General features: G+C 72.4%; 47 protein-coding genes (2 of these 47 running past the window's edge). 24 read left to right on the forward strand and 23 right to left on the reverse strand.

The annotated features are described in order from the left end of the window. The 3 genes in view from HHX35_RS03485 to hrcA are tightly spaced (at most 9 nt apart) and all read right to left on the reverse strand, a layout consistent with a single transcriptional unit that may run on beyond the window. A protein-coding gene (locus HHX35_RS03485) for a 16S rRNA (uracil(1498)-N(3))-methyltransferase (protein ID WP_182897520.1) crosses the window boundary here: on the reverse strand, window positions 1-464 show its 5' portion. The gene continues 271 nt to the left of window position 1, outside the view; only the first 464 of its 735 coding nucleotides appear in the window; its start codon is at window positions 462-464; the stop codon falls past the left edge of the window. A gap of 9 nt (window positions 465-473) precedes the next feature. Continuing rightward, on the reverse strand, window positions 474-1,610 hold the full coding sequence (gene dnaJ, locus HHX35_RS03490; RefSeq protein ID WP_139579471.1) for a molecular chaperone DnaJ: 1,137 nt from the start codon (window positions 1,608-1,610) through the stop codon (window positions 474-476). Further along, complete coding sequence (gene hrcA, locus HHX35_RS03495; RefSeq protein WP_182897521.1) at window positions 1,611-2,624, reverse strand: heat-inducible transcriptional repressor HrcA; 1,014 nt, start codon at window positions 2,622-2,624, stop codon at window positions 1,611-1,613. A 192-nt stretch (window positions 2,625-2,816) separates the two neighbouring features. Here hrcA and HHX35_RS03500 point away from each other — a divergent pair, with 192 nt between their 5' ends. After that, window positions 2,817-3,479: a hypothetical protein gene (locus HHX35_RS03500; RefSeq protein WP_182897522.1), complete on the forward strand. Its 663-nt coding sequence runs from the start codon at window positions 2,817-2,819 to the stop codon at window positions 3,477-3,479. 18 nt (window positions 3,480-3,497) lie between these two features. Continuing rightward, complete coding sequence (locus HHX35_RS03505) at window positions 3,498-4,304, forward strand: DUF3097 domain-containing protein (RefSeq protein WP_139579468.1); 807 nt, start codon at window positions 3,498-3,500, stop codon at window positions 4,302-4,304. On the opposite strand, the gene hemW is transcribed toward HHX35_RS03505, so the two are convergent. Further along, window positions 4,301-5,521 (reverse strand): radical SAM family heme chaperone HemW, encoded by a 1,221-nt coding sequence (gene hemW / locus HHX35_RS03510; protein WP_182897523.1) that lies wholly within the window; start codon window positions 5,519-5,521, stop codon window positions 4,301-4,303. The two genes, HHX35_RS03505 and hemW, sit on opposite strands and share 4 nt — an antisense overlap. A 577-nt stretch (window positions 5,522-6,098) precedes the next feature. Between hemW and HHX35_RS03515 the strand changes: the two genes are divergently transcribed. From HHX35_RS03515 to HHX35_RS03525, 3 genes are all read left to right on the forward strand, one after another. Continuing rightward, window positions 6,099-6,989 (forward strand): CDP-diacylglycerol diphosphatase, encoded by an 891-nt coding sequence (locus tag HHX35_RS03515; protein ID WP_182897524.1) that lies wholly within the window; start codon window positions 6,099-6,101, stop codon window positions 6,987-6,989. Between the two features lie 411 nt (window positions 6,990-7,400). Beyond that, window positions 7,401-8,657: a glycoside hydrolase family 18 protein gene (locus HHX35_RS03520; protein WP_182897787.1), complete on the forward strand. Its 1,257-nt coding sequence runs from the start codon at window positions 7,401-7,403 to the stop codon at window positions 8,655-8,657. Window positions 8,658-8,810: 153 nt separating this feature from the next. Continuing rightward, window positions 8,811-9,242, forward strand: a complete 432-nt coding sequence (locus HHX35_RS03525; RefSeq protein WP_182897525.1) for a replication initiator — start codon at window positions 8,811-8,813, stop codon at window positions 9,240-9,242. 46 nt (window positions 9,243-9,288) lie between these two features. Here the strand turns inward: HHX35_RS03525 and HHX35_RS03530 are convergent, their stop codons facing one another. Next, window positions 9,289-9,696 (reverse strand): hypothetical protein, encoded by a 408-nt coding sequence (locus HHX35_RS03530; protein WP_182897526.1) that lies wholly within the window; start codon window positions 9,694-9,696, stop codon window positions 9,289-9,291. 627 nt (window positions 9,697-10,323) lie between these two features. Between HHX35_RS03530 and HHX35_RS03535 the strand changes: the two genes are divergently transcribed. Beyond that, window positions 10,324-11,007 carry a DUF4097 domain-containing protein gene (locus HHX35_RS03535; RefSeq protein ID WP_259404781.1) on the forward strand — a complete coding sequence of 228 codons (684 nt, stop codon included), beginning with the start codon at window positions 10,324-10,326 and terminating at the stop codon, window positions 11,005-11,007. On the opposite strand, the gene HHX35_RS03540 is transcribed toward HHX35_RS03535, so the two are convergent. The 4 genes from HHX35_RS03540 to lepA all read right to left on the reverse strand — a co-directional run bounded on the left by HHX35_RS03540 (window position 10,988) and on the right by lepA (window position 14,297). After that, the gene (locus HHX35_RS03540) at window positions 10,988-11,170 is read right to left on the reverse strand and encodes a hypothetical protein (RefSeq protein ID WP_182897528.1); all 183 of its coding nucleotides are present in this window, start codon (window positions 11,168-11,170) and stop codon (window positions 10,988-10,990) included. The two genes, HHX35_RS03535 and HHX35_RS03540, sit on opposite strands and share 20 nt — an antisense overlap. A gap of 121 nt (window positions 11,171-11,291) precedes the next feature. Then, a complete protein-coding gene (locus tag HHX35_RS03545; protein ID WP_182897529.1) occupies window positions 11,292-11,771 on the reverse strand; it encodes a hypothetical protein in 480 nt (159 codons plus the stop codon). Continuing rightward, on the reverse strand, window positions 11,758-12,405 hold the full coding sequence (locus HHX35_RS03550; RefSeq protein ID WP_182897530.1) for an MOSC domain-containing protein: 648 nt from the start codon (window positions 12,403-12,405) through the stop codon (window positions 11,758-11,760). Before HHX35_RS03550 ends, HHX35_RS03545 begins: the two co-directional genes overlap by 14 nt. 68 nt (window positions 12,406-12,473) lie before the next feature. Then, a complete protein-coding gene (gene lepA, locus HHX35_RS03555; protein WP_310738878.1) occupies window positions 12,474-14,297 on the reverse strand; it encodes a translation elongation factor 4 in 1,824 nt (607 codons plus the stop codon). 119 nt (window positions 14,298-14,416) lie between these two features. On the opposite strand from lepA, the gene HHX35_RS03560 reads away from it, so the two are divergent. Beyond that, window positions 14,417-15,493: a hypothetical protein gene (locus HHX35_RS03560; RefSeq protein ID WP_259404694.1), complete on the forward strand. Its 1,077-nt coding sequence runs from the start codon at window positions 14,417-14,419 to the stop codon at window positions 15,491-15,493. A gap of 138 nt (window positions 15,494-15,631) precedes the next feature. Beyond that, window positions 15,632-15,904 carry a 30S ribosomal protein S20 gene (rpsT, locus tag HHX35_RS03565; RefSeq protein ID WP_139576195.1) on the forward strand — a complete coding sequence of 91 codons (273 nt, stop codon included), beginning with the start codon at window positions 15,632-15,634 and terminating at the stop codon, window positions 15,902-15,904. A 70-nt stretch (window positions 15,905-15,974) separates the two neighbouring features. On the opposite strand, the gene HHX35_RS03570 is transcribed toward rpsT, so the two are convergent. Further along, window positions 15,975-17,183, reverse strand: coding sequence for an MFS transporter (locus HHX35_RS03570; RefSeq protein ID WP_182897533.1), 1,209 nt, complete (start codon window positions 17,181-17,183; stop codon window positions 15,975-15,977). A 66-nt stretch (window positions 17,184-17,249) separates the two neighbouring features. On the opposite strand from HHX35_RS03570, the gene HHX35_RS03575 reads away from it, so the two are divergent. Next, window positions 17,250-17,753, forward strand: a complete 504-nt coding sequence (locus HHX35_RS03575; RefSeq protein WP_220504912.1) for a MarR family transcriptional regulator — start codon at window positions 17,250-17,252, stop codon at window positions 17,751-17,753. Between the two features lie 94 nt (window positions 17,754-17,847). On the opposite strand, the gene holA is transcribed toward HHX35_RS03575, so the two are convergent. From holA to HHX35_RS03595, 4 genes are all read right to left on the reverse strand, one after another. After that, window positions 17,848-18,813 carry a DNA polymerase III subunit delta gene (gene holA / locus HHX35_RS03580; protein ID WP_220504913.1) on the reverse strand — a complete coding sequence of 322 codons (966 nt, stop codon included), beginning with the start codon at window positions 18,811-18,813 and terminating at the stop codon, window positions 17,848-17,850. 189 nt (window positions 18,814-19,002) lie between these two features. Continuing rightward, on the reverse strand, window positions 19,003-19,770 hold the full coding sequence (locus HHX35_RS03585) for an SDR family NAD(P)-dependent oxidoreductase (RefSeq protein ID WP_182897535.1): 768 nt from the start codon (window positions 19,768-19,770) through the stop codon (window positions 19,003-19,005). A gap of 107 nt (window positions 19,771-19,877) precedes the next feature. After that, window positions 19,878-20,636, reverse strand: coding sequence for an SDR family NAD(P)-dependent oxidoreductase (locus tag HHX35_RS03590; protein WP_182897536.1), 759 nt, complete (start codon window positions 20,634-20,636; stop codon window positions 19,878-19,880). Between the two features lie 98 nt (window positions 20,637-20,734). After that, entirely contained in the window at window positions 20,735-21,001 is a 267-nt protein-coding gene (locus HHX35_RS03595; protein WP_182897537.1) for an Atu4866 domain-containing protein, read from the reverse strand. Window positions 21,002-21,147: 146 nt separating this feature from the next. Between HHX35_RS03595 and HHX35_RS03600 the strand changes: the two genes are divergently transcribed. Continuing rightward, window positions 21,148-21,996, forward strand: a complete 849-nt coding sequence (locus HHX35_RS03600) for a helix-turn-helix domain-containing protein (protein WP_182897538.1) — start codon at window positions 21,148-21,150, stop codon at window positions 21,994-21,996. A gap of 45 nt (window positions 21,997-22,041) precedes the next feature. Here the strand turns inward: HHX35_RS03600 and HHX35_RS03605 are convergent, their stop codons facing one another. From HHX35_RS03605 to HHX35_RS03630, 6 genes are all read right to left on the reverse strand, one after another. Then, window positions 22,042-24,738: a ComEC/Rec2 family competence protein gene (locus HHX35_RS03605; protein WP_310738879.1), complete on the reverse strand. Its 2,697-nt coding sequence runs from the start codon at window positions 24,736-24,738 to the stop codon at window positions 22,042-22,044. Further along, window positions 24,735-25,835: a ComEA family DNA-binding protein gene (locus HHX35_RS44465; RefSeq protein ID WP_310738880.1), complete on the reverse strand. Its 1,101-nt coding sequence runs from the start codon at window positions 25,833-25,835 to the stop codon at window positions 24,735-24,737. Before HHX35_RS44465 ends, HHX35_RS03605 begins: the two co-directional genes overlap by 4 nt. A 358-nt stretch (window positions 25,836-26,193) precedes the next feature. Beyond that, window positions 26,194-27,048: a DegV family protein gene (locus tag HHX35_RS03615; protein ID WP_182897539.1), complete on the reverse strand. Its 855-nt coding sequence runs from the start codon at window positions 27,046-27,048 to the stop codon at window positions 26,194-26,196. Between the two features lie 63 nt (window positions 27,049-27,111). After that, window positions 27,112-28,320 (reverse strand): imidazolonepropionase, encoded by a 1,209-nt coding sequence (gene hutI, locus HHX35_RS03620; RefSeq protein ID WP_182897540.1) that lies wholly within the window; start codon window positions 28,318-28,320, stop codon window positions 27,112-27,114. Between the two features lie 452 nt (window positions 28,321-28,772). Then, window positions 28,773-30,176 carry a GTPase HflX gene (hflX, locus tag HHX35_RS03625; RefSeq protein WP_259404695.1) on the reverse strand — a complete coding sequence of 468 codons (1,404 nt, stop codon included), beginning with the start codon at window positions 30,174-30,176 and terminating at the stop codon, window positions 28,773-28,775. A 1,309-nt stretch (window positions 30,177-31,485) separates the two neighbouring features. Continuing rightward, window positions 31,486-33,624: a BTAD domain-containing putative transcriptional regulator gene (locus HHX35_RS03630; RefSeq protein WP_182897542.1), complete on the reverse strand. Its 2,139-nt coding sequence runs from the start codon at window positions 33,622-33,624 to the stop codon at window positions 31,486-31,488. 170 nt (window positions 33,625-33,794) lie between these two features. On the opposite strand from HHX35_RS03630, the gene HHX35_RS03635 reads away from it, so the two are divergent. Continuing rightward, the gene (locus HHX35_RS03635) at window positions 33,795-35,159 is read left to right on the forward strand and encodes an FAD-binding oxidoreductase (RefSeq protein ID WP_182897543.1); all 1,365 of its coding nucleotides are present in this window, start codon (window positions 33,795-33,797) and stop codon (window positions 35,157-35,159) included. Between the two features lie 7 nt (window positions 35,160-35,166). Here HHX35_RS03635 and HHX35_RS03640 read toward each other — a convergent pair whose 3' ends face one another. After that, window positions 35,167-38,472 (reverse strand): AfsR/SARP family transcriptional regulator, encoded by a 3,306-nt coding sequence (locus HHX35_RS03640; protein WP_182897544.1) that lies wholly within the window; start codon window positions 38,470-38,472, stop codon window positions 35,167-35,169. 186 nt (window positions 38,473-38,658) lie between these two features. Next, window positions 38,659-39,948, reverse strand: coding sequence for a HAMP domain-containing sensor histidine kinase (locus HHX35_RS03645; RefSeq protein WP_182897545.1), 1,290 nt, complete (start codon window positions 39,946-39,948; stop codon window positions 38,659-38,661). 318 nt (window positions 39,949-40,266) lie between these two features. Between HHX35_RS03645 and HHX35_RS03650 the strand changes: the two genes are divergently transcribed. Then, on the forward strand, window positions 40,267-41,619 hold the full coding sequence (locus HHX35_RS03650) for an FAD-binding protein (RefSeq protein WP_310738881.1): 1,353 nt from the start codon (window positions 40,267-40,269) through the stop codon (window positions 41,617-41,619). Window positions 41,620-41,625: 6 nt separating this feature from the next. Here the strand turns inward: HHX35_RS03650 and HHX35_RS03655 are convergent, their stop codons facing one another. Further along, complete coding sequence (locus tag HHX35_RS03655) at window positions 41,626-42,306, reverse strand: DUF4097 family beta strand repeat-containing protein (RefSeq protein ID WP_182897546.1); 681 nt, start codon at window positions 42,304-42,306, stop codon at window positions 41,626-41,628. 146 nt (window positions 42,307-42,452) lie between these two features. Between HHX35_RS03655 and aceB the strand changes: the two genes are divergently transcribed. The 12 genes from aceB to HHX35_RS03715 all read left to right on the forward strand — a co-directional run. Next, a complete protein-coding gene (aceB, locus tag HHX35_RS03660) occupies window positions 42,453-44,042 on the forward strand; it encodes a malate synthase A (protein WP_182897547.1) in 1,590 nt (529 codons plus the stop codon). A gap of 24 nt (window positions 44,043-44,066) precedes the next feature. Then, the gene (locus HHX35_RS03665) at window positions 44,067-45,518 is read left to right on the forward strand and encodes an FAD-linked oxidase C-terminal domain-containing protein (RefSeq protein WP_182897548.1); all 1,452 of its coding nucleotides are present in this window, start codon (window positions 44,067-44,069) and stop codon (window positions 45,516-45,518) included. Further along, window positions 45,518-46,783: an FAD-binding oxidoreductase gene (locus HHX35_RS03670; protein ID WP_182897549.1), complete on the forward strand. Its 1,266-nt coding sequence runs from the start codon at window positions 45,518-45,520 to the stop codon at window positions 46,781-46,783. Before HHX35_RS03665 ends, HHX35_RS03670 begins: the two co-directional genes overlap by 1 nt. After that, window positions 46,783-48,063 (forward strand): (Fe-S)-binding protein, encoded by a 1,281-nt coding sequence (locus HHX35_RS03675; protein WP_182897550.1) that lies wholly within the window; start codon window positions 46,783-46,785, stop codon window positions 48,061-48,063. Before HHX35_RS03670 ends, HHX35_RS03675 begins: the two co-directional genes overlap by 1 nt. Then, window positions 48,060-48,794: an IclR family transcriptional regulator gene (locus HHX35_RS44470; RefSeq protein ID WP_182897551.1), complete on the forward strand. Its 735-nt coding sequence runs from the start codon at window positions 48,060-48,062 to the stop codon at window positions 48,792-48,794. The genes HHX35_RS03675 and HHX35_RS44470 overlap by 4 nt, the downstream gene beginning before the upstream one ends. A 29-nt stretch (window positions 48,795-48,823) precedes the next feature. After that, window positions 48,824-49,042: a DUF2277 domain-containing protein gene (locus HHX35_RS03685; RefSeq protein ID WP_142558590.1), complete on the forward strand. Its 219-nt coding sequence runs from the start codon at window positions 48,824-48,826 to the stop codon at window positions 49,040-49,042. Window positions 49,043-49,116: 74 nt separating this feature from the next. Further along, complete coding sequence (locus HHX35_RS03690; RefSeq protein ID WP_182897552.1) at window positions 49,117-49,785, forward strand: hypothetical protein; 669 nt, start codon at window positions 49,117-49,119, stop codon at window positions 49,783-49,785. 249 nt (window positions 49,786-50,034) lie between these two features. Next, entirely contained in the window at window positions 50,035-52,023 is a 1,989-nt protein-coding gene (locus HHX35_RS03695) for an FHA domain-containing protein (protein ID WP_182897553.1), read from the forward strand. A 109-nt stretch (window positions 52,024-52,132) separates the two neighbouring features. Continuing rightward, on the forward strand, window positions 52,133-52,777 hold the full coding sequence (locus tag HHX35_RS03700) for an RNA polymerase sigma factor (RefSeq protein WP_182897554.1): 645 nt from the start codon (window positions 52,133-52,135) through the stop codon (window positions 52,775-52,777). Next, window positions 52,777-53,805, forward strand: coding sequence for a CU044_5270 family protein (locus HHX35_RS03705; protein WP_182897555.1), 1,029 nt, complete (start codon window positions 52,777-52,779; stop codon window positions 53,803-53,805). The genes HHX35_RS03700 and HHX35_RS03705 overlap by 1 nt, the downstream gene beginning before the upstream one ends. Window positions 53,806-53,859: 54 nt before the next feature. Further along, the gene (locus tag HHX35_RS03710) at window positions 53,860-55,254 is read left to right on the forward strand and encodes an SWIM zinc finger family protein (RefSeq protein WP_182897556.1); all 1,395 of its coding nucleotides are present in this window, start codon (window positions 53,860-53,862) and stop codon (window positions 55,252-55,254) included. Further along, window positions 55,251-57,671, forward strand: partial view of a DUF6493 family protein gene (locus HHX35_RS03715; RefSeq protein WP_182897557.1) — the 5' portion only. Its footprint extends 720 nt past the window's final position; 2,421 of the gene's 3,141 nt are visible here — the first part of the coding sequence; its start codon is at window positions 55,251-55,253; its stop codon lies off the right edge, out of view. The genes HHX35_RS03710 and HHX35_RS03715 overlap by 4 nt, the downstream gene beginning before the upstream one ends.

A 57,671-nucleotide genomic window follows, 5' to 3' on the forward strand; every position in this document is an offset into this window, starting at 1 on the left:
GTCGTGGCCTGCTCGGTCACCTCGGGCAGGTGGAAGCGCCGGGCCTGCTTGGCCGCCTCGCGTGCCGTGCCGCGCCAGCGGGCGAGGGCCTTGGCGGCCCGGTCGCCCTTCCACTGGGTCACGCAGCGGGAGGCGGCCCAGGGGACGATCACGTCGACCCCCGCCTCGGTCATCATCTCAACCGCGAGCTCGCCCCGGTCGCCCTTGGGCAGGCCCTGGACGACCACCAGCCTCGGGCGGGGCGGCGGGACCTCGAACCGGCGCAGCACCTCGGCGGTCAGCGAGTCCTTGCCGGCCGCCGTGACCGTGCACTCGGCCACCCGCCCCGCGCCGTCGGTCAGGTCGATCCGCTCCCCCGGCCGCAGGCGGCGTACGGCGGCGGCGTGCCGCCCCTCCGGCCCGTCGAGGACGATCGTGTCCGCCGCCCGGCCGGCCGCGTCCGACAGGAACACGGGAACACTCATGCGATCAGCTCAGCGGCCGTTGAAGGCGTCCCGCAGGCGGGAGAAGAAGCCCTGCTGGCCCGGCGAGAACTTGCCTGGCGGCCGCTCCTCTCCACGCAGTTTCGACAGCTCGCGCAGCAGTTCCTCCTGCTGCGGGTCGAGTTTGGTCGGCGTCTCGACGTTCACGTGGATCAGCAGGTCGCCCCTGCCGGTCTCGTTGAGCCGCTGGACGCCCTTGCCGTACAGGGGGATGACCTGGCCGGCCTGGGTGCCGGGCCGCACGTCGATGTCCTCGGCCCCGTCGAGCGTCTCGATCGCGATCGAGGTGCCGAGCGCGGCGGCGGTCATCGGGATGTGGACCGTGCAGTGCAGGTCGTCGCCGCGTCGCTCGAAGATCTGGTGCGGCCGCTCGACGATCTCCAGGAACAGATCGCCGGGAGGCCCGCCGCCGGGGCCGACCTCGCCCTCGCCCGCGAGCTGGATGTGCGTGCCGTCCTCGACGCCGGCCGGGATCCTGACCTTGATCGTGCGCCGGGTCCTGACCCGTCCCTCGCCCGAGCACTCCATGCAGGGGTGCCGGATGACGCTGCCGTACCCGCCGCACTGGGGGCAGGGACGGGAGGTCATGACCTGGCCGAGGAACGAACGGGTCACCTGCGAGACCTCGCCGCGCCCGTGGCACATGTCGCAGGTGTCGGGGTGGGTGCCGGACGCCGCCCCGGAGCCCTGGCAGACCTCGCAGACCACGGCCGTGTCGACCACGATCTCGCGGGTCGTGCCGAAGGCCGTCTCCGACAGGTCGAGCTCGACCCTGATGGTGGCGTTGCGGCCACGGCGGGCGCGGGAGCGGGGCCCCCGCGCGGCGCCCGCCGAGCCGAAGAAGGCGTCCATGATGTCGCTGAACGGGAAGCCCGCGCCGAAACCGCCGGCCCCCGGCCCCGCGCCGCCGCCGCCGAACGGGTCGGCGCCCATGTCGTACATACGGCGCTTGCCCGCGTCGGACAGCACCTCGTACGCCTGGTTGATCTCCTTGAACCGCTCCTGGGTCTCCGGATCGGGGTTGACGTCCGGGTGCAGCTCACGGGCGAGACGGCGGTATGCCTTCTTGATCTCTTCCTGGCTGGCGTCGCGCCGTACGCCAAGGGTCGCGTAGTAGTCGTTGGACACTTATGACCCCGCCAGGATCTGGCCGACGTAACGCGCCACCGCGCGCACCGCACCCATCGTCACCGGATAGTCCATTCGTGTCGGGCCCAGCACTCCGAGCCGGGCCAGTTCTCTGTCGCCCGAACCGTATCCCGCGGCCACGATAGATGTGCCGCGCAGCCCGCTGTAGGGGTTCTCGGATCCGATGCGGACGGTCAGTTCGGACAGCCCGCCGGTTTCCCCCAGCAGGCGAATGAGGACGACCTGCTCCTCCAGCGCCTCCAGCACGTCCCGCAGGCCGATGCTGAGGTCGGCGGCGGCGAGGTTGGCCGTCCCACCAAAAACGATCTTCTCCTCGTGCCGCTCGACGAGCGTCTCGAGCAGCACGGACAGGATCGTGGCCGCCACCGGCCTGTCCTCGGGAGGCAGGCGTTCGGGAATGTCGGCCACGGTCTCCGGCACCTGGGACAGGCCGCAGCCGTCCAGGCACGCGTTGAGCACGGCGCGCAGGTTCGCGATCCGGTCGTCGGCGATGGCCTCCGGCAGGTCGACCACACGCTGCTCGACCCGTCCGGTGTTCGTGATCAGCACCAGCATGACCCGGCGCTCCGCGAGCGGGACGATCTCCACGTGACGGACCGACGACCTGGTGAGCGAGGGGTACTGGACCACCGCGACCTGCCGGGTGAGCTGCGCGAGCAGCCGCACCGTGCGCATGACGATCTCGTCGAGGTCCACGGCCCCGGCGAGAAAGGTCTCGATGGCCCTGCGCTCCGCGCCGGACAGCGGCTTGATCTGCGACAGCCGATCGACGAACAGGCGATATCCCTTGTCGGTCGGCACCCTGCCGGCACTGGTGTGCGGCTGGGTGATGTATCCCTGCTCCTCCAGCGCCGCCATGTCGTTGCGGATCGTCGCCGGGGAGACGCCGAGGTTGTGCCTGTCCACCAGGGCCTTGGATCCCACCGGCTCGTTGGTGGACACGTAGTCCTCGACGATGGCGCGCAGGACGGCGAGCTTGCGGTCGTCGAGCAATCGTCACCTCCCTGTGCGTGGAAACACCGACTCTGGCACTCTGTGTTCCCGAGTGCCAAGTGTACGGCTACCACCCCACGTGGTGCGATAACGCAGGGGGCACCAAGACGACGCAGGGCACCAGGACGACGCAGGGCACCAGGACAAGCGAGCTGCAAATCGACCACAAGCCGCATGGTCGACTCTTCACCCATGCACGAGAACCAGAACTCCACGCCGGCCGACGTGACCATGCGGGTGCCCCGCCCCATGCCCCCGGCACCGGCCGACGTGACCTTGCGGATGCCGCACCCCTTCCCCCCGGCGTACGCCGCCCCCCGGCAGATCCGGCCCCGGCTGCTGTGGATCTTCCTTTCCTGGGCGCTCTTCGTCGTCCTGGTGGTGGCGGGCGTCGGCGGGTTCGCCGGCGGCCTGTTCTCCACGCTCGGCGACGCCGCGCCCGCCACGATCTTCTCCGGCGGGCAGTCGGTGAACGTCGCGCTCGATCCCGCGGACAAGCCGGCGATCTACGCGGCCGTCGACCAGCCCACCGACGTCCGCTGTCAGCTCGGCGACGGCGCCGACCCGCGGGTGCGGCTGACCCGGCCGGCCGTCTCGCAGACCGTCACGCTGAACGGCACGACCTGGGAGCTGCTGTTCGAGGCCGGCGTCCCCGAGGCGGGCACCTACCAGCTCGCCTGCGAGGGCGACGGGGTGCGGTTCGGCGTCGGCAAGCAGCTCACCGGCGCGGTCGGCATGCTGGTGGGCGGCGCCGTCGCGCTGCTGGCGCTGCCCACCGTCGGCTTCCTGGCCGCGCTGATCGTGACGATCGTCGTGCTCGCGCGCCGCTCCGCTGCCCGCCGTCGCCTGGCGTGATTTGCTAGCGTTCCCCGCATGTACGGGCGGGACGTGCTTTCCGGAGACTGGCGGCGGCCACGGCGGGGGCAGATCCCCGAGATCCCGGCCGAGCCCGACCTCGTGGTCGAGGACGCCGAGGGCCGTTTCTGCGGCGCGGTGGTGGCCTGCGACAAGGAGGCCGTGACGCTGGAGGACCGGTTCGGCCGGCGGCGGGTGTTCCCGCTGACGCCCGCCGGATTCCTCCTCGACGGCGAACCGGTGACGCTGGTGCGCCCCCAGGCCGGTCCGAAGGGGCCGCTGCGGAGCGCCTCGGGGTCGATCGCGGTCGGGGGCCTGCGCGCGCAGGTCGCCAGGGAGAGCCGCATCTACGTCGAGGGCGTCCACGACGCCTCGCTGGTGGAGCGGATCTGGGGACACGACCTGCGGGTGGAGGGGGTCGTCGTCGAATACCTGGAGGGCGTGGACGACCTCCCGGCCATCGTCGAGGAGTTCGGCCCCGAGCCGGGCAGGCGGCTCGGCGTGCTCGTGGACCACCTGGTGCCCGGCTCGAAGGAGAGCCGCATCGCCGCCCGGGTGTCCGGCGACGACGTGCTCGTCGTCGGGCATCCGTTCGTGGACATCTGGCAGGCGGTCAAGCCCCGGGTGCTCGGCATCCCCGCCTGGCCGGACGTGCCGCGCGGCGTGCCCTGGAAGGAGGGCGTGATCGCGGCCCTCGGCTGGCGGATGGACCCCCAGGAGGCGTGGCGGCACATCCTGGGCCGGGTCACGACCTACGCCGACCTGGAGCCCGAACTGCTCGGCCGCGTGGAAGAACTGATCGACTTCGTCACGGCTCCGGCTTAGGCAGTCAGGTCCCGCACCACGGCGTCGGCGAGCAGCCTGCCGCGCAGCGTGAGCACGGCGAGGCCCGCCTTGAACGCCTCCACCTCCAGCAGCCCGTCCGCCAGCGCCCGCGCGCACGCCGTACGCGCCTGGGGGGCGAGGTCGGCGAGCGGGAAGCCCGAGGCGAGGCGCAGCTCCAGCATGACCCGCTCGACGGCCCTGTCCTCCGCCGGCAGCACCTCACGGGCGTGCGCGGGCGAGGTCCCGGCCGCCAGGCGGGCGGCGTACGCCGCGGGGTGCTTGACGTTCCACCAGCGGGTGCCGCCGACGTGACTGTGCGCCCCCGGTCCGGCCCCCCACCAGTCGCCGCCGGTCCAGTACAGCAGGTTGTGGCGGCAGCGGGCCTCGTCTCCCGCCGCCCAGTTGGAGATCTCGTACCAGCTCAGGCCCGCGGCCGTCAGCAGCTCCTCGGCGATCAGGTAGCGGTCGGCCGCCACGTCGTCGTCCGGCATCGGCAGCTCGCCGCGTCGGATCCGGGCGGCGAGCCGGGTGCCGTCCTCGACGATCAGGGAGTACGCCGAGACGTGGTCGGGCCCGGCGGCCAGCGCGGCCTCCAGCGAGGCCCGCCAGTCGTCGTCGCTCTCCCCCGGCGTGCCGTAGATCAGGTCGAGGTTGACGTGCTCGAACCCGGCCGCGCGGGCCTCCCGTACGGCCTCGGCGGGCCGGCCGGGGGTGTGCCGCCGGTCGAGTACGGCGAGGACGTGCTCGCCCGCGCTCTGCATGCCGAAGCTCACGCGGGTGAACCCGCCCGCCCGCAGCTCCTTCAGGTAGGCCGGGTCCACCGACTCGGGGTTGGCCTCGGTCGTCACCTCGGCGTCCGGCCGCAGGCCGAACTCCTCGCCGATCGCGTCGAGGATCCGTACGAGGTCGGCGGCGGGCAGCAGGGTCGGCGTCCCTCCGCCGAAGAAGACGGTCTCCACGGGCGGCGCGGCGTCTCCCAGCACGCGCCGGGCGAGCCGTATCTCCTCGACCGCGGTGGCGGCGTAGTCGCGCTGCGCGGCGCCGGGGCCCAGCTCGGCCGCCGTGTAGGTGTTGAAGTCGCAGTAACCGCAGCGCGTCGCGCAGAACGGCACGTGGACGTAGAAGCCGAACGGACGGGAGCCGAGCCCGTCGAGAGCCTCGGACGGCAGCTCGCCGCTCACGGGGACGGGATCGCCGTCGGGAAGCACTGAAGGCACGCTCTCCAGTCTGCCGCCACTCGCGCCCTGCCACTGACGCCCTGATCACCGGGATCCGTTTCCGGCTCGGGCGAGGCGCTGGTTCACACCAGAAGATTCGGGGTGCGGATGCCGGCCGATCCACGCCTTCCGAAGGCGTTGCGCCTCCGTCAGTAGTGAAGTAGCACCCTGTCCGTCATTGCCTCACTCACCCCATATCGCACCATATGTCGTATCGGTCATTCTAATGGCGCGCCCACTCGGCCGCCGCGCAACGCCATGACAAATCATCACCTTCTTGAGATCAGTCGCCGTGCACGCTCGAGAGTGGAACACCCGGTGATTTTCGCGGCGCCGGAGGGATGGGTTTCGATCTATCCTGCTGAAACTCAAGGCTGCGCCAGGGGCTTTTATCGGCCGATCGGGAGGGGATCAACCTGGCCGAGTGCGTCGATCTTCGAGTGATGGGCAGAGGCGTCGCGAACACGCTGCTCGGACTCTCGGCCCGCGGAGTGTTCCGGTCTCATACATGGCCGGATCCGCAGTGCGTGCACAGATCGCGACAAGCGGCTTCAGGTGCAGGTTATCGGGGGTAATCATGTGTGACGGCGACCGGTCGAACGACGAGGCGAGCGAGCTGACGCGACGCCGGTTCATCCAGTTCTCCAGCCTGGCGGGCACCAGCGTGCTCGCGGGTGTAGGCATTCTTTCCGGTGCCGAGCACGCGCTGGCCGCGCCCTCGTTGGAACTCGCCAAAGGGCCCGATCCCAAGGAGTGCGGCAAGATCGGCGACTCGGACTCTCTCTGGCGGCTCAGCCAGAAGTGTCACAGCAACAACTCCTGCCGGCAGAACCATGCCGACTACGTGGTGATGGGCGGCACCAAGAGCAAGAAGAAGTACGCCAACTATATTCTCGTCCCCACTCAGCGGATCAGTGGTATCGAGTGTTCCTGGATCTGCGGCAGCAGTGCACCGAATTATTGGAGCGCCGCAAACTACTATGCCACCAAGCCTCCCACCGTAGTTCCCGCCCCCGTGGGATTGGGAATCAATTCGAAGCAGGCCAGAGGTTTCAACCAGCTGCACATTCATATGGCACGGGCGCGATGGGAGTCCTGGCACGACCTCGCCGCCCAGGACAACTTGGCCGCCAGAACCGTGGCAAACTGGGCGAACTCGCGCGTGTCGATCCGGGGTCTCAGCCAGAATCTCGGGATCATCCCGCACACCTACCGAGTGCTCATCTGGCCGGGATTCCACCACGACAATCTCTTCGCCATGCTCAGGACCATGCTGAGGCATTCTCTCGGACATGGAGGGACCACCGCCAAGGCTCAGGCGAGGATGCAGTATCAAACGCTGATCGTGATACCTCGGCCCGCCGGAGGCTATTACATCGTCAACAGCGAGAAGGGTGTGAAAGACCCGAACAACCCCAAGCTGCTCGGAACCGACACCTGCGACCCGTTGCTCCTCATGCATCCTTGAGCCCTTCTCATCGTGAGTAGCGCCCGTCTTCGACGGCTTGCAGGACGAGGCCGGCCCGCAGGATCGCGGTGGCGCGTTCTCCGGGGGCGCGGATGCGGGCGCCGGCACGTCGACGTCCTTCTGCCCGCGTGACAGCCCGGGCCGGTGCCGTGGCGCTCGCGCCGCACCCGGCCTGGGCGGGCTCGCGTGAGCTCGATCGGCTCCTCTCAGCGGGTGCAGGGACGCCGTCCTCCGCACGCGCCGGGCCAACCGCACCTCCTCGGCGGTGGCGGCGTAGTCGCGCGCAACGGCGCCGTGTTCGGCCTGCCGTCCCTCACGCCCTGCCATTGACGCCCTGATCACCGGGGTCTACGATCGCGGCAATTTACAGGAAACTTTCCTATAAAAAGGGCTCGGGAGGTCGGCGTGCTCATGAGAAGGACCCTCGCCGTGGCGGTCGCCGCCACCCTGGCGGCCGGGCTGGCGCCGGCGGCGGCCCAGGCCACCACCGGCGGGGACCGCTACAAACGGGTCGCCTACTTCATCCAGTGGGGGATATATGGGCGGAACTTCCACGTGAAGGATGTGGACGCCGGCGGCGCCGCCGGAAAGCTGACCCACCTCAACTACGCCTTCGGATTCGTCGGCCTCGAGGGCACCTGCTACTCCGCCGACCCCTGGGCCGACTGGCAGCGCCCCGTGCCCGCCGAGCAGAGCGTCGACGGCATCGCCGACAGCGACGACCAGCCGCTCAAGGGCAACCTCGGCCAGCTCAAGAAGCTCAAGGCCCGTCACCCCGGCCTCAAGGTCCTGATCTCCCTCGGCGGCTGGACCGGCTCCAAATACTTCTCCGACGCCGTCCTCACCCCCGAGTCCCGGGCCAAGCTCGCCGCCTCCTGCGTCGGCCTGTGGCTCAAGGGCGACCTGCCCGGCCTGCCCCCCGGCGCCGCCGCCGGCGTGTTCGACGGTATCGACCTCGACTGGGAATGGCCCGGATCCGCAGGGAACGACGGCAACGTCATCCGCCCCGAGGACAAGCAGAACTTCACCCTGTTCCTGGCCGAACTACGCCGCCAGATGAAGGCCCACGACCGGCGCGACGAACTGACCGCCTTCCTCCCCGCCGCAGCCGCCAAGATCGACGCCGGCTTCGAGGTGCGGAAGGTCTTCGACCAGCTCGACTTCGCCACCGTCCAGGGCTACGACCTGCACGGGCCCTGGGAGAACCGCACCGGCCACCAGGCCAACCTGCTCACGGACCGGCGCGACCCCAGCGACGTGAAGTTCAGCGTCGACCAGACCGTACGCGACTACATCGCACGCGGCGCACCCAAGCAGAAGATCGTCATCGGCGTCCCCGCCTACGGCCAGGGCTGGACCGGCGTGACCTCCGGCGGCGACGGCCGGTACGCCCCGGCCACCGGCCCCGCCCCCGGCACCTGGGCCGCCGGCAGCGACGACTACAAGAACCTCGTCAACAAGCCCGGCAAGCGCTACCGCGACCTGCTCACCGGCACCCTGTGGCTCTACGACGGCAACGAGTTCTGGTCCTACGACGACCCCGCCGTCATGCTGCAGAAAGCCGCCTACATCCGCCTCAAGGGCCTCGGCGGCTCCATGCTGTGGTCCATCGACCAGGACGACGCCAAGGCCTCCCTGACCACCGCCCTCTACTCCGTCCTGCGCTGACCCCGCTCGGGGGAGGGAAGGCCACCCCCTCCCCCGTGCCTGCGGCTTCTATGAGATCCCTTGATGACGAACGCGAAGGGCTCACGCCCTCGCCCAAGCAACAGAACAACGAGTTGCGGCAGGAGAACCACGCCTCGCTGAAAGCACCACCGCGTGAAGGGGGACAAGGTGCCGCCGTGCCGTCCTCGGCGGGACAACCCGGTGTGCGAGCACGGCAGGCCGGAGAGCTGCGAGGTCCGGCACGGAGGCGACGATCCACAGCTCGGGCAGCCGATCTGCGTGCACTGCTACGACTACTTCCACGCCGACCGGCCGATCCGGGAGGTCGCCGACGTCGCACGGCTCGACGTCGCCGTACACGCCCAGCGCATGATCTACACCTGCTTCGCCCTGGTGAACGATCCGGCCTACCGGCTGATCCCGTTGCGGCAGTGGGCGCGCATGCTCGGCTACCGGGGCCATTCCTCGACCAAGAGCCGCCACCACTCGACCACGCTCGGCGCGCTGCGGCAGGTACGCGCCGATCACCAGGCCGAACGGGCGCGGGAACGGCGGGGCCTTCTCGAGATAAGCGGGAGACGGTGACGGTCGGCCAGTGGCGCTTCGCCGGGAGCGGGAGGAGTTCACCCCGTCATGACCTATAGCGGACCGGCAGGTTCTGCCCGACGATGCAGATGGTTGGCTGCCTCCAGCAGACGCCGTTCTGCACGTCGAACGAACCCTCGTTGGTGAATGCCTGCTGTGACGCTCCCTGGACGAAGGTGGGAGCGACAGTGCCGGTGACGCTCTGGTTGAACCTACCCATGCCGGATCGGCCCTGGCCGCCGCCCGCTCGCCCCCCTCTGATCACCTGACCTCCGCCTCCGCCGGGGCCGGGGTGGTGATGTGCTTCGAGCATCGCGTGGTGGGCAGCGACGCGGGCGTTCGACGGCTGCGCGGCGGAAATCCCTGCCGCCGTGATCACAAGCGTGGTCAGGGCCAGCCGCCGGGTCGTCAGGAGCACGGCGTGGCGCGAATTCCGTGCAGCGTAGCGGTACAACTTGGTAGCACCTTCTTCTTCAGTGACGGGCGTTCGCCGTCGCTTGTCCGGTTCTGCCGGGATGTGCGCCTTATACCCCTGGGGAAAAGCCCACGGCCGGAGCCAAGCAAGATCGGTGCACGTCATTACTGGTCCTTTGGCGGCAGGCCGGCGTCTGACGGGCGGGCGTGCAGCCGAGAGTGGCGCGATGTCGTAGGCACCCAGAAGGGCCGCGAAGCGGTTGGGCCGGCGGCGCCACGGCGGAAAGCTACCGCCCTCGGCTCGCCGGCATCCCCGCTTGGTGCGCCTTCCATCGTCTCGCTGACAACCGCTAGACGGCAGAAGGTCCCCGATTCGTTCGGGGGCCTTCACTCGTCTTCGGTGTCTCGCCGGGGCGGGCCGCCGGTTTCGGGGTCGGCGACACCCCGCCTACGGCCAGGGCTGGACCGGCGTGACCGTCGGCGGCATCCCACCACCGCCCTCTACTCCGTCCTGCGCTGACCGGCCGTGCCGTGGGGGCCGGGTGGCCCCGCCGCACCACCTGGCACTCGCATCGGGCTCAAGAGGTCGGGAATTCCTTAGCGGACATACGGGGGTAGGCCCTACTGCGGCAGCCCCTCTCGGGACGGCATGATCCTCTTCGTGAGGATGATGGTGATGGCGGGCGGCCTGCTGGCGACTGCGGCGTTGTTGACCGGATGCGGTTTGCGGGACATCACGCAGGCAGCCAACCAGGCGACCCTCGATTACGAGGTGAAGGAGAAGGTGGCCAGGCTGGTCGTGGTGGGCGGTGCGGGTGACATCGTGATCAGTGAAGCGGCCGGCAACGTCGTCACGGTGAGCGAGACCCTCCACTGGTCCTCGGGTAAGCCGACCACCGAGCACCACGTGGATGGCGATGCTCTCGTGATGACGTACGACTGCCCGCACGCCATGGACAACTGTTCGGTGGACTACAAGGTCCACGTGCCCAAGGGCATCCGGACAGAGTTGGAGACCGGATCCGGCGACATCCACCTCAGAGCCCTGAGCAATCCGATCAAGGCCAAGGTGGGCTCCGGAGACCTGGAGGGAGCCGGGCTGACGGGCACGGATCTCACGGTCGAGGCGGGCTCGGGCGACACCACGCTGAAGTACGCCGCCGCTCCCGACAGCATCGACCTGGTGACCGGCTCGGGAACGGCGAAGATCACGCTTCCCGGCGGGCCGTACGACGTGGACGCCCAGGCGAAGTCGGGAGACGTGACGGTCTCGGTGACGGCCGATCAGAACGCACCGCACAAGATCGTGGCCCGCGCGGGTTCCGGCGACATCAGCCTCCTGCCCGCGTAGCTTCCTTGCCTGGGCACGCGTTCCGCGGGACCTTCGGGTTGTCCGGCCAGAACGGAGACCCGTCGAGTCCGAGGCCCGTCCAGTAGACGCCGAAGGCCGCCTGGGGCGGCTCGCTTCCGGTGCGGACCGCGAAGAACTCCGAGACGTAGCGCTGGCCGTCCATCGCCGGCCGTGTGCAGTTCCAGTAGCCACCCGCCTTCCGAGTGGTCTTTCTGCGGGATGCGCACCGTGCGGCCGAGCGCTCCTTCGCGGTGCCGCGTTCGGCCGGCTCCTCACCGGTTCGCCTAGTCCTCGCAGTACTTCGTCCGTCCTTGCCGGTCGAACTCGGCCCGCGGGATCAGCACGTCGACGACCTTGTCCGTCCTGTCGTCGTACTCGTTGACGAGCACCGTGCCCGGTTTGCGCCTGAGCTTGTCCGCGTCGCCGAGCTGGAACTCGACGTGCGCGGTCGAATAGCTGTTGTCCGACGTCCCGCCGTACGCCGTGTAGGCGACGGCCGGGTCGAACGACGGGATCTCCTGCTCGGCCCGCCAGCCGTCACCGGGCGCGTCGAGCCGGAAGGACGCCGTCTCACCCGCCACCCGGGGAGCCAGATAGAAGGCGTCGTCGATGGAGGGATTGGGCGGCCCGCTCGCGTCGGGGTCGTACGTCGCGGGAGTGGGGTCCTCCGGGTATCGGTCGTGGTAGACGGTCACGCCGTCCGGCTGCCGCCCGCACCAGGCCAGGACCTTCGGAGCGGGCGGTTCGTGATCAGGATGCGACAACGCCGCTGCGGCCTGCGAGCACGCGCTCGGCGACGTGGTCCCACTTGTCGCTGTGGCCGGGGACGCTGAGGATCCGCAGCAACAGGTCCCGGTCGCCGTGGTAGGCCCGGAACGACTCGGCGATCGTCACGCTGTCCGAGGGCCGGTCGAGCACCTCGATCTCGTCGCCGGCGCCGAGATCGCCCTGCTCGATCACCCGGAAGTACGCCCCGGTGCGGCCCGCCTCGGTGAAGCGCTTGACCCAGCCGCGCTCGTCCAGCCAGTTGCGGAACACCACGCAGGGGATCCGGGGGGCGGTGACCTCCAGGACGGCCGTGCCGACCCTCCACCGCTCCCCGAGGACCGCGCCGGTCACGTCGGCCCCGGACGTCGTGAGGTTCTCCCCGAACTGGCCGTCGCGCAGGTCGCGGCCCATTCGGGGCTCCCACCAGTCGTAGTCCTCCCGCGCGTAGGCGTAGACCGCCTGGTCCGGGTGGCCGTGGTTGGCGACGTCGGCGCGCTCGTCGCCCGCCAGGCCGTTCTCGCGTACGGCGACCCGGCCCTCGATCTTCCGCTTGTCGATGGCGGTGCGCCGGAGGTTGCCCGCCCACTCGGCGTCCACGGCCCGGCCCACGTTCACAGAGAGGATGCGCATGACCAAACGTTAACCGAGGGTCATGTTTCTCCGCGATGGCAATTAAGTTCTGGTCAAACCAGGGATGCCTACTTCTTGTTCTTGTCCGGGGCCTCGGACGAGAGGGCGGCGACGAAGGCCTCCTGGGGGACCTCCACCCGGCCGACCATCTTCATCCGCTTCTTGCCTTCCTTCTGCTTCTCCAGCAGCTTGCGCTTACGGCTGATGTCACCGCCGTAGCACTTGGCGAGGACGTCCTTGCGGATGGCGCGGATGTTCTCCCGGGCGATGACGCGCGCGCCGATCGCGGCCTGGATGGGCACCTCGAACTGCTGCCGCGGGATGAGCTCCTTGAGCTTCTTGGCCATCTCCACGCCGTAGGCGTACGCCTTCTCGCGGTGGACGATCGCGCTGAACGCGTCCACGGTCTCGCCCTGCAGCAGGATGTCCACCTTGACCAGGTCGGCCTCCTGCTCGCCGGACGGCTCGTAGTCGAGCGAGGCGTACCCGCGGGTCTTCGACTTCAGCTGGTCGAAGAAGTCGAAGATGATCTCGCCGAGCGGGAGCGTGTAGCGGATCTCGACCCGGTCCTCCGACAGGTAGTCCATGCCCTGGAGCTGCCCGCGGCGGCCCTGGCACAGCTCCATGATCGCGCCGATGAACTCGGCCGGCGCGAGCACCGTGGCCTTCACCACCGGCTCGAAGATCTGGTCGATCTTCCCGGCCGGGAACTCCGACGGGTTGGTGACGACGTGCTCCTTGCCGTCCTCCATGATCACCCGGTAGATGACGTTGGGCGAGGTCGAGATCAGCGACAGGTTGAACTCGCGCTCCAGCCGCTCCCGGACGATCTCCATGTGCAGCAGGCCGAGGAAGCCGCAGCGGAAGCCGAAGCCGAGCGCCGCCGACGTCTCCGGCTCGTATACGAGCGCGGCGTCGTTCAGCCGCAGCTTGTCGAGGGCCTCGCGCAGCTCAGGGTAGTCGTCGCCGTCGATCGGATAGAGCCCGGAGTAGACCATCGGCTTGGGGTGCTCGTAGCCGCCCAGGGCCTCCGCGGCGGGCTTGGCCGCGTTGGTGACCGTGTCACCGACGCGGGACTGGCGCACGTCCTTCACACCGGTGATCAGGTAGCCCACCTCGCCGACGCCGAGCCCCCGGTCGGACGGCATGGGCTCGGGCGAGATGACACCGATCTCCAGCAGCTCGTGCTGTGCGCCGGTGGACATCATCAGCACGCGCTCGCGCTTGGACAGATGCCCGTCGACCACCCTGACGTACGTCACGACGCCCCGATAGGTGTCGTACACCGAGTCGAAGATCAGCGCCCGGGCGGGGACGTCGGTGTTCCCGACGGGCGCCGGGATGTGCTCCACGACGTGGTCGAGCAGCTCCTTGACCCCCTCGCCGGTCTTGCCGGACACGCGCAGCACGTCGGCCGGGTCGCAGCCGATGAGGCCCGCGAGCTCCTCGGCGTACTTGTCCGGCTGCGCGGCGGGCAGGTCGATCTTGTTGAGCACCGGGATGATGTGGAGGTCGGCGTTCATGGCCAGGTAGAGGTTGGCCAGCGTCTGGGCCTCGATGCCCTGCGCCGCGTCGACCAGCAGGATCGCGCCCTCGCACGCTTCCAGCGACCGGGACACCTCGTAGGTGAAGTCCACGTGGCCGGGCGTGTCGATCATGTTGAGGACGTGGCCGTTCCACGGGAGCCGCACGGCCTGCGACTTGATGGTGATTCCCCGCTCCCGCTCGATGTCCATGCGGTCGAGGTACTGTGCGCGCATCGACCTGTCGTCCACCACACCGGTGAGCTGCAGCATCCGGTCGGCGAGTGTCGACTTGCCATGGTCGATATGCGCGATGATGCAGAAGTTGCGGATCAACGCGGGGTCGGTCTGGCCAGGCTGAGTGCGCACCGAGGTCCGTTTCGACAAGATGATTGACTGCTGATCGGGCGGGCCGTCCGCCTCGCCTCGCGCTCGGCGGGCCCTCCCGAGGCTGGCGGACCAGCCACCCTCCATGGTGGCATGTCCGGATGCTTGCCTTGACCACCAGACGTGTTCTGCGAATAGCCGCCGTCGTCGTGGCCGTGCCGCTCGCGCTCGCCCTGGCCGGCGCCGCCGCGCTGCGCCTGCAGTTCGCCGGCACGCCCGCCGGATGGGCCAGGACCACCGGCCACGACGCCCTGTGGATGGGCCACGCGTGGGTGGACGGCCGCCGCACCGAGGCCGACGTGCGGGCCCTCGCCGTACGGCTGCGCGCGAGCGGGATCAAGGACGTGTACGTCCACAGCGGGCCGTTCAAGTACGACGGGACCCTGCCCCCCGACCGCTACGCCAATGCCAGAAATTTCCTGAAATGGTGGCGGAAGAACCTGCCCGGCGTCCGGGTGTCGGCCTGGCTCGGCCAGACGGTCAACGACAACGGCAAGCAGCACCTGAGCCTGGCCGACACGGCGACGCGGGCCCGCGTCGTGGCGGGCGCCGGTGACCTGGTCGCCCTCGGCTTCGACGGGATCCACTACGACTTCGAACCGGTCTCCGACGGGGACGAGCCGTTCCTCAGCGTCCTGCGCGAGACGCGGCAGGCCATCGGCGCCCGGCCGTTGTCGGTCGCCACCCAGCAGATCGAGCCGCTGACCGGCCTGCGCGCCCCCACCGCCCTGGTGATCGGCCATGACAAGTACTGGACTCCGGACTACTTCCGGCAGGTCGTCGGCCTGACCGACCAGGTCGCGATCATGACGTACGACTCGGGAACGCCCCTGCCGTCCCTGTATGGCGGCTACGTCGCGCGGCAGACCTCGCTCGCCCTGGACCTCGTGCCCGAGGACAAGACCCTCCTCGTCGGGGCTCCGGCCTACCACGACCACGGCGTGGCGTACCTCGACTACGCAGAGAGCGTCGAGGCCGCGGCCGAGGGCGCGCGGCTCGCGCTCAGCGAGCACGGCCCGCGCACCGAGTTCGGCCTGGCCCTGTACGTCGACTTCGCGGCCACGGAGGAGGACTGGAGGGAGTACGAGCGGGCCTGGGTGCGCGGCGGCGCCGGAGGGAGCGTGGAGTCGTCGGGCGGGCGGGCCGATGTGCGGACCGCGGCCGCCGCGCCGCGATAGCATGAGCGGGGGCGGCCCTGTCGTCGTGAATTTGAGCGGCGGCCCGGGCTGTTGGTATCCTGTCCAACTGCGTGTGGCGCGCCCTCTCACGAGCCCGCGCGCCCCATCCGACCGAGACTTAACACTGAGGCTTTCTTCGTGGCGAACATCAAGTCCCAGATCAAGCGCAACCGGCAGAACGAGAAGCGCCGGCTGCGCAACAAGGCCGTCAAGTCGTCCCTGAAGACCGCGGTCCGCAAGTTCCGCGAGGCCGCGGACCAGGGCAACGTGGACGACGCCCTCGTCGCGCTCAAGGCCGCGTCCAGGCAGCTCGACAAGGCCGTCAGCAAGGGCGTCATTCACAAGAACCAGGCCGCCAACCGGAAGTCGGCGATCGCCCAGCGCGCCGCCGCCCTGCAGGCCGCCAAGTAGTTCACACACAGCGCACGCCGCATCTCCCCTCGCGGGGGATGCGGCGTTTTCGCGTGTCCGCTGCCGGACGTCAGGCGGGCACGGGCGACTGCGCCGCCTCCTCCGTCGTACGCCGACGGACCTCGGGCAGGGCGAGCACGGCCAGGTTGACCGCGGCCACCAGCGCCGCGGCCGTGAGCAGCGGAAGCGCCGCGCCCGCCCAAGCGGCGATCGGCGCCGCCGCGGCGAGTCCGAGGGGGCGGGCCGCGTAGGAGATGAGCGCGTCGAACGAGTCCACCCGGCCGAGGGCCTGGGGCTCCACACGCTGCTGCACGACCGTCTCCCACAGCGGCGTCAGCATCCCCACTCCCAGCATCGCGACGACGTACGCGGCGGTGACGACCACGGCCGGCGTGGGAAACGCCGTGGGGAACGCGAAGGCGACGAGCGGGCACGCGTAGGCCGCCGCCCCGACCGCCGCCACGGCGAGGGGCCGCCGGATCGGCAGCCTGGGGGCGACGAAGACGCCGAGCACCGCCGCCGCCGTTCCCGCCTGTGCGACGACCACCCAGACCGGCTCCCCGCCCAGGCTGCGCACGGCGATGACCGGGCCGAGGGTCAGCAGCACGCCCGCTGCGAGGTGCCAGACGCCGTGCCCGGCCACGCTGACGAGGAACCAGCGGTGCCGCCGCGCCTCGCGCCACCCTTCCCGTAGGTCGCCGAGGAAGTGATCGCGTTCGATCGCCGGCCGGGGCGCCGTGACCAGGCCGCCCAGCGTGACCGCGGACCCCGCGAACAGGGCCCCGGTCAGCAGGAAGGACCAGCCCGGGCCGAGCCACAGCGTCATGCCTCCGGCGAGCGCGGGGCCGGCGATCTGAGCGAGGCCGCCGGCCACTCCGATGTGGGCGTTCACCCGCAGCCGGCGCTGCGCCGGCACCACTCCGATGACCAGCGGTGACACCGCCGGGACGCCGAAGGCCACCGCGGCTCCGGTGAGCGCCGCGAGCCCCGCCATCACGGCGATGCCGGGGCGTCCGAGGAGGAGCAGCGACCCCAGCGTCACCTGGGCGGCGCAGCGGACCAGGTCGGCCACGAGGATCACCCGCCTCGGCGGGAAGCGGTCCGCGATCACTCCGCCGACCGGGAGCAGCAGGAGCATGGGCAGCATCTCGGCGGCGAGGACGACGCCGAGATCGAGGGCGGAGCCGGTCACTCTGATGACGGCGAGGGTGAGCCCGGTGGGGATGAGGGCGGTGGCGAGCGCCGCGACCGTCCGCCCGGCGATCAGACGTGCAATCATGCGAGGAAAGGTATTTCGTCAGCGAATCTTTCGTCAACGTATTTTTATCTGGCGTAGGATTGTCCCGTGGACGACTCGGTGGACCGGCACATCGCGCGATGGCGCGGGAAGGCGCCCTTCGACGAACGCGTGGAGGCGATCGTCACGCGCATGCAGTTCCTGGTGAAGCACCTGGCCCAGACGAAGGACAGCGCGCTGGCCGCGGTGGGCCTGCAGGACTTCGAGTACGAGACCCTTCACTGGCTCGGCGCCCGGGGAGAAGGCGGCCGCGCCACCCCGTCGGAGCTCGCCGCCGAGTTGAAGGTCTCTCCCGCCGGCATGACGGGCCGCCTGGACACCCTGGAGAAGGCGGGGCTCGTCCGGCGCGTCCGCAGTACGGAGGACCGCCGCCGGGTGGACGTGGAGCTGACGAGCGAGGGCCGCGCGATCTGGCTCAAGGCGATGGACCTGCGCGGCGAGGTCGAGGACGCGATGGTGGGCGTTCTGGGGCCGGACGACCAGGACGTCCTCGCGGCGCTGCTCAAGCGGATGCTGCTTCGCATGGAGAACCCCGGCACGCCTGACCGATAGACGCACGCAGCGAGCCCCCGGGAGCAGCGTGGCGACCGGCTCCGGACGGGCGTGCCGGCGTTCTCGGCCACGTCCCGAGCCCAGACGGCTGAAGTCAGCGCTTGGTTCGACTGGCCACGATCGTGTGGACGGCCTTCTCCAGCGCGTACGCCGGATCGGTGCCGCCGCCCTTGACCTGCTCGTCGGCGGTGGCCACGGCCTGCAGAGCGGCGGAGATCCCCTCCGGCCCCCAGCCGGCCAGCTGGCGCTTCACCCGGTCGATCTTCCAGGGCGGCATGCCCACATGGCTCGCGAGCTGACCGCCGCGCAGGTTGCGGGGCGCCCCGCCCACCTTGGCGAGCGAGCGCAGGCCTCCCGCCAGCGCGCTGACGATCAGCACCGGAGCCACACCCGTGGCGATGGCCCACCGGACCTGTTCCAGCGCCTCTCCCAAGCGGCCCTCGATCGCCAGGTCGGCGATGGTGAAGCCGCTGACCTCGGCGCGTCCCCGGTAGTACTTCGCGACCGCCGCCTCGTCGATGTTCTTGCCCTCGGTGTCGAAGGCGAGCTGATCGCAGGCGGCCGCCAGCTCGCGCAGGTCGCTGCCCACGGCGTCGAGCAGCGCCTGGGCGGCGGCGGCCGAGATCGAGCGGCCCTCCCTGCGTACCTCGGCCTTGATGAAGTCGAGCCGCTCTCCCACCTTGGTCACCTTGGCCACGGTCACGACGTCGGCGCCCGCCTTCTTCACGCCGTCCACCAGCGCCTTTCCCTTGACCCCGCCGGCGTGGGCCAGCACCAGCACCGTGTCGTCGGCCGGACGGGCGGTGTATTTCACGATCTCGGCGATGACGTCCTTCGAGAGGTCCTGTGCCCCGCGGATCACGATGACCGACCGGTCGCCGAACAGCGAGGGGGAAGCGAGCCCGGTCAGCTCCCCCGGCTCCACCTTGCTCCCCGGAAGGTCGTGCAGCTGCGCCCCCGGATCCTCGGCGCGTACCGTCGCCACGATGGAGCCGACGGCGCGATCGGCCAGGAACTCCTCGTCGCCGACGACCAGGGTCACAGGTGCTGGGCTCGCCATGTGACGCAGCATGCCACGCCCAGGCGGCCGGGGCACATCCGCCTTCCGTCTCCGCGACGGATCCCAGCGCCCACAGCCGAGTCCGACCGGACGACGCCGGCCTCGTCGGGCCGGGACACGCTGCGGGAGGCCGCGTCGTAGGCGGATGCCGCTGCCGCCTGCAGTGTCGCGAGGGGACGGGTCTGCCGCTCAGATCGCGGTGAACCCGCCGTCCGCCGCGATCACGGCGCCCGTGATGAAGCTCGAACGCGGCGATGCGAGGAAGCAGAGCACCTCGGCGATCTCTTCCGGCTTGGCCACCCGGCCGAGCGGCTGGGCGCCGGCGAAGGACGCCAGGTACGCACGGCTGTCGGAGCGGAAGGTGTCGAGGAAGTCCGTCTCGATGACGCCCGCGGCCACGATGTTCGCCCGGATGCCCAAGGGCCCGCCCTCGACGGCGAGGACCTTGGTCAACTGGGCCAGTGCCCCCTTGGACGCGCTGTAGGCGGCGCCCTCGGGCAGTGCGATCGTGCAGACGTAGGAGCCCGTGCTCACGATGGCTCCACCACCAAGGTTCCGCATCGCACGGAACGCCTCACGGGCAAAGAAGAAAGAACCCCGGGCGTTGACCGCCATCACGGCGTCCCAGTCCTGCGCCGTCGTCTCTGTGATCGGCTTGTTGAGGGTGCGCCCGGCGTTGTTGACCAGGATGTCGAGACCGCCGAAGACATCGACGGCCTCCCCCACCGAGAGGTGGGCGGTCCCCTCATCGGTGACATCGCCGACAAGGGGGTGCACGCCCGGAAACTCGGCGGGCAGTTCCTTCACCCCGGGGCGTCGATCGACGGCGACGATCTGTGCGCCGCGGTGGTGCAGCAGCCGGACGGTCTCCTTGCCCACGCCGCGCGCGGCCCCGGTGACGAGGGCGACCTTCCCAGCGAACTCGGCGGTCTCGACGGACGGATTCGCAGGTGTCATTGTCCATTCCTTGGGTGGTGGGGTCAGAGGCCGGTCGCGAGGCGCCTGGATCGCCTCGCGATGACGCGGCGGCGGACTTTCTGCGCGCCCTTCTGCCAGTCCGCCGCTCAGTAAGCGGTGAGCCCGCCGTCGACCACGAGCTCCGAGCCGGTGACGAAGGAGGAGTCGTCGCAGGCGAGAAAGAGGAAAGCTGGTGCGATCTCGTCGGCACGGCCGGCCCGGCGCATCGGGGTGCGCTGGATGTCCGGTTGTCGATCACCCTGCTCGTCCAGGAGATCCTGGATCATCGGCGTCGCGATGACCCCCGGATGCACGGAGTTGACCCGCACTCCCTGCCGCGCGTACTCGACTGCGGCGGTCTTGCTCAACAGGCGCACCGCGCCCTTGGACGCCTGGTAGGCCGCGGCGGCGCCGCTTCCCACGAGCCCGAGCACCGATGACGTATTGATCACGGACGCGTTGCCGCTCGCGCGCAGGAGCGGCATCGCCGCCTTCATACCGAGCCAGGTGCCTTTCTGGTTCACGTCGATGACGCGGTCCCAGGCGTCCTCCCGCGTGTCCTCGATGCCCGGCCAGTCCACGATGCCGGCGAGATTCACCAGCACGTCCAGCGTGCCGAATCGGTCGCGCACGAGGCCGATCGCGTCGTCCCACTCCCGCGCGGAGGAGACGTCGAGGCGGGCGGAGACGACCTCCGCGCCACGCGCCTCGATCCGGTGGGCCAGGTCGCGCAGGGGCCCTTCGGCGACATCGGTGATCACCAGCCGGGCGCCTTCGTCGGCGAAGAGTTCGGCGGCCGCCGTGCCGATGCCGCCGGTCGCGCCGGTGATCAGCGCGACCTTGCCGGCGAGTCGTTGCCCTGTCATAAGGAATCTCCCTGTGTCTCGTTGTGCCGATCGCCGGGTCGGGTCCTGTGGCGTTGCGAGTGCCGATCATGTGCCGGTGAAGCCGCCGGCGGTCTCGGTCATGACGGCCTCTCCTCCCGGTACAGCACGAGGTGCTCGTGATAGAGGACCCCGTCCCGGATGTCACCCGTCGCGGTGAACCCGGTGTCGTCGACGTAGTCGAGGTGGCTGCCGGTCACCGTGTACCGGCCGGTGTACGCGCTGCGCCGCTCGCCGCGGGCCTCGTTGTAGCGGCCGTCCGGCAGCAACTCCTGGCGGATGTAACCATCCGCTGTCACCCACATTCCGATCACGTCGACGGTGTCGTCATCGGCGATCCGGGACATGGCGGGCTCCTTTCCTTTGCTCACTCCACGTGGTTCTGTCTCGCTCCACCGAGTCTGCGCAGGTCAGCAGGCATCAACCAGGACGTGTGCCGCCTGGGTGCGGCGCACCCAGGCAGCACGGCGGAGCCGCCGCATAGCCTGAGCACGTGGACAGCAACCATCTGGGGGACTTCCTGCGCGCCCGCCGCGCCGGGCTGCGGCCGGAGGACGTCGGCATGGTGAGCTACGGGGCCCGCAGAGTCGCCGGGCTGCGCCGTGAGGAGGTCGCCGTCCTGGCCGGAGTGAACGCCGACTACTACACCCGCCTGGAACAAGGGCGCGAGCGCAACCCCTCACCTCAGGTGCTCGACGCCCTCAGCCGCGCGCTGCGCCTCGACGCAGACGCCCGTACGCACCTGTATCTGCTGGCCGGGACAGCGTCGGGCGACCGGCCCTCCGCCCATGTCGCCGACCGGGTCAGCCCGGCGCTGCGCCAGTTGATGGACGGCTACCCCAACACCCCGGCATTCGTCATGAGCCGGACCCTGGACATCCTCGCGACCAACGCTCTGGCCGACGCCCTCTACACCCCGTTCGAGCCGGCGGACAACCTGGCCCACATGACCTTCCTCGACCCTGCGGGCCGAGGCTTCTACACAGACTGGAACCGAGCGGCCCAGGCCACCGTCGCCAACCTGCGCCAGGCAGCAGGGTTCGATCCGGACAACCCGCGGCTACGCGAACTCATCCGCACCCTCATCGAGCACAGTGTGGACTTCGCCCGTCTCTGGAACGCTCACACCGTGCGCGGCAAGACCCGGGACGCCAAGCACCTCCTCCATCCCGACGTCGGACCCCTCACGCTCACCTACCAGGCTTTCGACGTACGCGACGCCCCCGGCCAGCAGCTTGTGATCTACCATGCCGAGCCAGGCAGCGTCAGCGCCCAGGCCCTCGATCTCCTCGGCTCCATCCACGCCACCCGGCGCCGGGCCGAACCACGTCCGCACCGTTGATCGGCAGGTCGGGAGCACTTCCACGGCCGGCACGGCTCCACCCGCTCACTTGCCCCGTACGACCACGGCGAGGCCGTTGTGGACGGCGACGACGGCGATGTCCCCCGACAGGTCGGTGCGGTAGGGGCGCATGCCGAGCCAGCGCAGGCGCCGCAGCGTCAGCGGGGCGGGATGCCCGTAGTCGTTGACCGCGCCGACGCTGATGAGGGCGGCCCGCGCGCCCGTGGCGGCGAGGAAGGCCGGTGCCTGCCGGGACGACCCGTGATGGGGCACCTTCAGCACGTCGACCCGTGGCAGGCCGCACCGCACCAGGGCTTCCTGCGCCTCCGTCTCCAGGTCACCGGCGAGCAGGGCCGCCCCCAGAATCGACCCGAATGCTGGTCGTGATCCGGGCCCTGCCGACGCCCCCGACACTCCGGGCACTCCCGGTGCTGCGGGCGCTGTGGCTGCGCCGTGTGCCGCGGGTGGGTCGCCTGGTGTCGCCGACGGATCGCCTGGTGCGGTGCGCGGTCCGAACCAGCGGACCAGCAGGACGACGCTGGCGTTGTTGGCCGTCGCCCCCTCGCCAGGGCCCTGTGGCGCCGCACCGGGCTCGGGGGCGAGCACCGTGATCTCGCTCGGCCCGAATCGCCAGCGCATCCCGGGGACCGCCTGCCATTCCGGGATCCGCGCCGTCCTGAGCTGCGTGGAGACGCGACCGGCCTCGCCCTCCGGCACGCGGCGCGAGCTCACGACGACCGCCCCCACCGCGCGGCGGCGCAGCACGCCCGGCAGCCCGCCGACGTGGTCGAGGTGAGGGTGGGTGAGGACCACGAGCGGCACCTGCCGCACTCCGAGAGCGCGCAGACACCGATCGGCGGGACCCGGCTGTGGTCCGGCGTCGACCACCACGGCCCGGCCGGGACCGGCCGCCAGCGCCAGGGCGTCCCCCTGGCCGACGTCGCAGACCACCAGCAGCCATCCCGGCGGCGGCCAGGGCGACACCACCGGCATGGCCACGAGGGCGGCGAGCAGAGCTCCCGCAGCGAGCGCCGCCACCAGGCGTCTTCGCGCACGGCCCCGCAGGACGAGCCATCCCGCGACGGCCGCCGCCGCGAGCGCGGCGACGCCCGCCACTCCCCCGAACCACTGGGCCGAGGCGAACGGAAGGTCGGCAGCCCACTGCGCCACCGCGATGATCCAGCCCACGGCCCACCCGGCGGGGCGCACCAGCAGCCGGGCCAGGTCCATGCTCACCGGGGCGATCACGGCGGCCCCGAACCCCAGCACCGTCGCGGGCGCCACCGCGGGCTCCGCGAGCAGGTTGGCCGGGATCGCGGCCAGGTCGAGGCGCCCGGACATCAGCACCAGCAGTGGCGTGACCGCCGCCTGCGCCGTGGCGGTCACGGCCAGGGCCTCGGCGAGCAGACGGGGCACCCGGCGCGCCGCCAGACGGTCACGCCACCGGGGCGCGAGGACCAGGATGCCGCCGGTCGCGAACACCGACAGCGCGAACCCCCACTGCCGGGCCAGCCCGGGATCGAACACGACCAGCCCCAGCACGGTCGCCGACAGGGCGGCCACGCCGTCCCGGGTGCGGCCGGTGCCGAGGGCCACGGCGGCGACAGTTCCCATCACGAGGGCTCGCAGCACGCTCGGCGACGGCCTCGCCACGACCGAGAACGCGATCATCGCGACGACCGCGACAACGGCCCGGAGGGCCAGTGGCAGGCCGGCGAAGCGCCCGAGCACCAGCACGGCGCCCGCCGTGATCGCGAGGTTGGTGCCGGATACGGCGGTGAGGTGGCCGAGCCCCGCCGTCGCCAGGTCGAGCCGGACTTCCTCGTCCAGCCGCGACACGTCGCCGACGACCAGGCCGGGCAGCAGCCCGCGCTGATCGTCCGGGAGCACATCGCTCGCCTCGCGCAGCCCCGAGCGCAGCACTCCGGCCGCACGCTGTACGGACGAGGGCGCGCCGATCGGCTCGGGCGGCCCCCGGACGAGCATCACGGCCGCGACGGGCTCACCCGGCTCGGCCGGGCGCAACCGCCCGCGCACCCTGACCCGCTGGCTCGGCAGCAGCGGACGCCAGCCGTCGGCGGGACCGAGCAGCACGACGGGCACGTCCACGGCGTACCGCTCCCGAGCGGCCGACACCAGCAGCATCCGGGCCCGGACGACCGCCGTCTCGCGCCGGGACACCCCGCCCTGGTGCGGCCGGATGCGCGGATCGTCGGTTATCTCGGCCTCGGCGGTCACCGTGACGTCCCGGCGGGCCAGGTCCGGCACCGGCCCGGTCGTCACCCCGTGGACCGTGAACGCCGTCACCGCGGCCGTAGCGGCCACGGACGCGAGCACCGCCAGTGCGATCCTCGCGGCAGCCCCGCCCGTCCGCCGCTGCTGCTCTCCGAAGCGGTGGCGGGGTGCCTCACCTGCCCGTTCCCCGCCCGCGGCGGCGGAGTGCTCGCCTGCCGGAGCCTGGGCGGGGTCGGCCACCTGGTTGCGGCGCCGCGCCGCGGCCCATGTGACGGCGCCCGCGACAGCCGCGGCCGGTGCCACGGCGGCTCCGGCGGCGGCGGGGCAGCCGAGCAGCACGAGTGCCGTGAGCCAGGAGGCCACCGCTGGAGCGGCCAGAGCCGCCGGACCGGAGACCGCGCTGCCGCGCCCCGGCTCGTCGCGGCCCGATCCTTCACGCCCCGGCTCATCCTGCCCCGGCTCGTCGCGGCCCTCGGGGAGGTCGTGGGGAAAACCGGCGGCGGTCACACGGAGACCTTGTCGCGCATCTCGGCGAACTTCCTGTCTCCGATGCCTGGGACGTCCTTCAACTGGTCGACGCTCTGGAAGCCTCCGTGCGCGTCCCGGTAGTCGACGATCCGTTGCGCGATCACGCCGCCGATCCCGGGCAGCGCGTCGAGTTGCTCGGCGGTGGCGGTGTTGAGGTTCACCACCCCGGCTCCCGGTGCCCCCGGCGCCATGCCCGATTCAGGGCCGGTAGCGGGGCCCGCGCCGGCCGTCGCCGGGCTTCCGGCGACGATCTGCTCACCGTCCACCAGACGCCGGGCCAGGTTGATCCCGCCCGGTTTCGCGCCCTTCCGCAGACCTCCCGCGGCCTCGATCGCGTCGGCGACCCGCGAGCCGGACGCGAGGACGAACACCCCCGGGTTGCGGACCTTGCCCGTCACGTGAACCACGACTCGCGCCGATGAACCGGGGGGCGTGGCCATAGGACCACCGGCGCCCGCGACGTAGGCTGTCGCGCCCGGCCCGCTATCGGCTGCGGGGCCCGACGTCGCGGGCCAGGCCGAACCCGGTGCCGTGGTTGGGCCGGCGGCGGAGCCTGCGACGTGGTCGGCGGCAGGGCCGAGTTCGCGAACCGCGGCGGCCGGGAGCGGAGGGGCGACGGGCTCGGCCACCGGCCTCGACCGCCAGGCCAGGATCCCGGTGACAACCGCGGCGAGCAGCCCGGCGGCCACCAGCACCCGCAGCCCGGACATGCCCGGGTCGAGCCGTGGCAGGGCGCGACCGAGAGCCCCCCGTCCGAGCGTCCGCAGGTCCCGCACGTACGTTCCCGGCCCGTCCGCTCGTCCCTCCCGTCGATCGGCGACCTCTTCGGGCGTGCCGGACATGCCGGAGGTCTCCTCCCGGTAAGGGCCGTCCTCGGCCTCGGTCGGATGCTCCGGCACGTACGACTCCGTACGGACGAGGTGGGGGGCGCCGAACGACGGCGGCGGCCCGGGCGGGGACGGTGTCGACCGCAGGCGCGCGGACGGGGGAACCGGGTCGAGCGGACGCAACAGCCCGCGCAGGCGGGACTCGCCGACGATGCCGCGGACCGCCCCGCGAGACTCCTTGCTTCGCACGCCTTGGACGGTAGGGACACGCCAGGTCCCCGCCGGGTGCCGAACGCGATTCTGTGGACAACCCGCGAACCCCCTAAGAGCCCGCCGGGCGAGGGGTGAGAGGGCACGGCGATGCCGCAGCGCCGCACGCGGCCGCGCTGGGAGCCGCACTGCCCGGGGCGCGGCACAGCCCGGCACAGCGCGGCTACACAGCACGGCTACACAGCACGGCGCGGCGGCGCGGCACAGCGACACGACCCGGTGCGGCCACAGCGCGGCACGGCACGGCAGCGGGCGCGGCACTGCCCAGGGCGCGGCGCACGGCACAGCGCGGCTCCGCACAGCGAGACAACGGTGGTGTGCGGCCTTGCCCGGAGGCTCAGTCCACGGCGGCGGGGGCGACGGTGACGCCGAGCATGCCGGGGCCGACGTGAGCGCCGAGGACAGGCCCGACCTCGGCCACCCACATCCGTACGAGCCTGGGCAGCCGTGCCGTCAGGCCCTTGGTGAGCGCCTCGGCCCGCTCGGCCGCCATGAGGTGCTGGACGGCCACGTCGACCGGCCGGTCCCCCGCCGCCTCGACGGCCAGGTCCTCCAGGCGGGCGAGGGCGCGGCTCCCGGTGCGGACCTTCTCCAGAACGCCGATCTCGCCGTCGGCCATGCGCAGCAGCGGTTTGATCGACAGCGCCGATCCCAGGAGGTTGGTCACCCGTCCGATGCGGCCGCCGTGCCGCAGGTAGTCGAGCGTCTCGACGTAGAAGAACGTGCTCGCGGCAGCGGCCCGCCGTCGGGCCACGTCGGCCACCTCGGCGACTGCGGCGCCCGCCACGGCCGCCCGCGCGGCGGCCAGCACCGCGAAGCCGAGTCCCATGGCGATCGACCCGCTGTCGACGACCTCGACCGGCACGGGGGCCTCACGCGCGGCGAGTCGCGCGGAGTCCGCGGTGCCGGACAGCGCGCCGGACAGGTGGACGGAGACGATCGCGGCGGCGCCGTTCGCGGCGGCTCGCCGGTAGGCGTCGGCGAAGCGCTCGGGGGCCGGGCGGGAGGTGACGATCGGCGAGCGGCCCTTGAGGGCGTGCGCGAGAAGACCGGCGTCGAACGGGGTCACGTCGTCGATCTCGCGATCGCCCAGGATCACCTGAACCGGCACGACGGTGATGTTCCATCTGCCGGTCGCCTCGGCGCCCAGGTACGCCGTGGAATCGGTGACGACAGCGACAGGTGGTGACATATCGCGAGATTACCCAAGGGTGATCGCCCGGCAACCTCTTCGTGAACGTTCAGGCCACACCGGTCACTGGACCGGTACGCCGCCCCGCCAGACGCGACGCGGCTTGAGGCCGAACGACCAGGCGAACGCGCCCTCGTGGTCGGCGTCCCACTGGACGATGTCGGCGAGGCGGCCGGGAGCGAGGATGCCGCGGTCGGGAGCGCCGAGGACCTGGGCGCCGCCCAGCGTGGCGGCCCGCAGGGCGTCTCCGACGCTCATCCCGAACGCCGCCACCGCGAGGCTGATGACCAGGGACATCGAGGTGATGCCGCAGTGGCCGGGGTTGTGGTCGCTGCCGAGCGCCACCGGGACGCCCTGGGCCAGCATCCGGCGCACCGGCGGGAGGTGGCCCACCTGCAGGGCCGCGCCCGGGCAGACGACGGCGGGCACGCCGTATCTCGCCATCAGGGCGACGTCCTCGTCCGAGGCGTGGTGGAGCAGGTCGGCGGAGGCGCAGCTCATCTCGGCCGCGAGCTGGACGGCGCCGCGCCGGTTGTAGGCGCCCGCGTGGATGCGCGGCAGCAGCCCGACGTTGCGGCCGGAGGCCAGCACCCAGCGGGCCTCCTCGGCGGTGAAGTGACCGTCGTCGCAGTAGACGTCCACGCTGTCGGCCCCGGCGCCGGCGGCGTCCGCGCACCACGAGGCCACGGCCTCGACGTAGTCGCGCTGGCGGCCGAAGTATTCCGGCGGCACCACGTGGGCGGCCATGAACGTGACGTGGACCCGCGGCATCATCGGCTCTTTCTCGAGCTCGCGCAGCAGCCGCACGTCGGCCAGCTCGCCGTCGCGGGTCAGGTGGTAGCCGGTCTTGGCCTCGACGGTCGTGGTGCCGCCGAGCAGCCACTCGCGCAGCCGCTCGCGGACCCCGTTGCACAGCGTCCAGGGGTCGGTGCCACGCGTGACGGTGACGGTCGAGCCGATGCCGCCGCCCGCCGCCGCGATGGCCGAGGCGCTGGACCCGCCGGAACGCATCGCCATCTCGGCGTAGCGGTTGCCGGCGTAGACGGGGTGGGTGTGCGCGTCGATGAGGCCGGGCGTGACGAGCGCACCGCCGAGGTTCTCCACGTGGTCGACGTCGACGATGTCGTCCACGACGCCGGGAACGCTCTGCGGGAGGTCTGCGGCGCGGCCGACCCACGCGATCCGGTCGTTGTGCACCAGGATCGCCGCGTTGCTGCACACATCGTGCCCGGTCCAGAGCCGGCCGATGTTCGTGAGAAGGCGAACGGTCATCCGATCACCTGCCAAACACCCCGGGACGACGAATGGCCCCCGCCTGCGGGCGCCTGGCCCGCCGGGTCCGCTTCGCGTCCGGACGTCATTGGGGGGTCTCCTGCCTCATCGCGCACCGATGTTGTGCGATGACCCTACCGCCGGGGTCTCGAACCCGGGCGATTCAGTTCAGTTACGGTATTTCACAGGTGGGCTTGATGTACAGGGTTAGCGACAGAAACGTACGCCGGTCTCATGCGCATCGCCGCGCATCATTCGTCTCACACGCTGCGGCGAGATCAGGATCGACGAGACCGATCCGATGTCCGCGAACGCCTTGGAAAGGGTGACCGCACTGCCTGGTGTCATGTTGTTACCCACGCCATAAGGTCCCATTAGGCTTTCCTTATCGTAGCAAGGGCAACCGCTGGCGGGCCACCGACACGCCGGATGTGGCCCGCCCATAAGAGGCGTCAGACGGTCTCGACGGGCTTGGCCACCCGGTCCAGCTCCGCGTAGAGGTCGGCGAAGACCCGGGCGTGCAGGATCGTGCCGTCGCCGGTGTGCTCCAGCGACAGGACCTCGCCCTCGCTGTGCGCCCGCGCGATCAGGTCGCCCCTGTCGTACGGCACCAGCAGCCTGACCTCGTGGTCGAGGCGGGGCAGCTCCCGCTCGATCACGGACATCAGCTCGCCGATCCCGGCCCCGGTGCGGGCGGAGACGACGACGCTGTGCCGCTCCTTCATCGTCAGCCGGGTCAGCACGACGGGATCGGCGGCGTCGGCCTTGTTGACGACCACGATCTCCGGGATGTCCCGCGCGCCCTCGATCTCGGCCAGCACCTCGCGGACGGCCGCGATCTGCGACTCGGGATCGGGATGCGACCCGTCCACCACGTGGAGGATCAGGTCGGCGTCCGCCACCTCCTCCAGCGTCGAGCGGAACGCCTCGACGAGCTGGTGGGGCAGATGCCGGACGAAACCGACCGTGTCGGCCAGCGTGAACAGGCGGCCCTCGGGCGTGCGGGCCTTGCGCACGGTCGGGTCGAGGGTCGCGAACAGCGCGTCCTCGACCAGCACGCCCGCACCGGTCAGCCGGTTGAGCAGCGACGACTTGCCGGCGTTGGTGTATCCGGCGATCGCCACGGCCGGCACCTCGCGGGCCTGCCGACGGTGCCGCATGGTCTGCCGTGCGGTCGACATCTCCTTGATCTGCCGCCGCAGCTTGGCCATCCGCTCGCGGATCCGCCGCCGGTCCAGCTCGATCTTGGTCTCACCGGGGCCGCGGCCGCCGATGCCGACGCCGCCCGCGGCGCGACCGCCGACCTGGCGGGACAGATTGCCACCCCAGCCTCGCAGGCGCGGCAGCAGGTACTGCAGCTGCGCCAGCTCGACCTGGGCCTTGCCCTCGCGGCTCTTGGCGTGCTGGGCGAAGATGTCGAGGATCAGCGCGGTCCGGTCGATGACCTTGACCTTCACGACCTCTTCGAGCTGGCGGAGCTGACCGGGGGTCAGCTCGCCGTCGCAGATCACGGTGTCGGCGCCGCCGGCGGCGACGATGTCCCGCAGCTCGATCGCCTTGCCCGATCCGATGTAGGTGGCGGGGTCGGGCCGGTCGCGACGCTGGATCAGACCCTCCAGCACCTGCGATCCGGCGGTCTCGGCCAGCAGCTTCAGCTCCTGCAGCGAGTTCTCCGCCTCCAGGGCCGTGCCGCCCGCCCAGACGCCGACCAGGACGACGCGCTCCAGCCGGAGCTGCCGGTACTCGACTTCGGTGATGTCTTCGAGCTCTGTCGACAGACCCGCTACGCGGCGGAGCGCCTGGCGCTCTTCCAGTTCGTAATCGCCCACGGCGAGGTCTTCGGGCTCGTTTCGCATATATGTCATCTCTACTAGACAGAACAGTCGGACACCCCGATGCCTTCCCGGTCCCCGGGTGCCTTTCGTCGATGGTGACACGACCCCGGGACGTACGCACTCCCTTATACGCGCAGTTCGGCCAGGAGTCGCGCGCTCCGCTCCGCCCAGTAGTCCAGCCCCAGGCGGGTGTGGATCTCGTGGGCCCGGCGCGCGTGGTCCAGGGCCCGCTCCCGGTCGCCCATGGCCACCGACAACATCGCCAGCGCCTGGTGGATCGAGCCCCAGCCGACCGTGCCGCTGCCGTGGAGGGCCAGCCGGTCCGCGTACGGCGCCAGCCTGGCGTACAGGCCCGAGGGGTCGGGGACTCCGAGTTGGGCCGCGACGTACGACCAGACGACGGCGGCGAACTCCCCCGACCAGTCGTCGGGGACGGTCGTGCCCCATCGGGCGATCAGGTTCCCGGCCAGCTCACGATCGCCCACGTCGAGCGCCGCGAGCACGGCTATGGGACGCAGCGGGTCGTTGTGCGGCTGCGACGCCGCCGCGATGACCTCCTCGAGGATCTCGGCGACCCTGCCCTGTCCCCGGCGGCAGGCGTAGAGCATGGTCGGCCGCACGACGCCCAGGCCCCACATGCTGCTGTCGCCGAAGACCTCGCCGAGCTCGCCGGCGAGGCGCTCGACCTCGTCCCAGCGGCCGTCCAAAGTCAGCCGCGCGGCCTCGGCGATGCGCACCATGGCCGTCAGCTCAGATCTCCTGACCTCCTGCAGCAGATGCTCGGCGCGAGCCAGATCCCGCTCCCACTCGGTCAGCTCCCCCGCCCTGAACAGGCACGCCATCCGGTGCACCCGGGCCACGATCTCAGCCGCGGCGGGAAGATCCGGCACCGCGAGCATCTCCTCGGCGGCACGGCGCCGCTCGTTCTCCCGCTCCGGCACCCAGGACGCGATCACGTAGTTGTTGAGCACCTGGAGGAGCAGGGCCGGGTCGCCGATCCCGCGGGCGATCTCCACAGCCTCCGCCACCATCGCCTCGCCTTCGGCCCGGCGCGGCCCGTAGTTGAGCTCGATGCCGAGAGTGCCGAGCAGCGCCGCCCGGTGGGCGTCGTCCAGGGGGCCCGCCAGCAGGTTCTCGATGAGGGCGACCGTGTGGTCGTCGACCACTCCGTACGACCGCCAGTTCCAGACGCTGAGGGTGCCGAACACCGCCACGGCCTCCACCAGGGCCTCCCGGTCGGCCGTGTCCTCCGCCAGCTCGATGGCCTCCTCGAGTGCCGCCCGAGCCCGCACGGCGTCCCCGACCACACGCAGCGACCGGCCCAGCTCGATCAGCAGGCGGCACCGCCTCGCCGGGTCGCGCGTGCCGAGGGCGAGCAACGCCCTGTCCCACAGCTCGACCGCCTCGTCGTACGCGCGCTGCGCGGTCGCCTGCCTGGCCGCCCTGGCGGCGTAGCCGACGGCCTTGTCCGCTCCCCCGACGCGCGCCGCCATGGCGAAGTGGTGGGCGAGGACGGGCAGGCGCGCCGCCTTGTTGCCGCCGGGCGGCGCCGTCGGCAGGGACTCCAGGGCCTCCGCCACGCCCAGGTGGAGCCTGGCCTTCTCCAGGCGGCCGAGCCCGGCGTGTAGAGCGCGTCACGCACCAGGGCGTGCGAGAAGCGGTAGTCGAAGCCTCCCGGCGCCTCGGCGAGGAGGCCGACGGCGACGGCGGGCTCCAGCAGCGACATCACCTCCTCCGCCGGGGTTTCCGTGAGCGCCTCCAGCACGTCGAGGCTGACGTCGCGGCCCAGGACGGCGGCGCGGCGCAACAGCTCCCTGGTGGGCTCGGGCAGCCGCGCGGCCCTCCGCTCGATGACCTCCATGACGCCTTCGGGCACGCCCAGCGACGCGGCGCCGAGCCGGTGCTCGCTGCCGAGCAGCCGCAGCAGCTCGCCGAGGTAGAAGGGGTTGCCGCCGGTGCGGCGGTAGAGCACCTCGGCGAGCGCGGGGTCGGTCAGGTCGTGCCGCCGCAGGAACGCGCCGACCTCCTCCTTGGTGAACGGCGCGAGGGTGAGCCGCTCGGTGCCGGGCTCGCGGGTAAGGGCGGCGAGGGTGTCGCGCAGCCGCTCGGGCTCCCTGCCCGGCTCCGGCCGTACGGTGGCCAGCACCAGCACGGGCCTGCGGTGCAGCTCGGCGGCGAGGAACGCGAGCAGCCGCAGCGAGGCGGCGTCCGCCGCGTGGAGGTCGTCCAGCACCACCAGCGTCGGCGTGCCGGATCGGGCGAGCGCGGCCAGCACGCCCTCGTACAGCTCGAAGAGCGCGGCCTCGGGGTCGGCGGCGGCGTCGCCCTCGCCCGCGAGAAGCCGCGCGGCGGCCCGGCCCCGCTCCCCCAGCTCGCGCAGCGCCTGCAGCCAGGGCCAGAACGGCGGGGCCGCCTCCGCCTCCACGCAGCGGCCCCAGACGACCGTGACGCCACGGGCCTCGGCCTCCTCGGCGGCGAGCTGGGCCAGCCTGGTCTTGCCGATTCCCGGCTCGCCGGTCACCAGCAGCACGCCGCCGCGGCCCCGCCGTACGGCGCCGAGCCGTTCGCCGAGGCGGGCGAGTTCGCGCTCGCGTGCGACGAGAGCCGCGGACGACGGCGGCTCGGCCGCCGAAAGGCGTCTCTCCTCAGGGGCGGCCGGCCGCGCGACGGCGGGCGCTTCCAGGGGCGCGGGCGCGTCCAGGGACGGCGACTGCTCAAGCACGGCCTGCTCCAGCCACCGCAGCTCGGGGCCGGGCTGCAGGCCCATCTCCTCGGCGAGCAGGGCCCGCACCCGGCGCAGCGCGCCGAGCGCGTCGGTCTGCCTGCCCGACCGGTAGAGGGCGAGGACGAGCAGGCTCCACAGCCGCTCGCGGTAGGGGTACCCCTCGACCAGCCGCTCCAGGTCGGCCACGCACGAGGGCCCGTCGCCCATGGCGAGCCTGGCCTCGAACCGGTCCTCGACCGCCACCGCCCGCAGCTCGGACAGGCGCGCGATGACGGGCTGGGCGAAATCGTAGGCCGCGAACTCGGCGAGCGGCTCGCCGCGCCACGTCTCCAGCGCCCGGTCGATCAGCCCGAGCACCGCGGCGTACTCGCGCCGGGCGAGCGCCCTGCGGCCGTCCTCCACCCAGGAGACGAAGCGCACGAGGTCGACCTGGCCGGGCGCGACGGACAGCAGGTAGCCGGGCTCGCGGGTGAGCAGCACGGCCGGGGGCGTGCGTGGCCGGCGTCCCGGCTCCAGCACCTTGCGCAGGTTCGAGACGTACGACTGCAGCGTCGCGGTGGCGCTGGAGGGCGGCTCGTCCGCCCACAGCTCGTCGATCAGCCGATCGAGGGAGGCGATCCTGCCGGGTTCCAGGGCGAGGACGGCGAGCACCGCCCGCTGCTTGCGCGGGCCGAGGTCGATGACGCGGCCGTCGTCGCCGGTTACCTCGAAGGGGCCGAGCAGCCGGAAGGACAGCGAGTTCATGACCGAAAACCCCTCTGATAGCTGCGGCAAGCGTAGAGCCGGGACGACCCCCACCGGAACGGTCCACTTGGGGGCGACTTGGACGGTCTCCAAGTCACGCCCATGCGGACTCCGATCCCTGTGTTCCACGGTGGTCCCGCACGAGGAACCGACGATGGGGAGGAGAAGAGATGGACCAGGTGAAGGCGCTCGGCGCCGATCTCCGCCGGGTGGCGCGCGGCCGGGTGCTGGTGCGGGGCGACGAGGGCTTCGACGAGAGCCGGCGCCCCTGGGACATGGCCGTCGACCAGCGGGTCGCGGCGGTCGTCGAGGCGCGGGACGCGCACGACGTCGCGGCCGTGGTCGGCTACGCGGGCCTCGCCGGGCTGCGCGTCGCCACCCAGGCGAACGGGCACGCCCCCGACGCCTTCGACGACGCGATCCTGCTGCGCACGACGGCGCTGCGCGGCCTGACCGTACGGCCGGCTGAGCGGGTGGCCCGGGTGGAGGCCGGCGTCTCGTGGGGCGAGGTGCTCACAGCGGCGGGCGAGCACGGGCTGACGCCGCTGGCGGGCAGCACAGGGGCCGTCAGCGCCACCGGGTTCACCCTGGGCGGGGGCCTGAGCTGGTTCGGGCGCAGGTACGGCTTCGCCGCCGACGGCGTGCGCGCGTTCGAGGTCGTGGACGCCTCCGGCGAGCACGCGACCGTCACGGCCGGCAGCGACCCCGAGCTGTTCTGGGCGCTGCGCGGCGGCGGGGGCGACTTCGCGGTGGTGACCGCGATGGAGTTCGACCTGCACCCGGCGCCGGTGCTGTACGGCGGGCGGATCCTGTGGCCGGCCGGGCGGGCCGCGGAGGTGCTGGCCGCCTTCCGCGCCACCACGGCCGGGGCACCCGAGGAGCTGACGGTCTGGTTCCACCTGCTGCAGTTCCCGCCGCTGCCCGAACTGCCCGAGCCGCTGCGCGGCCTGTCGGCCGTGACGATCGACGTCACCTACCTCGGCGACCCGGACGAGGCGCGGGCCCTGCTGCACCGGTTCGACCGGATTCCCGAGGCAATCTTCGACACGCGCGGCCCGATGCCGGTGGCGAACCTCGCGGACATCTGCGCGGAGCCGACCGACCCCACGCCCGCGATGCTGCGTTCCGAGCTGCTCACCGGGCTCGGCGACGCCGAGGCGGCGGCGCTGCTGGCCGCCGCCGGGCCCGGCACCATAGCGCCGCTCGCCTACGTGCAGATCCGCCACCTCGGCGGGGCACTGGCCCGGGTGGACGAGATGGGAGGGGCCTGCGGCCACATCGCGGAGCCCTACCTGCTGAGCACGCTCGGCGTGCTCGCGGCGCCCGGCATGGCGGAGGCGATCCAGAGGCGGCAGTCGGCCGTCTCCGACGCGGTGGCGGGGGTCGCGAGCGGCCGCACGCCCTTCACCTTCCTCGGCCACGGGGAGCCGGCGGCGTCCGCCTTCCCGGCCGAGATCCTGGCCCGCCTGCGCGAGATCAAGCGCCACCGCGACCCGCACGGCGTTATCCTCGGCAACCACCCCGTCCTCGGGTGACGGCGGCTCATCCGTCCAGTTCGGCGAGGAGCCGGCCGCTCTCCTCCGCCCAGTGGTCCAGCCCCAGGCTCAGGTGCGTCTCGTGGGCCCGGCGCCCGTGGCGCAGGGCGAGGCCGCGCTCGCCCGTGGCGTCCGCCAGCTCGGCCAGGACCAGGTGGGTGGAGCCCCAGCCGGCGCCGCCCATGCCGCTGACCACGAGCCGTTCCCCGTACGGCGCGAGCCTCCGGTAGAGGGCGGCGGGGTCGGGCATGCCGAGCCTGGCGGCCACGTGGCCCCACACGACGACGAGGAACTCGGCGGTCCAGTCGTCGCGGATGTCGCCGCTCCAGCGCTCCGCCAGCCGCCGGGCGAGCGCGGTGTCGCCCGCGTCGAGGGCGGCCAGCACGGCGACCGCGCGCAGCGGCACCATGTCGGGGTCGTGCGCCCGGGACACGAGCCGGTCGGCCAGCTCGTCCACCCGGCCCTGCCCGCGGCGGCAGGTGTAAAGGGTGATCAGGCCGGGGTAGTCGAGCCCCCACATGCTGAACCCCGCGATGAGCGCGGTGAACTCCTCCGCGAGGCGTTCGGCCTCCGCCCAGTCGCCGCGCATCGTGCGGCCGGCGGCCTCGGCGATCCGCGCCATCCCGGTCATCTCGGGCCGCCTGATCTCGTCCGCCAGCCGCACGCAGCGGGTAAGGTCGCGGTCCCACTCCGCGAGCTCGCCCGCCCGCAGCAGATGCGCCATGCGGAAGACCCGGGCGACGGCCTCCGCCGTCGGGTCCAGCGGAAGGGCGAGCATCTCCTCGACCGCCCGGCGGCGCTCGTCCTCCCGCGCGGAGACCCAGGCGGCCATCACGTAGTTGTTGAGCGAGCGGGCCAGCAGGCGGGGGTCGCCGGTGCGGCGGGCGAGCCGCACGCCGTCGGCCGCCAGCCGCTCCCCCTCGGCCCTGCGCGGCGAGTAGTACAGCTCCAGGCCCAGGGTGCCCAGCAGGGTGGCCCGCTCCGCGTCGCCGAGCGGCTCCTTCAGCAGGCCCTCCAGCAGGGCGACGGACTCGCCGTCCACGACGCCGTAGTGGCGCCAGTTCCACACGGCCATGCCGCCGAACACGGTGACGGCCTCGATCAGCGTCGCGCGTTCGCCGCTCCCGGCGGCGAGACCGATCGCCTCCTGCAGGGCCGACCTCGCCCCGGCGACGTCGCCGACCGCGCGCAGCGCCTCGCCGCGGCGCACCAGCAGCGCGCACCTCCGGGCCGGGTCCGCCGGGCCGAGGGCGGCGAGGGCCCTGCCCCACCACTCCACCGCCTCGTCGTACGCGCAGCCGGCGGCGGCCTGCCGGGCGGCCAGGACGGCGTACTCCACCGCCTTGTCGGCGCCGCCCGCCCGGGCGGCCGCCACGAAGTGGTGGGCGAGCACGGACGCCTCGACCCCCGGAAGCGTCTCCAGCGCCTCCCCTGTGCGCAGGTGCAGCCGCGCCGCGCGCACCCGGCCGAGACCGGCGTAGAGGGCGTCGCGGACGAGGGCGTGCGAGAACCGGTAGTCGAAGCCGGGCACCTCGACGAGCAGCCCCGTCGCCACGGCCGGTTCGAGCCGCAGCATCGCCTCCTCCGCGCCCACGCCGCAGGCCGCCTCCAGCCCGTCGAGGCTCACCTCGCGGCCGAGCACGGCGGCCGCCTCCAGCAGCGCACGGGTGTCCTCCGGCAGCCGCGCGACGCGGCGGCCGATGACCTCGCGCACCCCGTCGGGCACGCCGACCGAGGCGGCGTCGAGCCGGTGCTCGCTGCCCAGCAGCCGGATCAGCTCGCCCAGATAGAAGGGGTTGCCCCCGGTGCGCTCGTGCAGCAGCGCGGCGAGCCGCGTGTCCGGCAGGTCGCGCCCGGCCAGGTAGGCGGCCACCTCCTCCCGGGTGAACGGCGGCAGCGTGAGGCGCTCCGCGCCGCGTTCGCGGGCGAGCGCGGCCAGCGTTTCGCGCAGTTGCTCGGGGTCGCCGCCCGGCTCAGGACGGATCGTCGCCAGCACCAGCACCGGCGACCGGTGCAGCTCTCCGGCCGCGAACGCGAGCAGGCGCAGGGACGACGCGTCCGCCCAGTGCAGGTCGTCGAGGACGACGAGCGCCGGCCCCGCCGCCCGAAGGGCTGCGGTCACCCGCTCGTGCAGCTCGAACAGCGCGGCGCCCGGGTCGCCGCCCGGTGTCCGTCCCGGCGAGCCCCCGGACAGGGCGGCCAGCGCGTCCGCCGCGTCGGGGCCGAGGTCGCGCAGCACCCGCAGCCAGGGCCAGAAGGCGGGGGCGCCGGTGTCCTCGGCGCAGCGGCCCCAGGCGATCGCCATCCCCAGGGCGGCCGCCTCGTCGGCCGCAGCCTCCGCGAGGCGGGTCTTGCCGATGCCCGCCTCCCCGGTGACCAGCAGCACGCCGCCCCGGCCTCGGCGGGCCTCGGCCAGGCGGGCGGCCACGCGTCCGAGCTGCTCGCGCCGGGCGACGAGCCCGTCGTGGACGACCGGTCGCGGCGCGGTCCCGGGCGGGACGGCCGTCACCGGCGCGGCGGCGGGGGCGAGCGGGACCGGCCCGGGACCGCCGAGGTCCGGCGACTGGTCGAAGACGGCCTGCTCGAGCCGTCGCAGCTCGGGGCCGGGCTCCAGGCCCAGTTCCCCGGCGAGCAGCGCCCTGACCCTGCGCAGCGCGGCGAGGGCGTCGGCCTGCCGTCCGGACCGGTAGAGGGCGAGCACGAGCAGGCCCCACAGCCGCTCCCGGTAGGGATGGTCCTCCACCAGGCGTTCGAGGTCGGGCACGCACGATCCCGCGTCGCCGAGCGCCAGCCGGGCCTCGAACCAGTTCTCGGTGGCCGTGGCGCGCAGCTCGGTCAGCCGTGCGACGACCGGCTGGGCGAACTCGTACGCGGTGAACTCGGCGAGCGGCTCGCCCCGCCACGTCTCCAGCGCGCCGCGCAACGACTCGGCGGCAGGGGCGTGCTCGCCCCGGGCGAGCGCCCGCCCGCCGTCCTCGGCCAGCGCGCTGAAACGGACCAGGTCCACCTGGCCGGGCGCCACCGCCAGCAGGTAGCCGGGCTCGCGGGTGACCAGCACCTTCGGCGGCGTGCGCGGCGGCCGGCCGGGTTCGAGCGCCCGGCGGAGCTGGGAGACGTACGCCTGCAGGGTCCCTGTCGCGCTCGACGGCGCCTCCCCCGACCAGAGCTCGTCGATGAGACGGTCGAGGGAGACCACGCGGCCCGGCTCCAGCGCGAGCATGGCCAGCACGGCCCGCTGCTTGGGCGTGCCGAGGTCGACGGCCCGGCCGTCGGCGTCGGTGACCTCGAGCGGCCCGAACAGGCGAAAGTCCATCGTTCCTCTCGGGGACGGAGTGAACGCTTCGTAGCGTATTGCCGGATTCGCCCGCCTCCGACCAGGCTCGTCGCCGACCGTAGGCGCTGACGGGTTCGGCTTCCGGTCATGCGGCGCCGGCCACGTCGAGCCCGGGCCTCGCCCTTGTCGGTGCGACTCCGGTGCGGGTCGCGCCGACCCGCGGGTTCAGCCCGGCGAGGCCGGCGGAAGCAGGAGCAGGAAGCAGGCGCCCCGCGGACTGTCCGTGATCACCAGCGCACCGCCGTGGCCCTCCGCGATCTGGCGGGCGATGGGCAGCCCGAGGCCGGCGCCCCCGGCGCTCCCGCCGCGCGCCGAGTCGAGCCGGGCGAAGCCCTGGACGCCCGTCCCGCTGTGGTCGCGGCCGCCGACCGCGCCGTCGTTGAGCACCTCCAGCACGGCGGCCCCCGCTCGGAACCGGGCATCGCCGCCGACAGGCGCCTCCCGCCGCACGGAGACCGTCAGCCTGGACTCCGCACGCCGTTCGGCGTTGTCGAGCAGGCTCGCGATCAGCTGGTCGAGCCGGGCGCGGTCGCCCGTGACCGTCACACCGCTCTCGAGACGACGGACGATGTTCCGCGTGGGCCGGCGGGCGTTCAGCTGGGCGGCGACGAGTTCGCTCAGATCGAGCCGCTCGCGCTCGCCCGGCGCACACTCGTCCAGCCGGGTGAGCGTGCGCAGGTCGGCCGCGATCGCCTGGAGCCGGTCCAGGCTCCGCAGGACATCCCCTCCCAGCGTGTTGAGGTCGGTGTCCTCCGGTGCGAGCATGGCGCACTCGATCTGCGTCCGGATGGCGGTGATCGGGCTGCGCAGCTCGTGAGAGGCGTCGGCGGTGAAGCGGCGCAGCTCCTCGAACGCGCTCTCAAGCCGGTCCAGCGTGTAGTTCACGCTCTCCGCCAGGTGACGGATCTCGTCCTTCTCGACCAACACCGGAACTCTGCGGGCGAGGGTGGTTTTGTGGATCTCGTCGAGCTGGGCGCGGATCGCGTCGACCGGCTGGAGAGAGTGGCGTACGACCCGGTGGACGCCGTACACGACGGCGGTGGTGGAGACGACGGTCCCGCCGATCAGCAGCGCCACCAGACTCGGATAGACGTAGAACGGAACCGTCGGCACCGCGCTGTAGACGGTCCACGTGCCGTTGCGGTAGACCTGCTGCACGACCACGATCTCGCACCGGTCGGGACCGAAGACGTGGTCGCATACGACGCCGGTCGTACTCCGGCGGGGGGCCTTCGGCAGGAAGCGGGCCATCGGCGGCCTGCCCTGCAGGTCCGCGGTCGCCGCGACGACTTTGCCGTCGGGATCGACGACCTGGATGGGGCGGATCAGGGTGGGCGAGATCGACGGAAGCGGGTTGCCGACCCCTCCCCGGTCCAGGCGGTACGCGATGAGGTCGCCGGCGGCGGTCGCCTCCCTGATGAGGTTGTGGGTGTTCAGCCGGTGGAGTGCGAACATCAGGACAGCGGAGAACAAAAGGCACAGAACGGCCACACTCCCGCCGGTGATCAGCGACAGGCGGGTGTTGATCGGCCATGTTCCGGCTCGGTTCACGTGGACGCCAATCAGAATCGGGCTTAAACGGTCATCTGCCCCGAACCTCCTCTCCGCGCCTCCATCGACAGGTGAAGAATTCGTATCGACGGCGGCGGGCTCGGCACCAAAGGTGCCCGGCTGGCAGGACAACTAGCCCGTTCCTGGCCGATTCCTAATCGATCGCAAACCTTTTGCTTCATGCTCTGAATCGTCCCGAAACACGTGAAGCAGGAGGAGAACGTGACAACTCTGGGAACCGACCTTCGCCGTATGGTGCGCGGGCAGGTCCTCGTCCCCGGCGACGACGGATTCGAGGCCGCGCGGCTGCCGTGGAACCGGGCGGTCGACCAGCGGGTGGCCGCGGTCGTGGAGGTCGAGGACGCGGCCGACGCCGCCGCCGTGGTCCGCTGTGCGAGGCTGGCCGGCCTCGCCGTCGCGGTGCAGCCGAGCGGACACGGCGCCACCACCCGCCTCGACGGGACGATCCTGCTGCGCACCGGACGGTTGCGCGGCATGGAGGTCCTGCCGGAGCGGCGGACCGCCCGCGTCGAGGCCGGCGTGCAGTGGGGCGAGTTGCTGACCGCGACCGGCAAGCACGGGCTGACCGGCCTGCCCGGCAGCTCTCCCGTCGTCAGCGTCACCGGCTACACGCTCGGTGGCGGGCTCGGGTGGTTCGCCCGCAGGCACGGCTGGGCGGCCGGTGCCGTACGTGCCTTCGATGTGGTCGGCGCGGACGGCACGCAGGCCCGCGTCACGGCCGATTCCGACCCCGACCTGTTCTGGGCGCTGCGCGGCGGCGGGGGCGACTTCGCGCTGGTGACGGCGATGGAGCTGGACCTGCACCCGGCGCCGCTGCTGTACGGCGGGCGCATGCTGTGGCCCGCCGAGCGGGCGCCCGAGGTGCTCGCCGCCTACCGGGAGGTGACCGCGGCGGCGCCCGCGGAGCTGACCGTCTGGTTCGCGATGGTGAAGTTCCCGCCGGTGCCCCAGGTGCCCGAGCCGCTGCGCGGACTCGCCGCGGTCGCCGTGGACTCGACGTTCCTGGGCGGCGAGGAGGAGGGGCGCGACCTGCTCCGGCGGTTCGAGGACATCCCCGGCGTGCTGAGCGACAGCCGTGCGGCGATGCCCCTGGACGCCCTGGGCGGCATCTGCGCCGAGCCGACGCAGCCGGTGCCCGGCGCGGGCCGCGGCGAACTGCTGACCGGGCTCGGCGACGCCGTGGCGGACGATCTGCTCGCGGCCGTGGGCGACGTCGCCCCCCTGGCCACGGTGCAGGTGCGCCACCTGGGCGGCGCGCTGAGCCGGCCCGCCGACGGCGGCGGGGCGTGCGGGCACATCGCCGAGCCGTACCTGCTGAACATGATCGGGCCGGTCATGTCGCCGGAGGGCGGGCAGGCGGTCACCGCGCGGCAGGCGGAGATCGCGCGGGCGATGGCGCCGCACACGACCGGCCGCAAGCCGTTCACCTACCTGAACGGCGCTGAGAAGGCCGCCTCCGCGTTCGACGCGGACACGCTGGCCCGGCTGCGTGAGATCAAGCGCCGCCGCGACCCCGACGGCGTCTTCCGCGCCAACCAGCCGGTGCTCGCCTGACGGCGATCACAGCTTGTGCACCTCGGCGTCGCCCGATCCGGTCCTGATCGTGATCGTGTGCGGCGCCGAGGCGTCGTGCGCCACCTCGACCTTGCGGTCGCCGCTTCCCGTCGACGCGTTGACGTTGTAGACGCCGTCCGGCACCCAGAGCCGGCCGTCGCCCGACCCGGTCACGGCCTGCACGTCCGTGGGGACGGCCGAGAACCTGAGGGTGATGTCCCCCGAGCCCGTGCGGGTGTTGACCTGCTTGGCGGCGAGCCCCCGCGCGTCGACGTCGCCCGAGCCGGTGGAGGCGTTCACCTGGCCGGTCAGGTCGCGCAGCGTGACGTCTCCCGATCCGGTGTGGATCTTGACGGTGAGACCGCGCGGCACCTCCACCTCGTAGTCCACCGAGCAGCTGCCGCACTTGTACGCCAGCGTGAGCGTGTCCCCGTCGACGGAATGGCCGTTCGCGGGTTTGTCTCCGCGCCAGTGCAGGGTCTCGGTGACGTGGACGCCGGACCTGTCGCTCTCGTTCACCACGACGTCGCCGGAATCGGTGCGGGCGTCGAGGACGGCCACCTTGTCCGTCACGTCGTAGGACTCCACGGCCTGCTGCCCGCCGAAGCCGATCCGCACGTCGCATGCCGTCACGACGAGGCTCATGCCCAGGACGGCCCCCGCGACGGCCATCGTCTTGTGTCTCATGTCCTCGATCCTCGGCCATGCGTGCGGCGTCTCCCATCGGGGAATCCCCGGACCACCCCCTGAGGAATCCCTTGCGTTGACCCCCGGCCGCCTCCTGAAGTAGCGTCGATTCCACGATTCAGAACTATTTTTCCGGAAGGTGGAAAATGACGGAAGGCGTCGAGATCAAAGGCCCCCTGCTGGACCGGTTCGACGAGATCCTCACTCCCGAGGCCCTCGGCTTCGTGGCCACCTTGCAGCGCGAGTTCGACCCCAGGCGCAGGGAACTGCTCGCCGCGCGCCAGGCGCGGCAGGAGGAGCTGTCCGCGGGCGGCATGCTCGATTTCCTTCCCGATACCGCCCACGTCCGCGAGTCCGAGTGGCGGGTCGCCCCGCCCGCTCCGGGGCTGGAGGACCGCCGGGTCGAGATCACCGGGCCTGTCGACCGCAAGATGACGATCAACGCGCTCAACTCCGGCGCCAAGGTCTGGCTGGCCGACTTCGAGGACGCCAACTCCCCGACCTGGGAGAACACGATCAACGGGCAGCTCAACCTGCGCGATGCCCTCGACCGTACGATCGACTTCGAGTCCGGCGGCAAGACGTACGCGCTGCGCCCGGACGAGGAGCTGGCCACGATCGTGGTCCGCCCGCGCGGCTGGCACCTGCCGGAAAAGCACATCCTGGTGGACGGCGCGCGGATGTCCGGGTCGCTGCTCGACTTCGGCCTCTACTTCTTCCACTGCGCGCAGCGGCAGATCGGCAAGGGGCGCGGGCCGTACTACTACCTCCCGAAGATGGAGTCGCACCTGGAGGCGCGCCTCTGGAACGACGTGTTCGTCCGGGCCCAGGAACTGCTCGGCGTCCCCCGGGGGACGATCCGGGCGACCGTGCTCATCGAGACCTACCCGGCCGCGTTCGAGATGGAGGAGATCCTCTACGAGCTGCGCGAGCATTCCGCGGGCCTCAACGCCGGCCGCTGGGACTACCTGTTCAGCGTCATCAAGAAGTTCCGCACCCGGGGGCGGGAGTTCCTGCTGCCCGAGCGCAACGCGGTGACGATGACCGCGCCTTTCATGCGGGCCTACACCGAACTGCTCGTGCGCACCTGCCACAAGCGCGGCGCGCACGCGATCGGCGGCATGGCGGCCTTCATCCCCTCCCGCCGCGACCCCGAGGTCAACAAGGTCGCGCTGGAGAAGGTGCGGGCCGACAAGACCCGCGAGTCGGGCGACGGCTTCGACGGCTCCTGGGTGGCCCACCCCGACCTCGTGCCGATCTGCCGCGAGGTGTTCGACGGCGTGCTCGGCGACCGGCCCAACCAGCTCGACCGGCGGCGCGAGGACGTCCACGTCACGGCCGAGGACCTGCTGGCGGTGTCCAAGACCCCCGGCGAGATCACCGAGGCCGGGCTGCGCAGCAACGTGGACGTCGGCCTGCGCTACCTGGCGGCCTGGATGGGCGGCAACGGCGCCGCGGCGATCCACAACCTGATGGAGGACGCGGCGACGGCCGAGATCTCCCGCTCGCAGGTCTGGCAGTGGATCCACAACGACATCACGCTGGCCGACACCGGCGCGGTGGTGACACGGGAGCTCGCCGAGCGGATCATCGAGGAGGAACTGGCCGGGATCGCCGCCGAGCCGGGCTACGACGAGAAGCTCTACGCGCAGGCAACGGCGCTGTTCAAGGAGGTCGCCCTTGACGACGACTTCGCGGAGTTCCTTACGCTGCCTGCGTACGAGCGGATGCCGTGACGATGTGAGGGGAAGCGGGAGCCGATGTCCGAGCTCGAACGGCTGACGGCACGGCTGGCGGCCGTGCTCCCGCCGGACGCCGTCGTCACCGACCCCGTGCGGCTGCGCACCTACGAGTGCGACGGGCTGACCCACCACCGGGCGACCCCCGGGGTGGTCGTGCTGCCGGAGGCGGCCGAACAGGTCGCCGCGGTCGTGCGGCTGTGCGGCGAGCACGGCGTGCCGTTCGTCGCCCGCGGGTCGGGCACCGGCCTGTCGGGCGGCGCCCTCCCCCGCACGGACGGGGTGCTGATCGTCACCTCCCGCATGCGGCGGATCCTGGAGATCGACATCCCGAACCGCCGGGCCGTGGTGGAGCCCGGGGTGACGAACCTGGCGATCACCGAGGCGGTCCGCGACCGGAAGTACTACTACGCCCCCGACCCCTCCAGCCAGCAGGTCTGCTCGATCGGCGGCAACGTGGCGGAGAACTCGGGCGGCGCGCACTGCCTCAAGTACGGCTTCACGGTCAACCACGTGCTCGCCGCCGAGATCGTCACGCCGGACGGGGAGATCGCGGAGCTGTCGGCGATGGACCCCGGTTACGACCTGCTCGGCGCGTTCATCGGCTCCGAGGGCACGCTCGGCATCGCTACCAAGATCACCGTACGGCTGTCGCGGGCGCCCGAAACGGTCACGACCCTGCTCGCCGCCTTCACCGGCATCGAGGCCGGAGGGCACGCGGTGTCGGCCATCATCGCGGCGGGCGTCGTGCCCGCCGCGATCGAGATGATGGACGCGCTGGCGATCGAGGCGGCCGAGGCCGCCGTCCACTGCCGCTACCCCGCCGGGGCGGGAGCCGTACTGGTGGTGGAGCTGGACGGCCCGCATGCCGAGGTGGAGCACCAGTTCGCGGCCGTGGAGCGCATCTGCCGCGACAGCGGCGCCTTCGAGATCCGGGTGGCCGCCTCCGCCGAGGAGCGGGCGGCCATCTGGAAGGGCCGCAAGTCGGCGTTCGCCGCCGTGGGCCGGATCAGCCCGGCGTACATCGTGCAGGACGGCGTGGTGCCGCGGACCGCGCTGCCGCGCGTGCTCGCGGGGATCGACCGGCTGCAGGAGGAGTACGGCATCCGCGTGGCCAACGTCTTCCACGCGGGCGACGGCAACCTCCACCCCCTCGTGCTGTTCGACGACGCCGTGCCCGGCGAGGCCGAGCGCGCCGAGGCCGTCAGCGGGCGCATCCTCGACCTGTGCATCGAGCACGGCGGGTCGATCACCGGCGAGCACGGCGTCGGCGTGGACAAGGCCCGCTACATGCCCCGGATGTTCACCGAGGACGACCTCGACACCATGCAACTCGTGCGGTGCGCGTTCGATCCCCGGGGGCTGGCCAACCCGGGCAAGGTCTTCCCCACCCCCCGCCTGTGCGGCGAGGTGCCGGGAGTGCGCAGGGGCGCCCATCCCCTGGTCGAGGCCGGTCTGGCGGAGCAGTTCTGATGGACGCGCGGGACGCACTGGAGGCGACCGGCGTGGCCGTGCGCGCGGCCGGCGACGGAGACGAGGTCGCGGGCGTGCGGCCGCGCTGGGTGGCGCTGCCCGAGTCGGCCGAGGAGATCGCGGCCGTGATGCGGGTGTGCGCCGCGCACGACCTGGCCGCCGTCGCGACGGGCGGCGGCACCAAGCTGCACTGGGGCGCCCCGCCCGCCCGCTGCGACGTGCTCGTCGACCTGTGCTGCATGAACCGGGTGCCGGAACACGCGGCGGGCGACCTGGTCGTCCGGGCGCAGGCCGGGGTGACCGTCGAGGCGCTGGCGCGGACTCTCGCCGAGGGAGGTCAGGAGCTCGCGCTCGACGTGCCCGTGCCGGGCAGCACGGTCGGCGGGCTGCTGGCCACCGGCATCGCCGGGCCGCGCAGGTTCCGCCACGGCACGGCCCGCGACCTGCTCATCGGCGTCACGGTCGTGCTCGCCGACGGCACGATCGCCAAGTCGGGCGGGAAGGTCGTCAAGAACGTCGCCGGATATGACCTCGGCAAGCTGTTCACCGGTTCGTACGGCACGCTCGGGATCATCGCGGACGCGACGTTCCGCCTCCATCCCCTGCCCGCCGCCCGCGCCTGGGTGACGGCGACGGTGGAACGCCCGGTGACGGAGACCGGACGGGTCATGTCGGCGGCCGACGTCCTGCTGACGGCGGTCCCCGCGGTGGCCGAGTCGCCGCTGGAGCCGAGCGCGGTGGAGATCGACTGGCCCGACGTGGACGGTCCCTGCACGCTGGCGGTCCTCGTCGAGGGCGCCGCCGCGGCCGAGCGCGCCAAGACGCTGTGCGAACTGCTGGCCGAGACGGCGGAGGTGACCGAGGAGCCGCCACCCTGGTGGAACCGGCTTCCCTCGTCCGACGACGACACGATGCTCGAGCTCAGGATCGGGGTCTCCTCCCTTCCCCACATGCTCCCCGCCCTGAGGGAGGCCGCCCACGCGTCGGGGGTGCGGCCGGCGATCCGCGGCTCGCTCGCCGCCGGAACCCTGCACATCGGCCTGCGCGGCCTGCCCAGTGAGATCGCCGGGTTCGTGGGCCTGGTGCGTGACGACGCCGAGGGGATGTTCGGCGGCCGGATGGTCGTGCTCGCCGCGCCCGCGGAGGCCGCGCGCCGCCTCGACCGGTGGGGACGCGTCGGCGCGCTGCCGCTGATGCGCCGGGTCAAGGAGCGGTTCGATCCCGATCGCCGGCTCTCCCCCGGCCGCTTCCTGGGAGGCATCTGATGGACCCCGAGCTGATCAGGGACTGCGTCCACTGCGGGTTCTGCCTGCCCACCTGCCCGACGTACGTGCTGTGGGGCGAGGAGATGGACTCCCCGCGCGGGCGCATCCACCTCATGGGGCAGCACGTCGAGGGCACGCCGCTCACCGACGCGATGGCCGGCCACTTCGACGCCTGCCTGGGCTGCATGGCATGCGTCACCGCGTGCCCGTCGGGCGTGCGGTACGACCGCCTGATCGAGCAGACCCGCGCGGTCGTCGAACGCGAGCACGTGCGCCGCCCGGACGAGCGCGCGATCCGCGCCCTGGTGTTCGCGCTGTTCCCCTACCGGCGCAGGCTGCGGGCGATGCGGCTGCCCATGCGGCTGAGCAGGCGCCTGCGACCGTTCCTGGAACAGGTGCACCCCTCCCTCGGCGCGATGGCCGAACTGGCGCCCGGCGTCCCCCGGCCCGTACGGCTGCCGCCGCTGGTGCGGGCGAGGCGACGCCGCAGGGCGCGGGTCGGCCTGCTCACCGGCTGTGTGCAGGGCGAGTTCTTCCCGCAGGTCAACGCGGCGACGGCCCGGGTGCTCGCGCTGGAGGGCTGCGACGTGGTGATCCCGCCCCGGCAGGGCTGCTGCGGGGCGCTGTCTCTGCACTCGGGCCGCGAGGCCGAGGCGCGCAGGTTCGCCCGCCGCACGATCGCCACCTTCGAGCGGGCCGGCGTGGACGCCGTGGTGGTGAACGCGGCGGGCTGCGGGTCGAGCATGAAGGACTACGCCGAGGTGCTGGCCGGCGAGCCCGCCTGGGCGGCCCGTGCCGAGGCGCTGCGGACCCGCGACCTGACGGAGTTCCTGATCGAGCTGGGACCTGTCGCCGAGCGCCACCCGCTGCCGGTCACGATCGCCTACCACGACGCCTGTCACCTGGCCCACGCCCAGGGCGTGCGCGCCCAGCCACGCGAACTGCTGCGCGCGATCCCGGAGCTGGAGCTGCGGGAGGTCGAGGAGTCCGCCATCTGCTGCGGATCGGCGGGCACCTACAACCTCTTCCAGCCCGAGGCGGCCCGGCAACTGGGCGACCGCAAGGCCGAGCGCGTGCTCGCCGCCGGCGCCGACCTGCTGGTGTCGGCCAACCCGGGATGCACGATGCAGATCGCGGCATCCGTCCGCAGGGCGGGCAAGGGGGAGATCCGGGTCGCGCACACGGCCGAGGTGCTCGACGCCTCGCTGCGCGGCCTCGAACCCGGCATGCTGGGACGGTCTCCGCAGAGGATGACACCGCCGAAGAGGAGGGCGCGGTGAGCGTGCAGAGCGTCGACCGGGCGCTGGACGTGCTCGAGGCACTGTCCGAGCATGGCGGCCAGGCCGGTCTGTCGGAGATCGCCGCCACGACCGGCCTGCCGTACGGGACGATCCACCGGCTGTTACAGACGCTGCTGGCCCGCGGGTACGTCCGGCAGGAGTCCGACCGGCGCTACGCCCTCGGCGGCGCGCTCGTGCGGATCGGCGGCGTGGCCGAGCGGATGCTCGCGGTCTGGGCCGAGCCCTACCTCGCGAGGCTGGTCGAGCTGTCCGGCGAGACCGCCAACCTCGCCGTGCTGGAGGGCGACTACGTCGTCTACGTGGCCCAGGTGCCCTCGCCGCGCAGGCTGCGGATGTTCGCCGAGGTCGGCCGCCGGGTGCTGCCGCACAGCACGGCCGTCGGCAAGGCCCTGCTGGCCGGGCGGGACGACGCGGAGGCGGTGTTCCTGCGCACCGGACTGCCCCGCCGTACGGACCGGACGATCACGGCGGTCGGCGAGCTGCTGGAGGAGCTCGGCCGGGTGCGCGCCCGGGGGTACGCGCTCGACCTGGGCGAGGAGGAGAGCGGCGTCCACTGCATGGCCGTGCCGGTCCACGACGGCGGGCGGACCTTCGCGGCGATGTCGGTGTCCGGACCGGCCGAGCGCATCGACGCGGTCGACCGCGAGGAGCTCGCCGCGATGCTGCGCAAGGTGGCCGAGGACTTCGGCACCGCCGTCTTCCATTCCTGACCGCGCCACGGATCGGCCAGTATGGGGTCATGTGCCGAAGCATCAAGACCCTGCGCCCGCCGTTCACCGACGAGGTGACCGAGGAGGACATCCGGGCGGCGGCCCTGCAGTATGTCCGCAAGATCTCCGGCTTCCGCGCGCCCGCCGCGCACAACGCCGAGGCGTTCGACCGCGCGGTCGAGGAGATCGCGCAGGCCAGCACGGCGCTGCTGGCCTCCCTCCAGGTCCGCGGCTCGGCCGCCCGATAGCACCGGAGTTCGCGCACGGGGTCCGAGCAGGGAAGTCCAAGCCGACCACAAGTGCCGGGCGGGACAGTGGCCGCATGGGTATGATCTCCGACTTCCTCATGGCCCGGCGACTGCGCAAGGGGCCCACGCTGCTGCTGCCGTACGCGCCCGATCCCGCGACCCTGCTGGAGACGGTGCGGCTGCACGACCCGCAGGCCGGGCCGTACGGGCGGGGCTTCAAGATCGGCGAGAACGTGGAGCTGCGCGGGCCGATCGAGCTGACCCCGGAGCTGGCGGCCAGGGCGGGCCTGCCGGCAGGCTGGGCGGCCGCGTTCTTCGCGCGCAACATCGACAGCGAGGCGGGCGGCGACTTCGCGCGCCCGAGCCTGCTCGTACGGGGTCTGGCCGAGCGGCTCGGCGGCCGGGAGCACCCGGAGTGCCAGGAGCCGCCCGAGGACCTGGCCGAGGTCACCGGCGGCCGGCTCATCGCGGTGGACGAGGTGATCGGCCTGCTCGCGGACGACGTGCCCGGCCTGGCCGTCACGACGGTGACCGACGCCGGCACGACGCTGCTCACCAGCGCCGAGAGCCCGATCGAGGTCTTCGTCACCGAATGGGACGCCGACGACGTGACGTACGAGCTGTCCGCGGACGGCGGTTACGGCACGGACGTTCCCGCCGCCGCCCGGCGGGCCGCCCTCGCGATCGCCGAGCGCACGGGCGGGGTCGCCCGCGACCACAACGGCTTCCTCGTCACCGGGTGAACACATCGGATGGAACCGGCCCGGCCGGTCCGGCGGAGTAGGGGCGGAGGGCGCCGGACCGAGCGCCGGGCTGATCGGGGCGCCGGACCACGCCCGAACTTCTCGCGTCTCTGCGGGTCCATGGGACGCCGGCCCCGCCTCGCTCGCGCAGGGTGATTGCCTGTCCTGACTGCGGCGCTTTGCAGCAGACGGGAAGCGTGTCACGATTAATGATCGCATCGGCGGTTCCGAGGGAAAGGGGGCGGACCGGTGCCACCTGCGATCGTCGGGCATGAAGGTCCACTTGCCGGTCAGCGTTTCCCGATCGACGACAAGCCGATCACCTTCGGTCGCAGAGGCGACAACAGTGTGGTGATAACGAGTGAGAGGGCCTCGCGCTTCCACGCGGAGGTGCGCCGCGAGGCCGAGGGCTACGTGCTGCTCGACCGGGGCAGCAGCAACGGGACGCTGGTCAACGGCAGGCGTGTCACCACGCATGTGCTCCGGCCCGGCGACACGATCGCCATCGGAGGGGAGACGTTCCGCTTCGAGGCGTTCGACGACGCCGAGACGGTCATGGACACCTCCCTGATGCAACGGTTCCGCCGATCGTTCCCGGACGTCGAACCGGAGCAGGTCCTGCACGTCACCATCTCCGGCGGCGGGCCCGTCGGGCTGGCCTTCGCCCTGCTCCTCGAACACCTCATGGGGCACCGGGTCGCCATCACGATCTACGACGGCCGCTGGACCGAGGACGGGCCGCGGATCGTGTGGAAGAACGCCACGCAGGGCAACAACCGGCGGCAGCAGGTCGTGACGGTGCAGAGCCGCCAGTATCTGAACCTCCCGGAGGACGTCCAGTCGCGGCTGTTCACCGAGGGGTCCTACAGCGAGATGTGGCCGGCCGGTCCGGACTCGATCCGCGACCACCGCCCGCGGAACATCCGGATCGCCTACATCGAGGACACCCTGCTGGAGATGGCGAACGAGAGGTCCGCCCGCATCCGCCTGGTGCCCGAGAGATTCGACCCCGCGGAGCGCCACGACACCGTGGCCAAGGAGCATGTGCTCGCCATCTGCGAGGGCGGGCGCTCGCGGACCCGCGAGCACTTCACCGACAGGTTCGGCCGGGCCGACGACTCGATCTTCTCGCTCGACGGCCGGCACGTACAGGACGTGGTGCTGGGGCTGCGGGTGAAGTCCAGCCTGCCCGACCCGGCGATCGTGCTGCTGACCGTGGCGCAGAACCGGTTCCTCCTGAACTCCCTGCGCGGCGAGGGCTTCCTGAACATGCGCCTCACCGACGACGAGGCCGCGGAGGTCGTCGGCATCGACCCCGTCCGGCACGTGTTCGAGGAGTGCGTCGCCTCCAGTCCCTGCCTGATGGAGCGCACCGAGGACGGGGACTTCCACTGCTCAACCCACCACACGCTGTTCCTGCCCGCTTTGATCAGGGGCTCGGCACTGTGGAGGCGGGCGAAGGAAGGGCTCGCGCTCTTCGGCGTCGCCGACGGCGACGTCAGCGCGGTCACCGCCTTCCGGCTGGACATGGTGCAGCGGCCGCGGTTCACCGCCCGGCTGTACTCCCCCACGTCCACCACTCCGGGGACGTACGGGTTCCTCCTGGGGGACGCGGCCAACGCGATCCACTTCTGGCCGGGGCGGGGTCTCAACAGCGGGCTCGCGTCGGCCATCTCGCTGGCCCGGTCGCTCAACCGCAACTGGCGCGGCAGGGCGCTCCGCGACGCCGACTTCGTACGGCACGAGGCGGCGATGTCGATGCTGCAGTATCGGCACAAGAGCCGCGCGTGGAACGCGATGGTGACCACCGACGAGCAGGGGGTCACCCGGGCGATCAAGGACACGATCGTCCAGGGCATCGAGGAGGGCCGCGCCGGTTCCGACCGGGACGCGGACGCCGACGCCCTGATGGAGCGCCTGCGGCAGATCCGCGACCGCCTGTCCCCACGTGTTCCCGGCATGCCCGACGACGCGACCCTCATCCGTCACCTGCGCGAGTTGAGGAGCGAGACGCTGCGGACCCTGCTGGTGAGCGGAGCCTGGGAGACGCTGACGGTCGGCGGAGAGGAGGTCGACATCGACATCTTCGACCAGCCGGTCTCCGCGGCGGCACCGCCCGCGGCGTCCGCTGTGCCGGCCCCTGTCGAGAGGCCGCTGGTCGCACGGCAGGCGGACGGACAGGCCGGGCGGCCCGGGAGGGTCGCCGGAGGATCGGGCGACACGCTGCCCTCCGGCTGACATCGCCCCGGAGAATCACGGAACCGGCCCGGGCCGTCCGGCGGAGTAGGGGTGAAGGGCGCGACGGCGCCCACGGAAGGATAACCCCTATGAACGGACAAATCGGGTGGTGAGGACGGTCTCCGGCGACACGCGCTTTCCCGCGGCTGCCGAGAGAGACGGCGCCGAGCCGAGCGACGCCGAGCCGAGCGACGCCGAGCCGAGCGACGCCGGGCTGATCGAGGCGTCGCTGACAGTGCCCGAGCGGTTCGCGGGCGTCTTCGACCGGCACGCGGACGAGATCCACGCCTACGCCGGTCGCCGTCTCGGCCCCGAGCACGCCGACGACGTGACGGCCGAGACGTTCCTCGTGGCGTTCCGCAAGCGGCACCGCTACGACACCTCCCGGCCGGACGCCCGGCCCTGGCTGTACGGCATCGCCGGCAACCTCATCTCCGGGCACCGCCGGTCGGAGGTCCGCCGGCTGCGGGCGCTCGCCCGCGCGCCGCGCGACGCCGGCGATCGCGGCGCCCACGAGGAGGAGCGCGGAACGGAGCGGGCGAGCGCCGCCGCCCTGCGGCCCGCCCTGGCCGCCGCGCTGGCCGGGCTGTCGGGCGCCGAGCGCGACCTGCTCCTGCTGGTCGCCTGGGCCGACCTCTCCTACGAGGAGGCGGCCGAGGCGCTGAAGATCCCCATCGGCACGGTGCGCTCGCGCCTGCACCGGGTGCGCGCGAAGCTGCGCCGCCATCTCGACCTTCCCGAGGAGAACGTGTGATGACCGACGAGATCGACCTGGTGGCGCGTGAGCGGCCCGACGTCGCGCCCTACTCCCTTGCGGCCAAGGCGGCCGTACGGCGGCGGCTGGCCGACCCCGCGGGCCGTCCCGCCCGCCCGCGCCCGCGTCCGTACCTGCTTCTGGCGGGCGGGACGGCGCTGCTCGCCGCGGCGGGCGTCGTCGCCGTCACCACCGTGCTGACGGAACCGGAGGCCCGGCCGGCGAAGGTGAGCCCGGGAGTCGTGACGCTGCCGAAGGTGTCGGCCATGTCGGCCGAGGAGGTGCTGGGCAGGGCGGCCCGCGCGGTGACCGACCTGTCGCCGCGCGACGACCAGTTCGTCAAGGTCAGCTCGCAGACGATGTACGAGGCCGACGTGGTCGGTGAGGGCGAGAAGGAGTCGCGCTACCTCTACCGGACGAAGCGAACGATCTGGCTGTCCGCCGACGGCACGAGGGACGGCGCGCTGAAGATCGAATATCTGGAGCCCCACGCCTACCCGGGGTGGCCGATCCCGCCGGAGGCGTACAAGGAGAAGGGCACCGAGTGGATGCGGCTTCCCGCCTGCAACAACGTGCGGGACACCGCCTACACGAATCTGAAGAAGCTGCCCGCCGACCCGGAGAAGATGCGCGCCTACCTGTACGACCGGCCGCACGGCGACAATCCGCCCGACACGGGAGCGTGGACGGCCGTCGGCGACCTGCTGCGGGAGACGTACGTGCCGGCGCCCCAGCGCGCGGCGCTGTTCAAGGCCGCCGCCACGATCCCCGGGGTCACGGTGACCGAGAACACCGAGGACGCCGCCGGACGGACCGGCATCGGCGTCGGCCGGGTCTCCGGCGGGGTGCGTGAGGAGATCATCTTCGACCCGTCCTCCTACGAGCTGCTCGGGGAGCGCGGCGTGGTGGTGGACGAGAAGGAGGCGAAGGCGCCCGACGGCAGCCTGGTGGCCTCGACCGCCCAACTGGAGGTCACGGTCGACGACACCGCGCCCGAGGTGAACGACCCCCGCTCCGGCTGCCTCTGATCCCCCGCCCGTACGGGCGGCGATTTGTCGGTGGTGATCTCTAGCCTCCGGCACATGACAAACGCGACGCAGGCGTACAGCTACGCCGCGCCTTCGATGCTGGTGGACGGACGCCTCGGGCTCTCGACGTCCGGCGGCAGGGCCCTGAGCGGCCCCGCCGTGGCGCCGAGGTTCTTCAGCGGGGTGGTGACCCAGGCGGCGCCCGCGGCGGCGGCCCTGCTGGGCGTGGCCGACGTGGCCCTCACCCGCTATCACCAGCCGCGTCCGGGGTGGACACGCGATCCGGTCGTCACGTGCGGCGGCGACCGGTTGCGGTTCGAGTCGTTCTCCGCCTGCGGCGGCGTGTACGCCCGGCTCGACGTGCTCGAGGACGCCCTGGACGGCGAGGTGTTCGACCGGGGGACGACCAACGTCGACGTCAACGGCCCGCTGCGGGAGGCGCTGGCCCGGGTGGGCGCGCGCGACCCGCTGCACCTCGGGGTCGGCGCGGACGAGCTCACGGTGACCACGCTCGACGGCGCGGTGGTGGAGAAGAAGGTGCCGCTGCCCGAGCGGTGGCTGCGGGGGTTCGCCGAGGTCCAGGTGATCGCGGCCCGCATGGACCTGCGGGCCGAGCTGCACGGGATGAGCGCTGTGCGGTTCCTGCGGTCCCTGCCCAAGCGGGCGACGGCCGACCTGTGGGTCGCCCCCGCGGGCCGCGACCTGCGCGTCGCCGACCGGCCCGGCCCCGGAGCGGTGTGCCTGTCCGGCGTGGGCCGCCTGGCGACGCTGCGGCCCCTGCTCCGCTTCGCCAGGAGCCTCAAGGTGTACGGCCCGGCCGCTCCCGGCGGCCCGGCGTCGAGCGCGTGGGAGCTGGAGCTGCCCGGAATGCGCTACACGCTGGTCCTGTCGCCGGAGCGCTGGCGCGGCTTCTCCGGGGAGGGCGCGGTGCTGGCCGACCTCGCCACCGACGAGGCCGAGGCCGACGCCGACGTGGTGGGGATGCTGCTCAACTTCGAGCCCGAGGTGGAGATCGGCCTGCTGGCCGACCGCGCCGGGCTGTCCTCCACGCGCGTGCGTGCCGCCCTCACCCAGCTCGGCACGGCCGGGCGGGTCGGCTACGACCTGTCCGAGGCGGCGTACTTCCACCGCGAGCTGCCCTACGACAGGGAGCACGTGCAGCACCTCAACCCGCGGCTGACGGCCGCGCGGGCGCTGGTCGAGGCCGGCGCCGTGGAGATCACGGGCGACACGGCGCGCGTACGGACCGACGGCGGGGTGCGGGAGGCCGGCCTGACCGACGGGTCGTGCACCTGCCCCTGGTGGTGGGACCACCGCGGCTCACGCGGGCCGTGCAAGCACGTGCTCGCGGCCAGGATCGCCGCGCGGCTCACGCCCGCGGCCGGGCGGTCCACCACGGAGACCGGCATGGAGACCGGTGTGGAGATGAGCTCGGAGACGGCCCGATGAGCGCTTGGCAGGAGGTGCGCGACCTCGTCACCGCACGTGAGACGAAGACGCTGGCCGACCGCGTGATCGCGCTCACCGAGGCCGAGCGCGCCGAGGTGGCGAGACGGCTGCCGGGCTTCCTCACGGAGATGCGCGACACCGCCACGCAGATGGTCCGCGAGAGCCGAGGGGCCCACGACCTCGACGACGAGGACCCGTGGTTCGCCTGGGAGCGTCGCCGGACCGTGCGGGGCGCCCTCGCCGAGTTCGGCGCGTCCCTGCGGATCGCGGGTGCGGGGACGATCTCCGGGCCCGCCGCCGCGGCGGCCTGGCTGACCCGCCGCGAGCTCTACCCGGAATGGGCGCCGGCCCCGGACCCGGCCGAGGTGGTCCGGGTTCTGGTCACCCGCCCGGCCGAGTGGCAGGCCGACGTGACGGGCCGGCTCGCCGGGAAGATTCGCAGGGCCGACGACGACCGGGTCGCCCCGCTGGTGCTCGCGCTGCTGCGGGCCTCCGGCGTGACACCGCCCCCGCACGACCCGCTCGTGGTCGCGTGGCTGACCGGCGAGGCGGCGGACGACGATCCGCTGCTCGGCCCGCTGCTGCCGCGGATCTTCGAGGCCGAGGGCGCGGGCCGGGCCCTGCGCGAGGAACGGCTCACGCCGTCGCCCACCCCGTGGCTCTCCCTGATCCGGCGGCTCCTGCGTGCCGGACGGGTGTCGCGGGCGGACCTCCTGGACGGTTGCGTGAGCCGGTTCCTGCGTGGGGGCGACGCGGCGGACCTGCGCTTCTTCGTGCGCCTGCACGAGCTGATCGACCCGGCGCCGCAGGAGGCGGCCGAACGGGCCCGGGACTACCTGCGCCTGCTCCCCGCCGCCCCCGGCCCGGTCGCCGAGCTGGCCCTGACCCAGATCAACCGCACCGGCCCTCACGACGACGCCGACGTCCAGGAGGCGATCGAGGCGCTGACCTTCAGGCCCGAGGCCAAGCTGGCCCGCGCCGGCCTGACCCGTCTGGACCAGGAGGTGCGGCGCAGGCCCGCACGCGCCGGCGAACTGGCTCCCGCGCTCGTCACGGCGTTCGCTCACGCTTCCGACGACGTACGGCGGCGAGCCGTCCGGATCGCGCTCAAGCACGCCGCGGCGTTCGGCGCGGACGCGAAGCCGACCGCCGACGCGAAGCCGACCGCCGACGCGAAGCCGACCGCCGACGCGAAGCCGACCGCCGACGCGAAGCCGACCGCCGACGCGAAGCCGACCGCCGACGCGAAGCCGATCGCCGACGCGGTCCCGCTGCTGCCCGCCGATCTCGGCCGGGAGCTCGCCGCGGTGTTCGGCGGCGAGGTCGCGGCCGAGGAGACACCGGAGCCGTTCTCCCCCGCGCCGCTGCCCGTCTTCCCCGAGCCCGGCCCGTTCCCCGCACCGACGGTGGACCGGACCACAGGGGAACTCCACGGGTGGGTGGCGTGCGAGCAGTGGCTCGCCGGCTTCGTCGCGCTGGCGGGCGAGAACCGAGCGGCCCTGCGCAAGACGCTCGCCCCCGTCTTCCGGGACTCCTTTCCCTACCTGTACGACACGGAGCGCTGGCTCGATCCGGACGCCTGGATCGCCGCCCTGGCGAAGGAGGTGATCGCTCCCGGCGCCGATCCCGGCGTGCCCGATCCGGCGCCCGTCGATCCCTGGGCGGGGTCGAGCTTCTCCGTGCACGTCAGCGCCGTGCCGCCCGAGGAAATGGACGGCCACGAGGCCGGGCGGGAAGACCAGGGCGGGCCGGAAGACGAAGAAGGATCTGAAGACGAAGACGGCGCTGAAGACGAGGCCGCGCCCGAGCCGGCCTTCGGCGACCTGCCGGAGCACGTCCGGGAGGAGATCTTCCGCCAGATCCTTGAGATCGGGGTCTCCGCCGAGCGGGTGGCGGCGATGCGGGACGGACTGCCCACGCCTGCGCGTGATCCCGGCGAGCCTGAGTTCCGCGTGCAGATCATGTACTCGGGCTTCCGGCCGCTGTTCGGCACGCCGGAGGAGCCGGACCCCGCGGTGGAGTTGCGGCGCCGCAACCGGCTGCCGGAGCCCGCGCACGTCTCTCCACCGCACATGTTCCTGCTGCACCGGCTCAGCGAGATCTACCGGGCGCTTCGAGAAGGGACGCTGCCACCCGTCCTGCTGGCGACGCCGACGGTGCTGACCGGGCACCTCGACCCCGGCGTGCTGGTGGACCGGCTGGAGCTGTGCGCCGCCGCGGGCGCGGAACCGCTGCCCGCCGACCTTCAGCAGGCGCTGCTGCGGCTGCCGAGGGGGGCTCACCCCCTCGTCGCCGAACGCGCCCGACGCGTGGGATCGCGGGCGGCGTCGGCCGTCGCCGCCTGGCTCGCCGGTGGCGGCCTGCCCGACCCGGAGGCGGGGCTGAAGTGGGGCTACATCGAGGGCGCGCACGAGCAC

The sequence above is a fragment of the Microbispora sp. H10830 genome (genome assembly GCF_014161375.1).
In the GTDB taxonomy this organism is placed as follows: Bacteria; Actinomycetota; Actinomycetes; order Streptosporangiales; family Streptosporangiaceae; genus Microbispora; species Microbispora catharanthi.

Excerpts from the sequence above, each read along its gene's own strand:
- HHX35_RS03500 (WP_182897522.1), top strand. The coding sequence starts at position 2,817 with ATGCACGAGAACCAGAACTCCACGCCGGCCGACGTGACCATGCGGGTG.
- HHX35_RS03505 (WP_139579468.1), top strand. The coding sequence starts at position 3,498 with ATGTACGGGCGGGACGTGCTTTCCGGAGACTGGCGGCGGCCACGGCGG.
- HHX35_RS03515 (WP_182897524.1), top strand. The coding sequence starts at position 6,099 with ATGTGTGACGGCGACCGGTCGAACGACGAGGCGAGCGAGCTGACGCGA.
- HHX35_RS03520 (WP_182897787.1), top strand. The coding sequence starts at position 7,401 with ATGAGAAGGACCCTCGCCGTGGCGGTCGCCGCCACCCTGGCGGCCGGG.
- HHX35_RS03535 (WP_259404781.1), top strand. The coding sequence starts at position 10,324 with ATGATGGTGATGGCGGGCGGCCTGCTGGCGACTGCGGCGTTGTTGACC.
- HHX35_RS03540 (WP_182897528.1), bottom strand. The coding sequence starts at position 11,170 with ATGGACGGCCAGCGCTACGTCTCGGAGTTCTTCGCGGTCCGCACCGGA.
- HHX35_RS03550 (WP_182897530.1), bottom strand. The coding sequence starts at position 12,405 with ATGCGCATCCTCTCTGTGAACGTGGGCCGGGCCGTGGACGCCGAGTGG.
- HHX35_RS03560 (WP_259404694.1), top strand. The coding sequence starts at position 14,417 with ATGCTTGCCTTGACCACCAGACGTGTTCTGCGAATAGCCGCCGTCGTC.
- HHX35_RS03570 (WP_182897533.1), bottom strand. The coding sequence starts at position 17,183 with ATGATTGCACGTCTGATCGCCGGGCGGACGGTCGCGGCGCTCGCCACC.
- holA (WP_220504913.1), bottom strand. The coding sequence starts at position 18,813 with ATGGCGAGCCCAGCACCTGTGACCCTGGTCGTCGGCGACGAGGAGTTC.
- HHX35_RS03585 (WP_182897535.1), bottom strand. The coding sequence starts at position 19,770 with ATGACACCTGCGAATCCGTCCGTCGAGACCGCCGAGTTCGCTGGGAAG.
- HHX35_RS03590 (WP_182897536.1), bottom strand. The coding sequence starts at position 20,636 with ATGACAGGGCAACGACTCGCCGGCAAGGTCGCGCTGATCACCGGCGCG.
- HHX35_RS03595 (WP_182897537.1), bottom strand. The coding sequence starts at position 21,001 with ATGTCCCGGATCGCCGATGACGACACCGTCGACGTGATCGGAATGTGG.
- HHX35_RS03615 (WP_182897539.1), bottom strand. The coding sequence starts at position 27,048 with ATGTCACCACCTGTCGCTGTCGTCACCGATTCCACGGCGTACCTGGGC.
- hutI (WP_182897540.1), bottom strand. The coding sequence starts at position 28,320 with ATGACCGTTCGCCTTCTCACGAACATCGGCCGGCTCTGGACCGGGCAC.
- hflX (WP_259404695.1), bottom strand. The coding sequence starts at position 30,176 with ATGCGAAACGAGCCCGAAGACCTCGCCGTGGGCGATTACGAACTGGAA.
- HHX35_RS03630 (WP_182897542.1), bottom strand. The coding sequence starts at position 33,624 with ATGAACTCGCTGTCCTTCCGGCTGCTCGGCCCCTTCGAGGTAACCGGC.
- HHX35_RS03635 (WP_182897543.1), top strand. The coding sequence starts at position 33,795 with ATGGACCAGGTGAAGGCGCTCGGCGCCGATCTCCGCCGGGTGGCGCGC.
- HHX35_RS03640 (WP_182897544.1), bottom strand. The coding sequence starts at position 38,472 with ATGGACTTTCGCCTGTTCGGGCCGCTCGAGGTCACCGACGCCGACGGC.
- HHX35_RS03645 (WP_182897545.1), bottom strand. The coding sequence starts at position 39,948 with ATGTTCGCACTCCACCGGCTGAACACCCACAACCTCATCAGGGAGGCG.
- HHX35_RS03655 (WP_182897546.1), bottom strand. The coding sequence starts at position 42,306 with ATGAGACACAAGACGATGGCCGTCGCGGGGGCCGTCCTGGGCATGAGC.
- aceB (WP_182897547.1), top strand. The coding sequence starts at position 42,453 with ATGACGGAAGGCGTCGAGATCAAAGGCCCCCTGCTGGACCGGTTCGAC.
- HHX35_RS03665 (WP_182897548.1), top strand. The coding sequence starts at position 44,067 with ATGTCCGAGCTCGAACGGCTGACGGCACGGCTGGCGGCCGTGCTCCCG.
- HHX35_RS03670 (WP_182897549.1), top strand. The coding sequence starts at position 45,518 with ATGGACGCGCGGGACGCACTGGAGGCGACCGGCGTGGCCGTGCGCGCG.
- HHX35_RS03675 (WP_182897550.1), top strand. The coding sequence starts at position 46,783 with ATGGACCCCGAGCTGATCAGGGACTGCGTCCACTGCGGGTTCTGCCTG.
- HHX35_RS03685 (WP_142558590.1), top strand. The coding sequence starts at position 48,824 with ATGTGCCGAAGCATCAAGACCCTGCGCCCGCCGTTCACCGACGAGGTG.
- HHX35_RS03690 (WP_182897552.1), top strand. The coding sequence starts at position 49,117 with ATGGGTATGATCTCCGACTTCCTCATGGCCCGGCGACTGCGCAAGGGG.
- HHX35_RS03705 (WP_182897555.1), top strand. The coding sequence starts at position 52,777 with ATGACCGACGAGATCGACCTGGTGGCGCGTGAGCGGCCCGACGTCGCG.
- HHX35_RS03710 (WP_182897556.1), top strand. The coding sequence starts at position 53,860 with ATGACAAACGCGACGCAGGCGTACAGCTACGCCGCGCCTTCGATGCTG.